Source organism: Pseudarthrobacter phenanthrenivorans, from assembly GCF_000813845.1.
Taxonomy (GTDB): domain Bacteria; phylum Actinomycetota; class Actinomycetes; order Actinomycetales; family Micrococcaceae; genus Arthrobacter; species Arthrobacter phenanthrenivorans_B.
Map to the genome: position 1 here is coordinate 1 of NZ_JWTB01000019.1, position 55815 is coordinate 55815.

The 55815-nt window shown below is 68.2% G+C and carries 57 protein-coding genes (1 of these 57 only partly in view); 34 read left to right on the forward strand and 23 right to left on the reverse strand.

Features of this window, described 5'->3' with window-relative positions; genetic code table 11:
* The first annotated feature begins 226 nt into the window (after positions 1-226).
* The 3 genes from RM50_RS09740 (at position 227) to RM50_RS09750 (ending at position 3873) form a co-directional block, all read left to right on the forward strand.
* Positions 227-1246, forward strand: coding sequence for a hypothetical protein (locus RM50_RS09740; protein WP_043452259.1), 1020 nt, complete (start codon positions 227-229; stop codon positions 1244-1246).
* A gap of 321 nt (positions 1247-1567) precedes the next feature.
* Positions 1568-2779 (forward strand): alcohol dehydrogenase catalytic domain-containing protein, encoded by a 1212-nt coding sequence (locus RM50_RS09745; protein ID WP_043452260.1) that lies wholly within the window; start codon positions 1568-1570, stop codon positions 2777-2779.
* A 119-nt stretch (positions 2780-2898) separates the two neighbouring features.
* Entirely contained in the window at positions 2899-3873 is a 975-nt protein-coding gene (locus tag RM50_RS09750; protein ID WP_043452261.1) for a type IV toxin-antitoxin system AbiEi family antitoxin domain-containing protein, read from the forward strand.
* 76 nt (positions 3874-3949) lie between these two features.
* On the opposite strand, the gene RM50_RS09755 is transcribed toward RM50_RS09750, so the two are convergent.
* Positions 3950-4366, reverse strand: coding sequence for an MmcQ/YjbR family DNA-binding protein (locus tag RM50_RS09755; protein WP_043452498.1), 417 nt, complete (start codon positions 4364-4366; stop codon positions 3950-3952).
* A 238-nt stretch (positions 4367-4604) separates the two neighbouring features.
* Here RM50_RS09755 and RM50_RS09760 point away from each other — a divergent pair, with 238 nt between their 5' ends.
* On the forward strand, positions 4605-5345 hold the full coding sequence (locus RM50_RS09760) for an MBL fold metallo-hydrolase (RefSeq protein WP_240471931.1): 741 nt from the start codon (positions 4605-4607) through the stop codon (positions 5343-5345).
* 300 nt (positions 5346-5645) lie between these two features.
* Positions 5646-6227: a hypothetical protein gene (locus RM50_RS09765; protein WP_043452265.1), complete on the forward strand. Its 582-nt coding sequence runs from the start codon at positions 5646-5648 to the stop codon at positions 6225-6227.
* Between the two features lie 203 nt (positions 6228-6430).
* On the opposite strand, the gene RM50_RS09770 is transcribed toward RM50_RS09765, so the two are convergent.
* A complete protein-coding gene (locus RM50_RS09770; protein ID WP_043452266.1) occupies positions 6431-7312 on the reverse strand; it encodes a helix-turn-helix transcriptional regulator in 882 nt (293 codons plus the stop codon).
* Between the two features lie 92 nt (positions 7313-7404).
* Here RM50_RS09770 and RM50_RS09775 point away from each other — a divergent pair, with 92 nt between their 5' ends.
* The 4 genes from RM50_RS09775 to RM50_RS09790 all read left to right on the forward strand — a co-directional run bounded on the left by RM50_RS09775 (position 7405) and on the right by RM50_RS09790 (position 10862).
* Positions 7405-8286, forward strand: a complete 882-nt coding sequence (locus RM50_RS09775; protein WP_043452268.1) for an aldo/keto reductase — start codon at positions 7405-7407, stop codon at positions 8284-8286.
* Between the two features lie 11 nt (positions 8287-8297).
* Positions 8298-9326, forward strand: coding sequence for an aldo/keto reductase (locus RM50_RS09780; protein WP_043452269.1), 1029 nt, complete (start codon positions 8298-8300; stop codon positions 9324-9326).
* A gap of 42 nt (positions 9327-9368) precedes the next feature.
* Positions 9369-10199: an oxidoreductase gene (locus RM50_RS09785; RefSeq protein WP_043452271.1), complete on the forward strand. Its 831-nt coding sequence runs from the start codon at positions 9369-9371 to the stop codon at positions 10197-10199.
* Between the two features lie 228 nt (positions 10200-10427).
* Complete coding sequence (locus RM50_RS09790; protein WP_043452274.1) at positions 10428-10862, forward strand: hypothetical protein; 435 nt, start codon at positions 10428-10430, stop codon at positions 10860-10862.
* A 171-nt stretch (positions 10863-11033) separates the two neighbouring features.
* On the opposite strand, the gene RM50_RS09795 is transcribed toward RM50_RS09790, so the two are convergent.
* The 4 genes from RM50_RS09795 to RM50_RS09810 are packed head-to-tail and all read right to left on the reverse strand — an operon-like array spanning position 11034 to position 13869.
* On the reverse strand, positions 11034-12395 hold the full coding sequence (locus RM50_RS09795; protein ID WP_043452276.1) for an FAD-dependent oxidoreductase: 1362 nt from the start codon (positions 12393-12395) through the stop codon (positions 11034-11036).
* Positions 12396-12410: 15 nt separating this feature from the next.
* The gene (locus tag RM50_RS09800; protein WP_043452278.1) at positions 12411-12821 is read right to left on the reverse strand and encodes an arsenate reductase ArsC; all 411 of its coding nucleotides are present in this window, start codon (positions 12819-12821) and stop codon (positions 12411-12413) included.
* A complete protein-coding gene (locus RM50_RS09805) occupies positions 12818-13522 on the reverse strand; it encodes an aquaporin (protein WP_043452279.1) in 705 nt (234 codons plus the stop codon). The genes RM50_RS09800 and RM50_RS09805 overlap by 4 nt, the downstream gene beginning before the upstream one ends.
* A complete protein-coding gene (locus RM50_RS09810) occupies positions 13519-13869 on the reverse strand; it encodes an ArsR/SmtB family transcription factor (protein ID WP_043452281.1) in 351 nt (116 codons plus the stop codon). Before RM50_RS09810 ends, RM50_RS09805 begins: the two co-directional genes overlap by 4 nt.
* 147 nt (positions 13870-14016) lie before the next feature.
* Here RM50_RS09810 and map point away from each other — a divergent pair, with 147 nt between their 5' ends.
* Positions 14017-14790 carry a type I methionyl aminopeptidase gene (map, locus tag RM50_RS09815; RefSeq protein WP_043452282.1) on the forward strand — a complete coding sequence of 258 codons (774 nt, stop codon included), beginning with the start codon at positions 14017-14019 and terminating at the stop codon, positions 14788-14790.
* A 3-nt stretch (positions 14791-14793) separates the two neighbouring features.
* On the opposite strand, the gene RM50_RS09820 is transcribed toward map, so the two are convergent.
* Positions 14794-15312, reverse strand: coding sequence for a GNAT family N-acetyltransferase (locus RM50_RS09820; protein ID WP_043452283.1), 519 nt, complete (start codon positions 15310-15312; stop codon positions 14794-14796).
* 147 nt (positions 15313-15459) lie between these two features.
* Here RM50_RS09820 and RM50_RS09825 point away from each other — a divergent pair, with 147 nt between their 5' ends.
* Entirely contained in the window at positions 15460-15918 is a 459-nt protein-coding gene (locus RM50_RS09825) for a hypothetical protein (protein WP_240471932.1), read from the forward strand.
* On the opposite strand, the gene RM50_RS09830 is transcribed toward RM50_RS09825, so the two are convergent.
* A complete protein-coding gene (locus RM50_RS09830) occupies positions 15887-17863 on the reverse strand; it encodes an amino acid transporter (protein ID WP_043452287.1) in 1977 nt (658 codons plus the stop codon). The two genes, RM50_RS09825 and RM50_RS09830, sit on opposite strands and share 32 nt — an antisense overlap.
* A 172-nt stretch (positions 17864-18035) precedes the next feature.
* Between RM50_RS09830 and RM50_RS09835 the strand changes: the two genes are divergently transcribed.
* Positions 18036-18788 (forward strand): DUF4386 family protein, encoded by a 753-nt coding sequence (locus RM50_RS09835; protein WP_043452288.1) that lies wholly within the window; start codon positions 18036-18038, stop codon positions 18786-18788.
* A gap of 42 nt (positions 18789-18830) precedes the next feature.
* On the opposite strand, the gene RM50_RS09840 is transcribed toward RM50_RS09835, so the two are convergent.
* A complete protein-coding gene (locus tag RM50_RS09840) occupies positions 18831-19514 on the reverse strand; it encodes a response regulator (RefSeq protein ID WP_043452289.1) in 684 nt (227 codons plus the stop codon).
* Positions 19511-22081, reverse strand: coding sequence for a DUF4118 domain-containing protein (locus RM50_RS09845; RefSeq protein WP_043452290.1), 2571 nt, complete (start codon positions 22079-22081; stop codon positions 19511-19513). The genes RM50_RS09840 and RM50_RS09845 overlap by 4 nt, the downstream gene beginning before the upstream one ends.
* 59 nt (positions 22082-22140) lie before the next feature.
* On the opposite strand from RM50_RS09845, the gene RM50_RS09850 reads away from it, so the two are divergent.
* From RM50_RS09850 to RM50_RS09860, 3 genes are read left to right on the forward strand one after another with little or no spacing between them, the layout of a single operon-like run.
* Positions 22141-22887, forward strand: coding sequence for an ABC transporter permease (locus tag RM50_RS09850; protein ID WP_043452291.1), 747 nt, complete (start codon positions 22141-22143; stop codon positions 22885-22887).
* A gap of 30 nt (positions 22888-22917) precedes the next feature.
* On the forward strand, positions 22918-24030 hold the full coding sequence (locus RM50_RS09855) for an FAD-dependent monooxygenase (RefSeq protein ID WP_043452292.1): 1113 nt from the start codon (positions 22918-22920) through the stop codon (positions 24028-24030).
* Between the two features lie 58 nt (positions 24031-24088).
* A complete protein-coding gene (locus RM50_RS09860; RefSeq protein WP_082007034.1) occupies positions 24089-25564 on the forward strand; it encodes a TrkH family potassium uptake protein in 1476 nt (491 codons plus the stop codon).
* Between the two features lie 6 nt (positions 25565-25570).
* Here the strand turns inward: RM50_RS09860 and RM50_RS09865 are convergent, their stop codons facing one another.
* Positions 25571-26116, reverse strand: a complete 546-nt coding sequence (locus tag RM50_RS09865) for a YceI family protein (RefSeq protein ID WP_043452293.1) — start codon at positions 26114-26116, stop codon at positions 25571-25573.
* Between the two features lie 145 nt (positions 26117-26261).
* On the opposite strand from RM50_RS09865, the gene RM50_RS09870 reads away from it, so the two are divergent.
* Both RM50_RS09870 and RM50_RS09875 read left to right on the forward strand, forming a co-directional pair.
* Positions 26262-26690: a hypothetical protein gene (locus tag RM50_RS09870; RefSeq protein ID WP_240471933.1), complete on the forward strand. Its 429-nt coding sequence runs from the start codon at positions 26262-26264 to the stop codon at positions 26688-26690.
* A 42-nt stretch (positions 26691-26732) separates the two neighbouring features.
* Complete coding sequence (locus RM50_RS09875; protein ID WP_043452294.1) at positions 26733-27482, forward strand: CDP-alcohol phosphatidyltransferase family protein; 750 nt, start codon at positions 26733-26735, stop codon at positions 27480-27482.
* 166 nt (positions 27483-27648) lie between these two features.
* Here the strand turns inward: RM50_RS09875 and RM50_RS09880 are convergent, their stop codons facing one another.
* Both RM50_RS09880 and RM50_RS09885 read right to left on the reverse strand, forming a co-directional pair.
* On the reverse strand, positions 27649-28065 hold the full coding sequence (locus tag RM50_RS09880; RefSeq protein ID WP_043452295.1) for a DUF302 domain-containing protein: 417 nt from the start codon (positions 28063-28065) through the stop codon (positions 27649-27651).
* A 47-nt stretch (positions 28066-28112) separates the two neighbouring features.
* Entirely contained in the window at positions 28113-28370 is a 258-nt protein-coding gene (locus tag RM50_RS09885; protein WP_043452296.1) for a metal-sensitive transcriptional regulator, read from the reverse strand.
* Positions 28371-28493: 123 nt separating this feature from the next.
* Here RM50_RS09885 and RM50_RS09890 point away from each other — a divergent pair, with 123 nt between their 5' ends.
* The 7 genes from RM50_RS09890 to RM50_RS09920 all read left to right on the forward strand — a co-directional run bounded on the left by RM50_RS09890 (position 28494) and on the right by RM50_RS09920 (position 33888).
* Positions 28494-29111 carry a rhodanese-like domain-containing protein gene (locus RM50_RS09890; RefSeq protein WP_043452297.1) on the forward strand — a complete coding sequence of 206 codons (618 nt, stop codon included), beginning with the start codon at positions 28494-28496 and terminating at the stop codon, positions 29109-29111.
* A complete protein-coding gene (locus RM50_RS09895; RefSeq protein WP_043452298.1) occupies positions 29108-29866 on the forward strand; it encodes a sulfite exporter TauE/SafE family protein in 759 nt (252 codons plus the stop codon). The genes RM50_RS09890 and RM50_RS09895 overlap by 4 nt, the downstream gene beginning before the upstream one ends.
* Before the next feature lie 33 nt (positions 29867-29899).
* A complete protein-coding gene (locus RM50_RS09900; protein WP_043452299.1) occupies positions 29900-30241 on the forward strand; it encodes a rhodanese-like domain-containing protein in 342 nt (113 codons plus the stop codon).
* A gap of 48 nt (positions 30242-30289) precedes the next feature.
* Complete coding sequence (locus tag RM50_RS09905; RefSeq protein WP_043452300.1) at positions 30290-30586, forward strand: rhodanese-like domain-containing protein; 297 nt, start codon at positions 30290-30292, stop codon at positions 30584-30586.
* Positions 30587-30637: 51 nt separating this feature from the next.
* A complete protein-coding gene (gene trxA / locus RM50_RS09910; protein ID WP_043452301.1) occupies positions 30638-31000 on the forward strand; it encodes a thioredoxin in 363 nt (120 codons plus the stop codon).
* A gap of 109 nt (positions 31001-31109) precedes the next feature.
* Positions 31110-32510: an MBL fold metallo-hydrolase gene (locus tag RM50_RS09915; RefSeq protein ID WP_043452302.1), complete on the forward strand. Its 1401-nt coding sequence runs from the start codon at positions 31110-31112 to the stop codon at positions 32508-32510.
* A gap of 109 nt (positions 32511-32619) precedes the next feature.
* Positions 32620-33888, forward strand: coding sequence for an MFS transporter (locus tag RM50_RS09920; protein ID WP_043452303.1), 1269 nt, complete (start codon positions 32620-32622; stop codon positions 33886-33888).
* Positions 33889-33897: 9 nt separating this feature from the next.
* Here RM50_RS09920 and RM50_RS09925 read toward each other — a convergent pair whose 3' ends face one another.
* Genes RM50_RS09925 through RM50_RS09960 form a run of 8 tightly spaced genes read right to left on the reverse strand, consistent with a single transcriptional unit; the run spans position 33898 to position 41567 of the window.
* Entirely contained in the window at positions 33898-34140 is a 243-nt protein-coding gene (locus tag RM50_RS09925) for an acyl carrier protein (RefSeq protein ID WP_043452304.1), read from the reverse strand.
* Positions 34141-34162: 22 nt separating this feature from the next.
* A complete protein-coding gene (locus RM50_RS09930) occupies positions 34163-35611 on the reverse strand; it encodes a 2-oxo acid dehydrogenase subunit E2 (protein ID WP_043452501.1) in 1449 nt (482 codons plus the stop codon).
* The gene (locus RM50_RS09935; RefSeq protein ID WP_043452305.1) at positions 35604-36584 is read right to left on the reverse strand and encodes an alpha-ketoacid dehydrogenase subunit beta; all 981 of its coding nucleotides are present in this window, start codon (positions 36582-36584) and stop codon (positions 35604-35606) included. The genes RM50_RS09930 and RM50_RS09935 overlap by 8 nt, the downstream gene beginning before the upstream one ends.
* The gene (gene pdhA / locus RM50_RS09940; protein WP_043452307.1) at positions 36581-37618 is read right to left on the reverse strand and encodes a pyruvate dehydrogenase (acetyl-transferring) E1 component subunit alpha; all 1038 of its coding nucleotides are present in this window, start codon (positions 37616-37618) and stop codon (positions 36581-36583) included. Before pdhA ends, RM50_RS09935 begins: the two co-directional genes overlap by 4 nt.
* Before the next feature lie 19 nt (positions 37619-37637).
* A complete protein-coding gene (gene acsA / locus RM50_RS09945; RefSeq protein WP_052260116.1) occupies positions 37638-39506 on the reverse strand; it encodes an acetate--CoA ligase in 1869 nt (622 codons plus the stop codon).
* Positions 39485-40843: a phosphoribosyltransferase gene (locus RM50_RS09950; RefSeq protein WP_043452502.1), complete on the reverse strand. Its 1359-nt coding sequence runs from the start codon at positions 40841-40843 to the stop codon at positions 39485-39487. Before RM50_RS09950 ends, acsA begins: the two co-directional genes overlap by 22 nt.
* A gap of 5 nt (positions 40844-40848) precedes the next feature.
* Complete coding sequence (locus RM50_RS09955) at positions 40849-41196, reverse strand: CU044_2847 family protein (RefSeq protein ID WP_043452310.1); 348 nt, start codon at positions 41194-41196, stop codon at positions 40849-40851.
* A 14-nt stretch (positions 41197-41210) separates the two neighbouring features.
* On the reverse strand, positions 41211-41567 hold the full coding sequence (locus tag RM50_RS09960; protein WP_043452311.1) for an SPW repeat domain-containing protein: 357 nt from the start codon (positions 41565-41567) through the stop codon (positions 41211-41213).
* A 531-nt stretch (positions 41568-42098) separates the two neighbouring features.
* Between RM50_RS09960 and RM50_RS09965 the strand changes: the two genes are divergently transcribed.
* Both RM50_RS09965 and RM50_RS09970 read left to right on the forward strand, forming a co-directional pair.
* Entirely contained in the window at positions 42099-43106 is a 1008-nt protein-coding gene (locus RM50_RS09965; RefSeq protein ID WP_240471934.1) for an alkaline phosphatase family protein, read from the forward strand.
* On the forward strand, positions 43081-44724 hold the full coding sequence (locus tag RM50_RS09970; protein WP_052260118.1) for a phospholipase C: 1644 nt from the start codon (positions 43081-43083) through the stop codon (positions 44722-44724). The genes RM50_RS09965 and RM50_RS09970 overlap by 26 nt, the downstream gene beginning before the upstream one ends.
* An 8-nt stretch (positions 44725-44732) precedes the next feature.
* On the opposite strand, the gene RM50_RS09975 is transcribed toward RM50_RS09970, so the two are convergent.
* Positions 44733-45887: a carboxylate-amine ligase gene (locus tag RM50_RS09975; RefSeq protein ID WP_043452313.1), complete on the reverse strand. Its 1155-nt coding sequence runs from the start codon at positions 45885-45887 to the stop codon at positions 44733-44735.
* Positions 45888-46165: 278 nt separating this feature from the next.
* On the opposite strand from RM50_RS09975, the gene RM50_RS09980 reads away from it, so the two are divergent.
* A complete protein-coding gene (locus RM50_RS09980; RefSeq protein WP_043452314.1) occupies positions 46166-46423 on the forward strand; it encodes a hypothetical protein in 258 nt (85 codons plus the stop codon).
* A gap of 34 nt (positions 46424-46457) precedes the next feature.
* Here the strand turns inward: RM50_RS09980 and RM50_RS09985 are convergent, their stop codons facing one another.
* Positions 46458-47819 (reverse strand): phenylacetate--CoA ligase family protein, encoded by a 1362-nt coding sequence (locus RM50_RS09985; RefSeq protein WP_043452315.1) that lies wholly within the window; start codon positions 47817-47819, stop codon positions 46458-46460.
* A 167-nt stretch (positions 47820-47986) separates the two neighbouring features.
* Between RM50_RS09985 and RM50_RS09990 the strand changes: the two genes are divergently transcribed.
* The 7 genes from RM50_RS09990 to RM50_RS10020 all read left to right on the forward strand — a co-directional run.
* Positions 47987-48709 (forward strand): VIT1/CCC1 transporter family protein, encoded by a 723-nt coding sequence (locus RM50_RS09990; protein ID WP_043452316.1) that lies wholly within the window; start codon positions 47987-47989, stop codon positions 48707-48709.
* A gap of 66 nt (positions 48710-48775) precedes the next feature.
* Positions 48776-49261 carry a hypothetical protein gene (locus RM50_RS09995; RefSeq protein ID WP_043452317.1) on the forward strand — a complete coding sequence of 162 codons (486 nt, stop codon included), beginning with the start codon at positions 48776-48778 and terminating at the stop codon, positions 49259-49261.
* Positions 49262-49429: 168 nt separating this feature from the next.
* Positions 49430-50317, forward strand: a complete 888-nt coding sequence (gene ctaC, locus RM50_RS10000; protein ID WP_043452319.1) for an aa3-type cytochrome oxidase subunit II — start codon at positions 49430-49432, stop codon at positions 50315-50317.
* A 34-nt stretch (positions 50318-50351) separates the two neighbouring features.
* Entirely contained in the window at positions 50352-52085 is a 1734-nt protein-coding gene (ctaD, locus tag RM50_RS10005; RefSeq protein WP_043452320.1) for an aa3-type cytochrome oxidase subunit I, read from the forward strand.
* 209 nt (positions 52086-52294) lie between these two features.
* Positions 52295-53350, forward strand: coding sequence for an iron ABC transporter substrate-binding protein (locus RM50_RS10010; protein ID WP_043452321.1), 1056 nt, complete (start codon positions 52295-52297; stop codon positions 53348-53350).
* 4 nt (positions 53351-53354) lie between these two features.
* Positions 53355-54944, forward strand: coding sequence for an ABC transporter permease (locus RM50_RS10015; RefSeq protein ID WP_205622246.1), 1590 nt, complete (start codon positions 53355-53357; stop codon positions 54942-54944).
* Positions 54941-55815, forward strand: the 5' portion of a protein-coding gene (locus RM50_RS10020) for an ABC transporter ATP-binding protein (RefSeq protein WP_205622247.1). 283 nt of this gene lie beyond the right edge of the window; the window shows 875 of its 1158 coding nt (coding positions 1-875); its start codon is at positions 54941-54943; its stop codon lies off the right edge, out of view. Before RM50_RS10015 ends, RM50_RS10020 begins: the two co-directional genes overlap by 4 nt.

The following is a 55815-nucleotide window of genomic DNA, read 5'->3' on the forward strand; positions in this document are numbered from 1 at the left end:
CCCCATCAGATCCCGCCCCCTTCCCCGCGACGCCCCATCAGATCCCGCCCCAGGCGGGCCGCCGCCGTCGTTATGGCCTGTCAACTCTGGTTTTCCCGCTCAGCCCGGGCATATACTTTCCACGCTCTACCGGGCCCCACACAGCGAAACATTCCACGGTTCGGCGTTCCGGCGCCGGCGACAGCACATGCACGCGCGCAGTTTTCCCCGTGAAGGATGGATGGTCATGAGACGGTTCCTGGTACTGGCTGCGGCTGCCGCGCTGGCCTGCATGGCGATGACCGGCCTCAGTCCCAGCCCCGCCAAGGCCGCCGCCGGACCCTGCCTGGGAGCCCCCGCCGCGGATGGCACCGCGTACGGGGAGACGCGGCAGTTCGTGGACACGCAGTCGTGGTGGATGCCGGACGCCGACCAGGCCAACAACGCGATCACCAACACCGGCCACGTCCACCTCGGGGCGTGCATCCCCGAACGGGAAACCATCAGCTCGGGGGACCTCACCGTGAACGTCCGGGTGATCCTCCATGACAACCCGGGCGCCGCCAACTACGTGGCCATGGTGTTCAAAACCTCCGACCGCGAGACCACCGTCCAGAAGTGCTACCTGCGCGCCGGGGCACCGGACTTCAGCTGCCCCGGCCCGGCCGGTTCGGGCGCAGGCGACTTCACCTGCGCCGGCACCTGCGAGCGCTGGCTGACGTTCTCGGCACCCATTTCCAGGTTCAACCACTCGGGCCTGCAGGAGGTCCGGTTCCGGGCGTTCGTCCCCGAGCCGGACGGCAACGAGATGAGGGCCAACTTCAACTGGCAGGTGGACATCCAGAACGGCAAGTCCGCCTCCGATATCACCAGGGACGCGTTCCTGCGGGGCAAGGGCTGGTACACGCACGCCGGGTACTGCGAGTCCTCGGTCCGCAGCCTTCCGCTTCCTGACGGGCCGGTGTCGGGAGTCTGGGCTCCTGCGGTCGGCCTGACCAGCCACACGGACGGTTCGCGGCCGGCGACCCACTCCTTCATTTCCGTGGACCCGGACTTCCATGCGGTTCCGGCCAATCCGGGCCTGGTCCTCTGGGACTCGGCCGGCGCGTACGGACCGGAACCGTTCGGGGCCGCCCCCGTCGCGATCGACACCCGGATGCTGGCCAACGGCGTGCACAAGCTGCACCTGCGGACCTCATGCAGGGACGACAAGCTGGGGTCCACCAACTCCGGCGTGACCGTGGTTCCCTTCACGGTAGCCAACTGACGGCACACGGGCGGGGCGCCGCCGTCGTCCATTTTCCTTGACGCTGCCCGCCGGTTCCTTGACGCTGCCTGCGGCCCTCTCCCGCGGCTTTTCGACGCGCACCTGCACCCTCGACGCGCAGGCTCCTTTTCGCACCCCAAATCCGGGGCGCGAAAGGGAATGTGCGCCGCTAAAAGGAGGATGCGCGTCGCCGGGAGCAGCGCGTCGGCCCTCGCACCACACCAAAGTAGGCAGTATGCTTACTATCTTGCAGCTGGGCGCGCTACGTGCCTGATGACCTGAACCCTACCGGCGGCATGAGCCCGTAAAAGGAGTCACCTCATGAAAGCTCTCGTATGGCACGGTGAAGGCGACATCCGCCTGGACACCGTTGACGACCCCACGATCCTCGACCCGAACGACGCGATTGTCCGCATCACCCGCAGCGCCATCTGCGGCACGGACCTGCACTTCATCCGCGGCACCATGGCCGGGATGAAGGAGGGCACCATTCTGGGCCACGAGGCCGTGGGTGAGGTGACCGCCGTGGGCAAGGCCGTGCGCCGGTTCGCCCCCGGGGACCGCGTGATCGTCTCGTCCACCATGTCCTGCGGCGTGTGCTGGCAGTGCCGCGCCGGGCACACCGCGCAGTGCGACACCGCCAACCCGAACGGCCCGGAGGCCGGCACCTGCTTCTTCGGCGGCCCGGAGACCACCGGCCCCATCAACGGCCTGCAGGCTGAATATGCCCGCATCCCGTGGGCCTCCAACACCCTGACCTCCCTGCCGGACAACGTCAGCGACGAACAGGCCATCCTGCTCTCCGATATCTTTCCCACCGCCTGGTTCGGCGCGCAGCTGGCGGGGGTGCAGCGCGGTGACACGGTGGCGGTCTACGGCGCGGGGATCGTGGGGCAGCTGGCCATCGCATCGGCCTTCCGGCAGGGTGCGTCGCGGGTGTTCGCGATCGACGGCGTGGAGACCCGGCTGGTGCAGGCCCTGGACCAGAACGCGGACGTCATCAACTTCAACAGCGAGGACCCGGTGGAGGCGCTGAAGGAAGCGACCCTGGGGATCGGCGTGGACGCGGTCATCGATGCGGTGGGCGTGGACGCGCAGCGGCCGTGGGCCGGACCTGCCGCTGCGAAGGGCGAGGAGCAGGCGGAGCAGTTCGCGCAGGAGGTGGCCGAGGTGGCGCCCGAGACCAACGTCCAGGGCGACAACTGGGTGCCGGGGAACGCGCCGTCGCAGGTATCGCAGTGGAGCGTGGAGACGGTGCGGAAGTACGGCCGGATCGGCATCATCGGGGTGTACGGACCCACGATGACCTCCTACCCGATCGGCATGGCGATGAACAAGAACCTGACCGTGCGGATGGGCAACTGCGACCACCGCTCGGTCACGCCGCCGCTGGTGGACCTCGTGGCCTCCGGCGTCTTCGACCCGACCAGGTTCATCACGCAGCACGAACCGATCAGCGACGTGGTGGACGCCTACCTGAACTTCGACCGGCGCGAGGAAGGCTGGCTGAAGACCGTGCTGACCACGGCTTAGCCTCCCCCTGCCCGGGCGGCCTGCTCCTCTTCAGGGGCGGGCCGCCGTCGTGCGTGGGTTTTTCCACATAGCGGCCGAGCGCACTCCCGCCCCTGACCCGCGACGGGCAGTCTGGGTGCATGGCCGACCTCCCGCCGCTCCTGCTGTCCCGTGACCGCATCCTGCACGGACTCACCCCCAAGGACCTCAGCAAGCGGGTGCGGTCCGGCGGGCTGGTCCGTATTCGGCACGGGGTGTACATCGACGGACCCACATGGCGGGCCATGCTGCCGTGGGACCAGTACCGGCTCCGCGTCCAGGCTGCCGCGGAAACGTTCGAAAGCCCCACGATTTTCGCCCGCGATTCGGCGGCCAGCGTGTTCGGCATCCCGACCATCGGGCAGGACCAGCCGGTCCGGGCCCTCACATTGAAGAACGACGGCGGCAGGTCGCGTGCGGGGGTCAGGCGCCACTTCGCTGCGCGGGCCGGGTTGCAGGTGGTCCGGTGCGAGGGCCTGCTGGTCACCGACCGGATCCGGACCGTCCTTGACCTGGCGGCCTTCTGCCCCTTCGCGGAGGCCGTGGTGCCGCTGGACCACGTGCTCCGGCCGGACCCGGTCCGGCAACTGCCTGCCCTTTCCAAGGCTGAGCTGGAGGAGGGAATCGGATCAATCTACTCGGCCGCGGCAGCACGGCGGATCCGGACAGCCCTCGCGTTCGCCGATCCCGCATCCGGCTCGGCCGGCGAGTCCTGGAGCCGGGGGCTGATCCATGCGGCCGGGTTCGAAGCCCCCGTCCTGCAGCACCGGTTCACGGATGCGTCCGGGCTGGTGGGCTACGCCGACTTCTATTGGGAGCGGTCCAGGGTTGTTGGCGAATTCGATGGTGAGGAGAAGTATGTCAAGGACGGGTACCTCAAGGGCTTGACCGCTTCACAGGCCGTGGTGGCGGAGAAGAACCGCGAGAACCGGATCCGCGCGCTGGGCATCAACGTGGTGCGCTGGGACTGGGCCGATCTCAGGGTACCCGGGGCGCTGGAACGGAGGCTGGCGGCGGCAGGCGTGGACCGCCGTCGTGCGCGTTCTGCCGCTATCGACGCGCAAAACCGTCTGTGACGCGCACATTCCCCGGCGCTGCGCGGATGTGGGTCGCGAAAGGGAACCTGCGCAGCGCGGATGAGTACGAGCGTCTTCAGCGGCCGGCGAAGAAGTCGGCAACCAGCTTTTTCGGAGCCCGGGTTGCCCATGCCTCAACAATGATCTCCGCCAGCTCCTCCCGGCTGACCTCGCCCAGCCGGGACTCCTGTACCAGGACGGCGTTGTAGCCATCGAAGTGCGGAATGGTGAAGAACGGCAGGGACGGGTCCTCCACCAGGGCGGCCTTCGCGGCGTCGTCCGGGACCACGATGACCAGCAGGTCCCGGAAGGGCTCCCCCGTCTCCGGATCGATGGCCGTTTTATGCGGTGCACGGTACAGGACAAAGCCCCTGCCTTTCGGCCCGCGGGGCACTTTGTATGTCGGGCGGTCCCCCCACGACGTTCCGAGCTCCACCTCCGGCAACCCAAGGCAGATCGCGCCGACGTCGCCGGGGACGGCCATGCGTTCCATGGCCACACGGTAGCCCTGCCGCCTGGGCGATTCAACAGGCGCTGGCCCACCGTCTTCACGAGCCGCCCGGCCGTTAGCCCCTGTGCGGGGAAGCAACACCCAAACCTGTTGCCCGTAGAGGCTTCCCGCGCGGGCCGGCAGGCATTAGCGTCACCACCAGGTGTTGGTCATTCACAACTGAAGGAGCCCTATGCTGCGGCAGATCGCGGAGCGCGTCCACGTGCATCAAAGTTCGTTCATGCAAAGCAACGCCCTGATAGTCCAGGGCAGCGGCGGCGCGCTGGAGATCGATGCCGGCATCACCACGGACGAATTGACCTGCCTCGCCGGGGACCTGCGGGAACTGGGCCAGCCTGTGGTTGCCGGGTTTTCCACCCATCCGCATTGGGACCACATGCTGTGGCATCCGGAGCTAAGAGATGCACCTCGCTATGCCGGAAACCGGTGTGCAACCACGGCGAGGGAACGGCTTTCCGCTCCGGGCGCCAAAGAGCGGCTTGCCTCCGTGATCCCGCCTGATCTCAGCGGCCAGGTACCCCTTGATCTCCTGGGGCAGCTCACCGCGCTTCCCCCGGACACCACCCACGTTCCATGGGAGGGTCCGGCCATCCGCATCCTTGAGCACAACGCGCACGCGCCAGGCCATACAGCGCTGGTCATCGAGGACGCCCGAGTCCTCGTGGCCGGGGACATGCTCTCCGACATCCTGATCCCGATCCTGGACTTCGGCAGCAGCAGTGATCCCATCCAGGACTACCTCGACGCCCTGGAACTCCTCGAGCGGGAAGCGGGGAACATCGACGTCGTCGTCCCGGGGCACGGCTCCCCCGCCGGCGCCGACCAGGTGGCCGCACGCATCGGGCTCGACCGCGCCTACCTCCGGACGCTTCGCGACGGCGGCGCGTTCGATGACCCACGTGGCGGTCCAAGCCCCGACATCCACGACCGGCAACTCGCGCAGCTCGCGGGCAGGAAATAAGAACCGCCGGGCGGCGGTGGAGGGGCAGCGGCTCAGCCCAGATTGCTCGGTGCTGCGTTCTGCTGGAATCGACGCGCATCTTCGTCCCGGCCGCGCACATTCCCTCACGCGCCTGATATCCGGGCAGCGCAACGGAATATGCGCAACGCGGAGGCTTGTGCGCGTCGAAACCCGGCACTCGCGGCGGCACTCCGGAAGCATTTAACGCGGCCTTGTTACCGGCCAGCGGCGGGTCTATGTTGGTGCTAACCCCGGGCCCTGCTGGGACGGCCACCGGCTACCGGTCTCGCTGAGGCAGACATGAGTTACATACCCGTCAGCAGGCGCACTCTCCGGCTGCACCGTGAATCAGAGCGGTCCACCCGGCGCCTGGTTGCCGGCCTTTCCGCCGCGGCTTTCGTGGCATGGCTGTTGTCCGTGCTGCTGTCCTCCACAATGTTCGTTGACGGCTACGTCCACGACATCGATCTGGTGGTGCATGACCTCTTCCTTGTGGTGGCCTTCGGTGCCATCATTCTGGTCGACTGGCACGGGTTCCTGTGGCTGATCGGCCGGCGCACTCTCGGTGAGATCATCCGGCTGGACGGGGCCGCAACACCGTTGATCTGGGGCGGCCTCGCCGGGATGCTCGCCACGGGCGTGTTCCTGAGCCCGCACCTGGACAGCCCCATGACCGAGGTGAAGCTCGCGGCGGTCCTGGTGCTCAGCCTGAACGGAATCATGCTGATCCCGCTGATGCGGCGGCTCGCCCGGCTTCCCGCCAGGACCGCATTCGGGGATTTGTCCACAGGGCAGCGGGTTCACCTCATGACGTGCCTTGTGATCTCGCAGCTGTGCTGGTGGATCGCAATCATCATTGGATTCATCAACGCGCAGTCCTGACAAAGGCCACCTGACCGCTTTGCCCTGTTGCCGCCGTCGTACTTGCCATGCCGTTGCCGACGCGCGAACTCCCCTGAGGGCCGCATCCTACTTTTCGCGCCGCTGATGCGGGCCGCGCTAGGGAATATGCGGGTCGAAAAGGAACCAGCGCGTCCCAGCCGAAGACGCGCGTCAAAAAAGGATCCGGGCAGCGAAGGCGCGGTTCAGAGGCCCTCCGGGACCGCAACCCCGGGGGCAGAGGTTTGCGTGGCGGCCCAGCTGGCCAGCATCTTCAGCGCGTCTTCGGAGGGCGTCCCGGGTTCGGCCGTGTAGATGTTGATCCGCAGCCCCGGATCCGCGGGGAGCTCCATCGCCTCATAGGTCAGGTCCAGATCCCCGACGATCGAGTGGTGCAGCCGTTTGCGGCCGGTGCGGTGGTACTTCACGTCGTGCCGGGCCCAGCGGACGCGGAACTCTTCGCTGCGCGTTGAAAGCTCGCCGATCAGGTCGGACAGGTCCTTGTCGAAGGGATTCCTGCCGGCCGTGGAGCGGAGGACGGCAACGATGTCGTCAGCGGCGCGCTCCCAGTCGCGGAAGAACTCCCGTGCCTTCGGATTCAGGAAGGTGAACCGTGCGCTGTTGGGCGGGGTGCCGGCGTCGGCCATCATCTCCAGGTACAGGGCACGGCCCAGCTCATTGGAGGCCAGCACGTCGCCGCGGTCGTTCCGGACCCAGGCCGGCGCCGTCGTAATCGCATCGATGACCCGCTGCACGCTGGGGCGCACCGTCTGCGGACTCCGCTTCCGCCGCACCCGCGGGGCCGCCGTGGACGCCCGGGCCAGGTCGAACAGGTGCGCGGTCTCGGCGTCGTCCAACTGCAAAGCCCGGGCCAGCGCCTCCAGAACACTGTCCGAGGCGCCCGAAAGGTTTCCCCGCTCCAGCCGGATGTAGTAGTCGATGCTCAGGCCCGCGAGCATGGCCACTTCCTCGCGCCGGAGCCCCGCAACGCGCCGGTTGCCGCCGTACGCGGGCAGGCCGGCGTCCTCGGGCGTGAGCCGGGCGCGGCGGGAGGTCAGGAACTTCCGCACGTCGTCGCTGTTGGTCATGCCTCCACGCTACGCCGCCGCCGGGCAGCGAAGGAGGGACTGACAAGCCCTCCCACAAACCTCCACACCCGCATAGCGTGAAGGGCATGGTTATGGAACTCACGCTCAACAACGGAATCACACTGCCCGCGCTCGGCCTGGGCGTCTTCCAAAGTCCCCCGGAAGAGACGACGGCGGCCGTCCAGACAGCGCTCGAGGTGGGCTACCGGCACATCGACACCGCCGCGGCGTACGGCAACGAGCGCGAGGTGGGCGAAGGCATCCGCCGCTCCGGCCTGGACCGCTCCGACGTGTTCATCGAGACGAAGGTCTGGGTCAGCGACTACGGCTACGACGAGACACTGCACGCCTGGGACAAGGCGGCCGGCAAGCTCGGGGTGGAGCAGCTGGACCTGTTCATCCTGCACCAGCCCGCCCCGGACCGGTTCGAGAAGACCATCACCGCGTACAAGGCCCTGGAAACCCTGCTGAAGGACGGGCGGGTGCGGGCCATCGGCGTCAGCAACTTTCTGCCGCACCACCTGGAACGGCTGCTGGCCGAAACGGACGTGGTGCCGGCCGTGAACCAGATCGAACTGCACCCGTACTTCACGCAGCGTGACGTACAGGCCGCGGATGCCGCAAACGGCATCCTCACCCAGGCGTGGTCGCCGATCGGCGGCATCACGTTCTACCCGGGCTGGGGCGAGAACCGAAGGAACGTCATGCGCGACCCGGCGATTGCCGCCGTCGCGCAGGCCCATGGCAAGACCCCGGCCCAGGTGATGCTGCGCTGGCACCTGCAGCAGGGCCGCTCCGCCATCCCCAAATCCACCAACCCGGCCCGCATCGCCGAAAACTTCGACGTCTTCGACTTCGAGCTGGCGCCGGAACAGATGGCCGCCATCGACGCTCTGGACACCGGCACCCGCAGCGGACCCGACCCGGACGTCGCCCGCCCGGAGCGGTTCGCCATGGTCATCCCCGAAGCCTAAAGGAGAGAAGAATGGAATACCGCCCGCTCGGCCGCACCGGTGTGCAGGTCAGCCCCCTCTGCCTCGGCGCGATGATGTTCGGCCCCTGGGGCAACAACGACCGCGCCGACGCCACCCGCATCATCCACCGCGCCCTGGACGCCGGCATCAACTTCGTCGACACGGCAGACGTCTACTCCGCCGGCGTCTCGGAAGAGATCGTCGGCGAAGCCCTGGCAGGCAGACGCCATGACGTCTTCCTCGCCACCAAGTTCTTCATGCCCATGAACGAAAAGGACCCCAACCAGCGCGGCGGCTCCCGCCGCTGGATCATGCGCGCGGTGGAGGACTCGCTCCGCCGGCTGAACACCGACTACATCGACCTTTACCAGGTGCACCGCCCCAGCCCGGACACCGATGTGGAGGAAACCCTCGGCGCCCTCACCGACCTGGTCCAACAGGGCAAGGTGCGGTACATCGGCTCGTCGTCCTACTCCGGGTCGCAGATCGTGGAGGCGCAGTGGGCGTCCCGCGAGCGCAACCTCGAACGGTTCGTCACCGAACAGCCGCCGTACTCCATCCTGACCCGCGGCATTGAGGAGGATGTCCTGCCCACGGTCCAGCGGCACGGGATGGGCACCCTGACCTACAGCCCGCTGGCCGGCGGCTGGCTCTCCGGACGGTGGCGGAAGGACTCCGCGTCACGTCCCACCTCGAGTGCCCGGCCCAGCGCCCGGTTCGACATGACCCAGCCCGCCAACCAGCGCAAGCTGGACATTGTGGAGGAGCTGGCCCAGGTGGCCGAATGGGCAGGCGTGACGATGATCGAGCTGGCCATCGCGTTCGTGATCAACCACCCCGGCGTCACGGCGGCGATCGTGGGGCCACGGACCATGGAGCAGCTGGAGTCCTACCTCCCCGCCGCGGACACCAGGCTTGCCCCCGAGGTCCTGGACCGCGTCGACCAGCTGGTGGCCCCCGGCGTCACCGTCAACCCCGAGGACAACAGCTACGGCGCCCACGAACTGACAGCACAGGCACGACGGCGGCACGGCGCCTGACTGCCGGGCCGCACCTCACCCAACCCTACGAAAGGACATCCCATGGCAACGTGGCTCATCACAGGCTGTTCGACCGGACTTGGCCGGGCACTGGCGGAAGCCGTGCTCGCGTCCGGGCACAACGCCGTCGTCACCGCCCGCAACGTTGACGCGGTGGAGGACATCGTCGCCGGCTTCCCGGACACCTCCCTGGCACTCCCCCTCGACGTCACGGACAAGGCCCAGATCAGCGCGGCGGTGAAGGCAGCGGAGGACCAGTTTGGGGCGATCGACGTGCTGGTGAACAACGCCGGTTACGGGTACCGCGCCGCGGTGGAGGAAGCGGACGACGCCGATATCCGCCGGCTGTTCGACACCAACTTCTTCGGCGCGGTGGACATGATCAAGGCGGTGGTGCCGGGCATGCGCGCGAACAAGTCAGGCTCCATCCTGAACATTTCGTCCATCGGCGCCCGGATCACCCCGCCCGGCTCCGGCTATTACGCGGCCACCAAGGCGGCACTGGAGGGCATGTCCGGGTCGCTGCGCAACGAGCTGAAGCCGCTGGGCATCAACGTCACCGCCATTGAGCCGGGCGGCTTCCGGACCGACTTCGCCGGCCGTTCGCTTACTCAGTCCACGACGGCGATCGGTGACTACGCGGACACTGCCGGCAAGCGCCGCAAGGAAGTCGACACCGCGCACGGCACCCAGCCCGGGGACCCGGACAAGGCTGCCAGGGCGATCATGGCCGTCGTCGAATCCGCCAACCCGCCGGGCCTGCTGGTCCTGGGCACCGATGCATTCGGCGCCTTCGGCAAGGTGGCCGAGGCGCAGCGGGCCGAGCTGGACCAGTGGCGGGAGCTGAGCACCAGCACGGACATCACCGACTGACCTGCCGGCCGGCGGCCCGCGACGCGCAAAAACATCATCGCGGCGCAAATTCCCCCACGCAGCCCACATTTGGGCAGCGATCTGGAAGGTGCGCGGCACAAATGAGCATGCGCGTCGCGGCCGCCTAGGCCAGCAAAATCGAGTACCCGGTACTCATGACATGACGCTTTCCCGGTGCGAAAGTGGAGATGTTCCGTCAACCTGCGACTCAAAGTTGGAAACCGCACCATGGCAGCAAAGCGGCGGCGATCAGGCAGCAAGGGCGCCGGCGGCATCGGATGTGCCCCGTTCCTCATCCTGATCGGCATAGCCCTGATCATTCAATACTGGTGGGTCCTGCTGATAGCTGCGGGCATGGTTGCGCTGACTGTGGCCCTGATGCACGCGGCAAAGGCCCCGCCCCGCCCGGTCCGCGTACCCCCGCCCAAGCCGCAGCCCGCCGTCGTCCCACCCCGGCCGGTCCTTGCCGGCGATGACCTCACAGCCCAGATGCGGGCCCAAAAGCAGGTGGGCCGTATACGGGAAATGCAGGAGTGGGACTACGAGTGGATCCGGCTTGCCCATCCGGGGAAGAGCCTGCGCGAAGTCAACGACATCGCGAACGCCCATTTCGCCCGGGGCCGCTCCATCGGCATCAACTGGGGAGACCCCTCCGCCCCCTGAGCTTTGTTGGCGACGCGCGGCTGGGTCTCCCCGACCGTACCCTCGCGACGCGCATCTGCATTTTCGCGGCGCACATTCCATCACGCGGCCCACATGTGGGTAGCGGTTCTGCGGGTGCGCGTCGAAAATGAGCAGCCGCGTCGCCACCGGGCAGGCCGCCGGCGCCTATCCCTACACAGGAGCCGTTTCGCCGGTGCGGCCGTGCTGCAGGCCCGTGGCGAAGCCGATGGTCACGGGCACCGGGGCGGAGCAGCAGGAACCGTCAGCAGCGTCCGCCGCGTCGTCCGGAATGCTCGTGGAGCAGACGCCGGTTTCCGGGAGCTCGAGTTCCACGGCGTCCGCGGCCTCGGTGTCCCCGGCTAGGGCGGCGGCGATGGAGCGGACCTGCTCGTACCCGGTGGCCATGAGGAACGTGGGCGCGCGGCCGTAGGACTTCATGCCGGCCAGGTAGAAGTCCTTTTCCGGCTGGGCCAGGATGCCGGCGCCGTGGGCCGGGACCGTTCCGCAGCTGTGGAAGTCCGGGTCGATCAGCGGGCCCAGGGCCCTGGGTGCCTCGACGGCCGGGTCCAGGTCCAGCCGCAACTCGGACAGCATGGCCAGATCCGGGCGGAACCCGGTTGCCGGGATGACCCGGTCCACCGATACGGCGCGGCCGTCCGCAGCGTGCACGGTCACGGCGTCGTCGTGCACGTCGATGGAGGCCGTGTGGAAGTTGGTGAGGAGCTGGACGGCCCCGGTGTCGACGGCGGTGCGGAGCCTGGCCCCGAGCTGGCCGCGGGCGGGGAGCTGGTCGGCGTCTCCGCCGCCATAGGCGCGGGCCGGGCTGGCGGCGCGGATAGCCCAGAGGACTTCGGTGCCGGGGTTGGCGCGGGCCAGCCGGGCCAGGTCAAGGACCATGTTGGCGGCCGAGTGGCCGGAGCCGATGACCAGGGTCCGGCGGCCGGCAAACCCGCCGGCGGACACGTCCGGGAGCGGTCCGGTGACGAGTCCCGCGGCACGCGCTTCGGCCTCGCCCGGTACCGGCAGCCCGGACGAACCCAGCGGCGCCGGGGTGGTCCAGGTTCCGGACGTATCGATCACGGCGCGGGCCGGCACCTCGGTGACCTGGCCGCCGTCGTGCTCTATGCGCAGGAGGAACGGGGCACTTTCCCGGCCCTGGCTGCGGCCCTTGTCCATGCCCTGCCGGGTGACGGCCACAACGCGCGCCCCGGTAAGAATCCTGTCCCGGAGCTCCGGCGTGGCCGCCAGCGGCTCGAGGTAGTCGGAGACGATCTGGGCGCCGTACGGCAGGGCCGTGGGCCGGGGCGCTTCCCAGCCGTTGCGTTCCAGGAGCCGTACGGAGGCGGGGTCGAGGTTGTACTTCCAGGTGGAGAACACCCGGACGTGGCCCCATGAACGGATGGCGGAGCCCACCGTGGGGCCGACCTCGAGGACGAGCGGTTCCAGGCCGCGTTCCAGCAGGTGCGCGGCGGCGGCCAGGCCCACGGGACCGGCTCCGATCACGGCAACAGGCAGGGACTCCTTGGATGTCATGGCGTCAACAACCTTTCAGGCCGAAGCAGGGATAAGGGAGGCAATGAGGGATTCGACGCGGGTCTTGATCTCGTCGCGGATGGGCCGGACGGAGTCCACGCCCTTGCCGGCGGGGTCCTCCAGGACCCAGTCCTCGTAGCGCTTACCCGGGAAGTAGGGGCATTCGTCGCCGCAGCCCATGGTGATCACCACGTCGGAGTCCTTGACGGCCTCGGTGGTGAGGACCTTGGGGATTTCGGCCGACATGTCGATGCCCACCTCCGCCATGGCCTCGACGGCGGCCGGGTTCACCTTCTCCGCGGGCTGTGACCCGGCGGAGCGGACCTCGATGGCGCCCTGGGAGAGGGTGGTGAGGAAGGCTGCGGCCATCTGGGACCGGCCGGCGTTGTGGACACAGACAAACAAAACTGAGGGCTTGTGGCTCATGAGAGCACCTTTCGGTCGGCCGCCGGGGCAGCAGGAGCGTCGGTAAAGGAGGGGTAGAGGAACCGGACCAGGACGTAGCCGGCGGCGGCGCCGAGCAGCTGCGCGAGGATAAAGGCAGGGGCCGACGGCGGTGCGATGCCGGCGAAGGTGTCCGTGACGGTCCGGGCGATGGTCACGGCGGGATTGGCGAAGCTGGTGGAGCTGGTGAACCAGTAGGCGGCGGTGATGTAGCCGCCGACGGCGAAGGCCACCCGGTCCGCGCGGCCGGACCGGACGGTGCCGAAGATGACCAGCAGCAGCCCCACGGTGGCGATGACCTCGCCCAGCCAGAGCCCGGCGCCCGTGCGTTCATGGGTGGAAAGGGTCACGGCGTCCAGCCCGAACATCAGGTTTGCCGCGACGGTGCCAACCAGGCCGCCCAGGACCTGCCCGCCGATCAGGGCGCCGGTTGTCCGGGTGTCGATGAGCCCCAGCGCCCGTTCCACCAGGGTCACCACGGGATTGAACGACGCCGAGACCGGCTGGAGTGCCACAATCAGCGCTACCAGCGCGGCACCCGTGGCGAGGCTGTTCTGCAGGAGCTGCAGCCCGGCGTCGTGCGGGGACAGCCTGGACGCCATCACGCCCGAGCCGACCACCGCCATGACCAGGAACGCGGTACCCACAAACTCCGCCGCGGCGCGGCGTGCCAGGACATTCACGACGCCTGGCCCCCGATCAGTGCCGCGAGGTTCTGCAGCGCCCCGGTGCGGGCCCGGTAGTAGACCCAGACGCCGCGCTTCTCCCGGTCCAGCAGCCCCGCCTCGTACAGGATCTTCAGGTGGTGGCTGATGGTGGGCTGGGAGAGGTCAAAGGCATCGTTGAGGTCGCAGACGCAGGCTTCGCCGCCTTCATGCGAGGCGACCATGGACATCAGCCGCAGCCGGACGGGATCGGCCAGCGCCTTCAGCAGCGGGGCAATCCCCTCCGCTTCCTGTTCGGACAACGGCTCGCGCGCCAGTGGGGCGCAGCAGGCTGCGGCCTCCACCGGGCTCAACTCCATAGACATAGACACATGTAAATATATACATCCATCTATGTCTTTCGTACAACCCCTCTCCGCCTCCCCTAAAAGCCCGCGCCCCTTGCTGCCCCACCATGCGCGGACCATAGGATGGCCCCTGTAGTTTGTTTGCCACAGATGAAGGGCCCACCCATGATCGAGATCCTGAACCCTGCTGAAGTGGCCCGGGCACGGGAGACCGGGGCCCTGGTGGCGGACATCCTGCAGTCGATGAAAAGCCGCGCGACGGTGGGCACCAACCTGCTGGACATCGACCAGTGGACCAAGGAGATGATCACCGATGCCGGGGCCGAGTCCTGCTACGTGGACTACGCGCCGTCGTTCGGCCGCGGCCCGTTCGGGCACTACATCTGCACCGGTGTCAACGATGCCGTGCTGCACGGACTCCCACACGATTACGCGCTGGCCGACGGCGACCTCCTGACCCTGGACCTCGCCGTCGTCTTGAACGGGGTGGCCTCGGACGCCGCCATCAGCTTCATCGTGGGGGAATCCCGGCCCGCGGAGAGCGTGGCGATGATCGAGGCCACCGAGCGGGCGCTTGCGGCCGGGATCGCCGCGGCCGGGCCGACCGCCAAGATCGGCGACATCTCCTACGCCATCGGCCGCGTCCTCACCGATGCCGGGTACCCGGTGAACACCCAGTTCGGCGGCCACGGCATCGGCTCCACCATGCACCAGGACCCGCACGTGCCCAACAGCGGACGGCCCGGGCGCGGCTTCAAGCTGCGGCCCGGCCTGCTGCTGGCGCTGGAGCCGTGGATCATGGCGGACACGGCGGAATTGGTGACGGACGACGACGGCTGGACCCTTCGGAGCGCCACCGGCTGCAGGACGGCCCACACGGAGCACACCATCGCCATCACCGAAGACGGCGCCGAGATCCTGACCCTGCCTTCCCGGTAGTGCCTAGTCGGTCCCGGCCACCTGGCTGCGGCGTTCCAGCAGCAGGGTGTCCTGCCAGTGCCCGGCCTTGGGTCCGTGGCTGATCCGCGCGATCCGCTCCCGCGTCCCCACCACCCGGAAGCCCAGCTTGCGGTGCAGCGCAAGGCTGGCCAGGTTTTCGGGGAAGATGCTGGACTGGATGGTCCAGATCCCCGCAGCCTCCGTGGAATCGATCAGGGCGCTGAGGAGCAGCCGGCCCACGCCCCGGCCGTGTGTCTGCGGCGCCACATAGATGGAATGCTCCACGACGCCCCGGTACACCTCCCGCGAGGAAACCCGCGACACCGCGGCCCAGCCCAGGACCCGGCCGGCGTCCGCGGCGATGAGCCGGTGCTCGGCCAGCCGGCCGCCGTCGAACGCCTCCCAGGTGGGTGGCTCGCTCTCGAACGTCGCCTCACCGGTGGCGATGCCCGCGGCGTAGATGGCGTGCACGGACTCCCAGTCGTCCGGGCACATGGGGCGGATCGTGACGGGGCTCTGCATGGGTTCCATTATGGTGGCCGGGCCAGCCCCGACTCGCGGTTCCCGGCCATGGCCACCGGGCCCGGGTGTAAATAATCCGTCAATTAAACGTTCCGGCCGTCCGCGCCGCGCCTGCACCGGCCTTTGATGGATGCAGAAACAGCACGTGTGGAGGCAGGAGCACAGATGCGGTGGGATGAGGTACCGGAGGACCGCGGCAGGATCAGGTTTGCCGCGGCTGCCGAGGCGGTGGAGGGCTACGGCGGCCGTGGAGTGAACGGCCGTGCCCTTCAGCCGGCCACCGGCTACGTGTTTCCTGACCAGGACGGCGAGGAGTGGTGGGTCATCTTCCAGCCTTGGCCGTCCCCCGGCCCTGCCGGCCACAACGTTCCCGGTGACATCCTGGCGTGCAACGACTCGTACGGCGACATGGTGCACGTCGTGGTGCTGGCAGCGGGCGTTCGCGAGGACGACGCCGAGGCCGCCTTCCGCGCGGACCGCCCGGTCAGCCTGGCGGACGCCGTCCGGGTTGCGGGTGCTGTTCCGCACCTGGCGGCAGTGGTCCACAAGTCCGGGACGACGGCGGAGCCTCCGCTCAGCCGACGCGGACCCACGGACGCTGGGTGACGTCAGGGACAGCCTCGCGGAGCACCTCCCGGGTTACCGGCGCAATCTCGCCCTCGCCCAGGAACAGGAACCGGACGAGGTTGGTAATGGGGTTGCCCTCCGTCCAGCGGAAGTAGATATGGGGCATCAGCCCTGTCACGTCCCTGATATGCAGCAGCACCGAAGCGATGGTGTTGGGAACCACCGGACCGTGGACCTCGAGGATGTGAAAGCCGTGGCGGTTCACCCCGCGGACGAACAGTTCGGTCTCAAAGTCCGACGAGTCATCCACGACGACTTCAAGGAACAACGCCTCGCCGGCAAGCGGAAGATGGCTGACCTCGACCGCTGACTCAAGCTTGTCCCGGTATGCCTCCGCGGACATCCGCAACGGTTCGTGCGCGATGATGGCGATGGGCCCGTCCAGGGTGCTGGACATGAATTCCAGGGCCTGCTGGTCCAAGTGCACCCGGGTTGCATGAAGTTCGAAAGACCGGCGGACCCTGGACAGCAGTGAAATCACGATGATGCCCAGGATGAAGATCGCGGCGATCCGGATGCCCTCGGGCCGTTCGAAGATGTTGGCCACCGTGGTGTACGCGAACACCACGGAAATCGCACCAAAGCCCCTGGTGAGGTTCCGCTGCCCGCGCCGGCGCGCCGACAACGTCACGGCGACGGCGGCGGAGGTCATCAGCACCAGCACACCGGTGGCGTACGCGCCACCCTGGGCGTCGACGTCGGCGTTGAAGATGAAGGTGATCAGGAAGCCAACCAGCGTGAAGACGAGCACCAGGGGCCGGACCGCCTTGGCCCACTCTGGGGCCATGCCGTAGCGCGGCAGGTACCGGGGAACCAGGTTCAGCAGGCCCGCCATGGCGGACGCGCCGGCGAACCAGAGGATGGCGATGGTGCTGATGTCATAAAGGCTGCCGAACCCTACGCCGAGGTATTCGTGGGCCAGGAAGGCCAGCGCCCGGCCGTTCGCCTGGCCGCCGGGCTGGAATTCCTGTTCCGGAATCAGGACGACGGTGATGAAGCTGGTGGTCAGCAGGAAGCCGCTCATGATCACCGCGGCGGTGGTCAGCATGCGCCGGGCACCCCGGATACGGCCGGCCGGGTTCTCTTCGGTGTCCTCCTCGGCTCCCCGCACCTGAGGCATCACGGCAACGCCGGTCTCGAAGCCGGACAGGCCCAGGGCCAGTTTGGGGAACACGAGCAACGCAATGGCCACGGCCATGAACGGGTTTCCGTGCGAGACCCACATATTGGTCCACCAGTCCCCCATGGCCACTGGGTGGGTGACGACCTGCGCCAGGGTGGCAACCACCACGATCGCGTTCAGGCCCAGGTAGAGGACCACAAGCACGACCGCGACACCGATGGCTTCCCGGAATCCCCGCAGGAAGACGGCGGCCAGCAAGGCCAGCAGGACGAGGGTGACGGGGACGTTCTGGTCCTGGAGCCAGCCGGGGGCGACGGGGTTGTGGATGAGGTGGGCGGTGGCGTCGGCGGCCGAGAGGGTCATGGTGATCATGAAGTCGGTGGCGGCGAACCCGAGGAGGACCAGCACCAGGAGCTTGCCGCCCCATTTGGGCAGCAGCCGCTCCAGCATCGCAATGGAACCTTCGCCGCGGGGGCTCTCGCCGGCCACCCGGCGGTAGACCGGAAGAGCTCCCAGCAGCGTCACAGCCACCAGCACCAAGGTGGCAAGCGGGGAGATGACGCCTGCTGCCAGCGCTGCGATGGCCGGTTGGTAGCCCAGGGTGGAGAAGTAGTCCACGCCGGTGAGGCACATGACCTGCCACCACGAATGCTTCTTTTCGTGCTGGGTGGGCACCCCGCCGGGGCCGGGGTGGGCGCCTTTGCTGTCCTGCAGCCCGAACAGCAGCCAGTCCTTCAGCGCCTCTTTTCCATGCGGATGGGGCGCGGAGGGATCCGCCGGGGGCCTGCTCAACGTGGTCATGTCTGCCTTTCCGCGCTGCCCTGTGCACCGCGACCACTGCGAAGCTAGCACCGGCGAAAACTGCTGACCTGCGGAAAAGACATTTATTGACGAATCCTTTACGCCTGGAATTGCCCGCCGGGAGGACTTTCGCCCCAAGTGCGTGAACACCGCGCGCGCCTAGCATCAAGGCATGTCGGCGCAACTGCCCAATGCCCAGGCCTGGTGGCCGCTGTACAGGATCGGCGGTACTGCCGGGCTGCTGTTGGTCGTTTCCGGCGTGGCCGCCCTCGCGCTCTACGTGGTGGATCCGCCGCCCGTTTCCGGTGGGGAGGCTACGCTGCAGTTCATCGCGGACCACAAGGCCTCGTACATCGCCCAGCAACTTCTCTGGCTTGTCCCGTCGCTGTTCGGGCTGGTCGTCTTCGTTGCCCTCCTGGTGGCCCTGTTCCCGGCTAGTCCCAGCCTGGCGGTCCTGGGCTTCGCGGTCGGCGCAGCCTCGTGGACCGCGCTCCTGGCGGTGCCGGTGACCAGCGAAGGAACCCTTTCGCTGGTCTACTTAAGCGACCAGTACGCTGCCGCGGCCCCCTCCGCGAGGCCTGCCTTCGTGGCGGCTGCGGAGGCCTTCGTGGCCGAGAACAACACGGTCTCGCTCGCCGGGGCGCTCACACCGCTGGGGATCCTCCTGATCTCGCTGCCCATGGTCCGGGGTGTCCTTCCGCACTGGGCTGGCTGGCTTGGCATTGCCACGGGCGCCCTCGGCCTCGCCAGCGAGGCCCTGCGCTTCATCATGCCGTCCCTCTACGCCGTCTACGGGCCGCTCCTTTGGGCCTGGTTCGCCGTCGTCGGCATCTCGCTCCTGCGGCTGTCCCGCCGCGGCGGATCCCCCGCCCCTCCTGCCCGGCGGCCATCACTGCGGGCCTACAAAAGAGAGCGCGCTGCCTGACACTGATTGCCGGTCCGTCTGAAGCTCGCGGGCGAATCGTGGTCACGGTTCGAAGCGGTAGCCCATGCCGGCCTCGGTTAGCAGGTGGCGGGGACGGGCGGGGTCCGCCTCCAGCTTCCGACGCAATTGGCCCATGTAGACGCGCAGGTAATGGGTCTCATTCCCGTACCCCGGGCCCCAGATCCTCGCAAGCATCTGCTGCTGCGTGATCAGCCGGCCGGGATTCCGCACCAGCAGCTCCAGGATGGCCCATTCCCTGGGGGTAAGCCGGACCGACGTGCCGCCCCGGGCCACCTTCCGGTTGGCCAGGTCCACCTCGAAGTCACCCACATCGACAGGGGCCTCGTCCGCCGCTGTCTCCGGGGTGCCGCCCCGGCGCCCCGCGGCGCGCAGCCGGGCCAGGAGTTCGTCCAGTCCGAACGGCTTGGTGACGTAGTCGTCCGCGCCGGCGTCCAGGGCCCTGACCTTATCCACGGAGCCGTGACGGGCGGAGAGCACGATGATCGGCGTACTGCTGGTGCGGCGGATCCTGGTGATCACGTCCACGCCGTTCATGTCCGGCAAGCCAAGGTCCAGGACGATGATGTCGGGATGGCTGCCTTCCGCATGCCCGAGCGCGGCCATGCCGTCCAGGGCAGTGAGCACCCGGTATCCCTCCGCCTCCATATTGACCTGAAGGGCGCGCAGGAGCTGCGGCTCGTCATCGACGATCAGTACGGTCCTCATGAAGTGCTGGTGCCTGCTTTCCTTGGAATGCCTGGTATCAGGGGTCCGGTGGACAAGGGAAGGCGGATCACCATGGTCAGTCCGCCCCCGGGGGTTGGTTCCGCCTCAAGCTGGCCACCCATTGCATCGGTAAAGCCTTTGGCGACAGCGAGGCCAAGGCCGATGCCCAGGCCCTCGGGAGCGTCATGGAGCCGCTGGAACGGCTGGAACATCGCCGCGGCGGCGGCAGCGGGCACGCCCTGCCCGTGATCGACAATGCGCAACTCGCCAAGCGGCATACCGCCGTCGTCCGTTTCGTTCGCGGCTCCCGAAACGCCGATGATGACGACATCCGATGCAGGCGCATATTTCAGCGCATTTTCCACGATGTTGGCGATGACCCGCTCCAGCATTCCCTGGTCGGCATCAACAGCCGGCATGTTGGCGGCGAGGTCCACCCTGATTCTGTCTGTGGGGATGCCGCGGAGGGCGTCTTCCACCGCATCCCGCCAGGTGACCGGGGCCGTATGGGGCGCAGCGGAACCACTTGATATCCGCGACATGTCCAGGAGGTTGGAGATGAGGGCGTCAAGGCGCTCGGTGTACGACTCAATCGTGGCAAGCATTTCGCCCCGCACCTCCTCCGGCAACCTGCGGTTTTGGCGCTGCAGGGCTGTCACGGCCAGCTTTATTCCTGCGAGGGGGGTCCGCAGGTCATGGCTGACAGCCCGCAGGATGGCCGTGCGGACATTGTTGCCCTCAGCCAGTTTGGTGGTGCTTTGCAGCTTCCGCTGCAGGGCGTGGTGCTCGCGCAACAGCAGGAGATGGGCTCCGTGTGCCGCCAGCAGGAGCCGGTCACCCGCGGTGAGCGTGCGGCCGGAAAGAACCAGTGCCGTACGGGAATCGGCACGTTCCACACTGTCCGTGGCAGCTGTGGCCGCGTCCGGGGAGGGTGGCGGGGTGTCCCCGGAAAAGGCCTGCAGTGCCCAGTCCGCTTCCCCGTCTCCGGGACGGATATAGAGGCCGGCAGCCGGGACCTGGAAGGTTTCGCGGACCCTGTCGAGGAACGCAGCGATCGTATCGTCCGCCAGGAGTGCCCCGCGGGCAAGGTCTGCCAGGGTGGCCGCTTCGGCGCGGGCCCGGGTCGCTTCCCGCCTGCGCCGGTCAGACAGGCCGACCACCAGCGACACAGCCACCGCTGCGGCGAGGAACACCAGCAACGCGAAGATGTTCTGCGCGTCGCTGATGTTGAAGGTACCAATCGGTTCTGTCTCAAAGTAGTTGAGCAGCAGCGAACCCAGGACTGCTGCCAGCACAGCCGGCCATAGGCCACCGATGACCGCTACCGCCATCACCCCGGTCAGGTGCACGAGCGCATGGGTGGCGAGGTTCAGCCGGGGGTTGAGGGAAAGCACCGCCGTCACCAGGACTGGAAGGAGCACGGCGAGCACGAATCCGGCCATGGTGCGCCTTCGGCTGAGGGTGGCTGGACCTGGACCGGGCAATCCGCGGCGAACCTGCGGATGGGACACAATATGCACGTCGATGTCGCCCGAGTCCCGGACCACTTTGGCTCCGGCGCTGTTGCCAAGGATCCTGTTTCGGAGCCTCCCCGGCGAGGCCCCGATGACGATTTGCGTGGCATTGACGCCGCGGGCAAACTCCAAAAGGGACGTCGCGGGGTCCTCACCCGACACCGTATGGCAGCTGCCGCCGAGTCCGCTGATGAGCCGCCGCTGTGCTTCCAGTGCCGGCTCTGAAACACTTCCCTCGGCCCGGCGGACGTGTACGGCCAGCAGATCGCCGCCGTTGACCCTCGACAGAATGCGGGCTGCCCTCCTGATGAGCAGTTCCCCCTCCGGGCCTCCGCTGAGTCCGACGACCACCCGCTCGCGGGCCGGCCACGTTGCGGTGATCCCCTGGTCTTTGCGGTAACCGGCCAAGCCCTCGTCCACCCGGTCCGCCAACCAGATCAAGGCAATTTCGCGCAGGGCGATGAGGTTCCCCAGGCGGAATTCGTTGGCCAGGGCAGCGTCGATCCTGTCCCGCGGTACCACCTGTCCGTCAGCCACTCTCTGGCGCAGAAGCTCAGGCGATATGTCCACCAGTTCGATGTGGTCCGCGCGCCGCACCACCGCGTCCGGGACGGATTCACCGCCCGGGTGGTCGGTGATCGCAGTGACGACATCCCGCAGGGAGGCAACGTCCTGGATGGCGAGCGTGGTCAGCACATCCATACCGGCGGACAAGAGCTCTTCGATGTCCTGCCAGCGGTGTCCATGCCGGCTGCCCGGGAGGTTGGCGGCCGCGTAGTCATCGACGAGGACCACTTCCGGCTTGCGGGCCAGCACGGCATCGACGTCCAACCCGCTTACCTGCGTGCCGGCACCGTCCCCGCGGACGCAGGGCTGCAGAGCATGGAGACCGTGAAGTAGTTGCACGGTTTCGCGCCTGCCGTGATGGGTGGCGATGCCGACGGCAACGTCCCTGCCGGCGGCGGCGAGGCGATGCCCTTCACGCAGCATGGAATACGTGGTGCCGGCTCCTGCCGCCGCACCCAGGAAGATCCGAAGGGTTCCCCGTGCCATATCCACAGTCTTATCCCGTGTGGCCGCCGTGACCAACTCGCCGCAGCTAAGCTGGCGGCATGCCCGCCCCCGCCGTCCTGCTGCCCACCTTGGTGGCCGTCGCCATCCTGGCGGCGCTCACGGTGGGCCTGCTCTGGGGCTCGCGCACGCCGTCGTACCTGTCCCCTGCCCTGGTGATCCTCCGAGGCGCCGCCCAGCTGGCCGCCATCAGCCTGGTGCTGGGCGGCGTCATCACCAGCCCGCTCTGGGTGGGCGCGGCCCTGCTGGTCATGTTCAGCGTGGCATCCGTGACGGCCACCCGGCGCCTCACCTGGTCCTGGCGCCGCTTGGCCCTGGTCGCAGCAACCATGGCCGCCGGGATCCTGGTGACCCTCGCCGTCGTCTTCGGAACGGGTGCCATCGAGTTCACGCCGCGCTACGTGCTGGCGGTGGGCGGGATCGTGATCGGCAACTCCATGACCATCGCCACCCTTGCCGGCCGCCGCTTCTTCGAGGCGGTGGTGGAGCAGTGGGACCAAGTGGAGGGCTGGCTGGCGCTGGGTGCCACGCCCCGCCAGGCCACGGTGATCCAGGCACGGCAGGCCGTGCATGCGGCGTTGATTCCGTCCACGGACCAGACCAAGACCACGGGCCTGGTCACCCTGCCCGGCGCGTTCGTGGGCGCGATCTTCGGCGGCGCCTCACCCCTGGAAGCAGGGCGGTTCCAGGTGGTGGTGCTGGCCTCCATCATGGCCGCCGGGTCCATCACCGCCGTAGCCCTGATCCGGGCGCTCGGGAACGTGCCGGTCCGGCCTCAGCCGCTGTAGGTCCGGGGCCGCTGCACTACGCTGAGGCCTGTGGGACAACCGACGGTGCTCGTTTGCGGAGCCGGAATTGCGGGCCCGACGCTGGCATTCTGGCTGGCACGGTCCGGGTTCCGGCCCACGGTGGTGGAACGCGCCTCCGGCCTTCGCTCCAGCGGCAACCCTGTTGACGTGCATGGAGCCGCCACCGGGATAGCGCGGAGCATGGGGATACTGCCCCGGCTTCAGGCGGCGGCCACCCGGGCGCCGGGGCTGACGTTCGTGGCTCCGTCGGGCCGGCGGATCGGCCCCATGCGGCTGGGCCGGCCCCGCGGGGAGGACGTGGAAGTTCCCCGCAGCGACCTCGCGACCATACTCTGCGATGCTGTCCGGGACGACGCCGAACTCCTCTTCGGTGATTCCGTTGCCGCCCTGGACGGGGATGAAGCCGGGATTAACGTGTCGTTCGAACACGCGCCGCCGCGCCGCTTTGACCTGGTGGTGGGTGCCGACGGGCTGCATTCCACCGTCCGGAGCATCGCCTTCGGGCCGGAGGACGCGTTTGTCCGCCCGCTGGGCCTTTACATCGCAACCCTGTCCCTCGGAAGACCTGCCGCCGACCCCGATTCCGTGGTCATGTACAACCAGCCGGGCCTTTCGCTGACGGTCCACCCCGTCAGCGGAACCGCGGGCGCCGGGTTCATCTTCCGTGGTCCCAGGCACCCCGGCCCGGCGTTCAGCGACAGCGGGGCGCAGCGGCGGATCGTGCTGGGTGCCTTTGCAGGGTACGACTGGCCGGTACCCGAGCTGCCCGACCTGCGGCAGCAGCTGGAGAGCGCCGGGGACCTGTATTTCGACGCTGTCAGCCAGGTCCGGCTGGCCTCCTGGTCCCGGGGAAGGGTGGCCCTGCTGGGCGACGCTGCTTCCTGCGTCTCCCAGTTCGGCGACGGCTCCAGCCTGGCCATGATCGGCGCTGCAACACTCGCCCAAGAACTGGCCGCCGCTCCCGGCGACCCCGGCACAGCATTCCGCCGGTACGAGGCGCGGCACCGTAAGCTGGCAGCATCCCGCCAGCGCGGCTACAGGCTCGGCGCCCGGCTGCTGGTTCCGGCATCCCGACGCGGCCTGGCAGTCCGCAACGTCATCGCCCGGCTGCTTCCGGGCTGACGGGCGCCCGGAGATGGGACCAGCAAGGGCAGCACCGGCACAGTGGAGGAAGAAGCAGATGAGCACTGACCGGACCGCCCGGCAACAATTGGGCGGAAGCCCGCGTGCTGCGGCCGGCGGGATCCGTCCTCCAGGCCCCAGCGGGAGCCGCGGGAGCCGCGCGGGCCGCCAACGGAACAGCGGCGGGGGCGCCGGGTCTGGCCTGGGCCGCGTCCTGCTGCATCCAGTCCGGCTGGTGCCGCTGGCCTTCCTGGTCGTTATCCTTCTGGGCGCCGGACTGCTGATGCTCCCCGCCGCGCACACCAACGTCCAGCCGGAACCGCTGCTGACGGCCCTGTTCACTTCGGTGTCGGCGGTCTGCGTGACGGGGTTGGCCACGGTGGACACGGCAACGTTCTGGACTCCCTTCGGGCAGGCCGTCATCCTGGGGCTCATCCAGGTGGGCGGGTTCGGCATCATGACGCTGGCAACCCTGCTCGCGCTCCTGGTGCGCAAGACCATCGGCGTGCGCGGGCAGTTGATTGCCCAGTCAGAGACCCACACGCTGAACTTCGGCGATGTTCGGGCCGTGCTTTTCGCGGTGGCCAGGACTATGGTCCTGTTTGAGGCGGCCACCGCCGTCATCCTCACGGGCCGCTTTTGGCTCGGCTACAACCAGGATCCCCTGAGCGCGCTTTGGCACGGCGCCTTCCATGCCGTTTCCGCGTTCAACAACGCCGGGTTCGCGCTCTACAGCGACAATCTCATCGGCGTTGCCTCGGACCCCTGGATCATCGTCCCCATCTGCGCCGCGATCGTTGCCGGCGGGCTGGGGTTCCCGGTTCTCATTTCCCTGCTGCGGGGCGGCGTCAGGATAAAGGACTGGACCGTGCACATGCGGCTGACCATTTACGGCAGCCTGTTCCTCCTCGCTGCCGGCGCGCTGCTCTTTGCCGGCTTCGAGTGGAACAGGGAACAGACCCTGGGCCCGTTGTCGTTGACGGGCAAAATACTCACCAGCCTCGCCGGAACGGTCTTCCCCCGCACGGCAGGTTTCAACAGCATCGATTACGGCGCCGCAGCACCGGAGACCCTCCTGGTCACGGACATCCTCATGTTCATTGGCGGCGGCAGCGCCGGGACCGCCGGCGGCATCAAGATCACCACCTTCCTGGTCCTGTTCTTCGCGATCTGGAATGAGGTCCGTGGCCGGGAACACGTCACGGTTGCCCACCGCTCCATCAGTTCGTCATCGCAGCGGCAGGCCCTGTCCGTGGCGCTCCTGGGCGTCGCGGCGGTCATCGCCGGCACCCTCCTCCTGCTGATCTTCACCGACCAGTCCCTGGACAGGGTCCTTTTCGAGTCCATCTCGGCGTTCGCCACCGTCGGCCTCAGCACCGGCATCACCCCGGGCCTCCCCCCGGACGCCCAGTGGGTGCTGATGGCGCTGATGTTCACGGGGCGCATCGGAACCATCACGGTGGCCTCCGCGCTCGCGCTCTCCTCGCGGCCGCGCCTGTACCAGCTCCCGGAAGAGCGTCCGGTCATCGGCTAGCCAGGCTTAGCCCTGCTTTACCAGCGCTGCCTCCAGGTTGATCTTCACCTTGTCGCTCACCAGCACGCCGCCGGCCTCCAGCGCGGCGTTCCATGTCAGGCCGAAGTCCTTGCGGCTGATCTCGGCCTCGGCGGAGAACCCTGCGCGGGTGGCGCCGAAGGGGTCAACGGCCACGCCGGTGAATTCGACCTCGAGCTCCACGGGCCGGGTGACGTCCTTGATGGTCAGGTCACCGGTGAGCGTGTAATCCTCGCCGTCGCCCTCGATGTGGGTGCCGCGGAAGGTCATTTCGGGGTACTTTTCCACGTCAAAGAAGTCGGCGCCCTTCACGTGCGCGTCGCGGTTGGCGTCGCCGGAGTTGAAGCTGGCGGTGGAGACCGTGGCGCGCACCGAGGAGTCCGACAGCGACTGCCCCACGTGCGCCTCCGCCTGGGCCTCGGTGAAGCGGCCGCGGACCTTGCTGATCCCGGCATGCCGGACCGTGAAGCCAATCTCGCTGTGCGCCATGTCCAGGACCCATTTGCCGGGGGTCAGTTCCTTGGGAAGGGTCATCGCAGTTCTCCTTGCTCGTCGGGCCGCAGGCTTCGCTGCCTGCTACAGGCGCAAGGCTGCGGATCCCCCTAAATATTCCCCAGATAACCCGCCGATATAAGGGGTCCGGGTGAACCGGGAGGAAACTTCGGGCGTATACATAAGCGTGGCTCTACGATTACTGACCGCCCTGGCGCTGTTCATCGATGCCGGCGTCCACCTGTTCCTGGCCCCGGGCTACCAGGCGGCGCAGCCGGGCACCATCAGCCAGGGCACGCTGTTCCTGCTGGAAGCGGCTGCCGCCTTCGTGGCGGGTGTGTACGTCCTCATCCGCGGCAGCAGCGCTGCCTATGCCGTGGCCCTGGTGGTCGCCTTCAGCGCGTTCGCCGCCGTCGTACTGTACAGGTATGTGGATATTCCGGCGATCGGACCGATCCCTGCCATGTACGACCCCGTCTGGTTCTTCTCCAAAACCCTCAGCGCCGTTGCTGAAGGGGTTGGCGCCCTCCTGGCGCTCGCCGGCCTGGTCCGCGGGCGGCGCACGGAAACGTCCGACGGCGGCGCAGCCTTCGCGGCCGGACGGCGCCGCCGGTGAGGGTCACCCAGGCCGTGGCCGGCGGCCGGGCGGAGGTGCCGCATGAAGGCAGCTGACCGGGCGATGCCCGACGCCGTGGCCGCCCTTGCCGGCTACGCGGTTCCGGCCCTGTGGCTGTCTTCCCTGCTCCCGTGGGGCGTGCTCCCCCAAGTGGCAGGCGTCGGTGCCGGCGCGGCGGTGACCGGGGCCGCCGTCGTATCCGTCCTGCGCCGCATCCCCCGCTTTTCAACTCCCGCGGACCGGGTCACGCTGCTCCGGGCAGTCCTGGTGGGACTGTGCGCGGCCGTGGCGGTCCCGGCGGTCTTTGCCGGGGACCAGCCAGGGGTCCTGGTTCCGGTCCTGGGCGGCGCAGCCTTCCTGCTGGACGGCGTGGACGGTGCCGTGGCGCGGCGCACGGGGACAGCGTCAGAGGCCGGAGCCCGCTTTGATGCCGCCACGGACGCCGCCCTCGTGCTGGTGCTCTCCGTCGCGGCGGTTCCCGTGGCGGGGCCGTGGGCGCTGGGCATCGGGGCCATGTACTACGTGTTCGTGGCCGCCGGGCTCCTCCGGCCCCACCTCCGCGCGCAGCTTCCACCCAGCACGTCACGCAAGGCGATCGGGGCCTTCCAGCCGTTCGCGCTGCTGGCCGCCCTGGTTCCGGGCGCCCCGCCCACCGTTGTTGCCGCTGCTCCGGCGGTGGCACTCATACTGCTGGCGTTCTCTTTCGGCCGGGACGTCGTCGACCTTGAACGGCGCCACCGCGCCGGGCTTCCGGCGGCGGCACGGGTGGGATCAGGGTCTGTCACCCCCTGAGCTGCGCGGCTCGTCCTGCAGCTGACGTGAATTTCGACAGGGTCAGTACATATCGACCCGCATATTCCCAAGCGCTACCCACATAGTCGGTGCGCCATCGAGTATGCGCGTCGCAGATATCCATGCGCGTCGCCAGAGTGGTCCGTTTGCGGGGCGGCCGCGCCTCTTATGCTTCTGCGCCGCCCAGGCTGGCGAGGGCCGCGCGCAGGCGCGTGCCGGCGTCGTCCGCCACGTCCTTGACGGACGGGGATTCGCTGAGCTGCACCATGGTTTGGGGGTCGATGGCCTCAACCGTGGTGTCGGCGGCGCCGGTGTTCCGGCGCACCACCACGTTGCACGGCAGCAGGGCGCCCATCTGGGGCTCCGCGGCGAGGGCACGGCTGGCAAGGGCCGGGTTGCAGGCGCCCAGGATGACGTAATCCCCGACGGCGTCCGCGGCTTCGGCGCCGAGCTTGGCTTCGAAGGTGGCCCGGACATTGATTTCCGTCAGGATCCCGAAGCCCTGCGCGGCGAGGGCCTCGCGGGTTCGCTCCACCGTTTCAGCCCAGGGCAGGGGAACGGTGGTGGCCAGGGTGTAGGTCATGATGCTCCTTGAAGGTTGCGTCAGGTCCGGCGCTACGGCTGCGCCGGTCAGGCGAGGGAGAGGAACAGCTTCTCCAGGTCTTTCCGGTCCATGGTTTCGTCCTTCTGGACAATGCACTGTTCCAACCCGGTGGCGATGATGGCGAAGCCGGCGCGGTCCAGGGCCTTGGAGACGGCCGCCAGCTGGGTGACGACGTCCTTGCAGTCCCGGCCTTCCTCCAGCATGCGGGTGACGGCGGCGAGCTGGCCCTGGGCGCGCTTGAGGCGGTTGATCACGGGCGTGAGTTCGGTTGGGTTCAATTCCATAGGGATTCTCCATCGATGGGTGCTGCGCTCAACTATATACCCCCACGGGTGTTTTGCGTACCCCGGGGGGTATCTGCAATACTCGGTGGGGTATCCACTCTGACCCCTTCCGAGAGGCCATCAATGACTTCCCCTTCCACAGCAAGAGCCGTCACCGCACTCGCTCCCGAAACCCTTCAGTCCTGGATCACGGAGCACCAGGACCTGACGGTGATCGACGTGCGCTCGGCCGCCGAGTTTGAGTCCATGCACATCCGCGGCTCCTACAACGTGCCGCTTCCGCTGCTCTCCGAGCACACCGACGAGCTCGCCGCCCGGCTGGGTTCACGCGTGGTCTTGGTCTGCCAGTCCGGCGTCCGCGCCGAGCAGGCCCGCCAGCGGATGGCCACTGTTGGCCTGGACACCGCCTACGTCCTCACCGGCGGCGTTCCCGGCTTCGCCGCTGCCGGCGGCGACGTGGTCACAGGCAAGGACCGCTGGGACCTGGAACGCCAGGTCCGCATGGCCGCAGGATCACTGGTCATGCTGGGCCTGATGGGCGGCAAGTTCGTCTCCCCCAGGATCCGCATGCTCGCCGGCGCCATCGGAACCGGGCTGACCTTCTCGGCCGCCACCAACACCTGCGCCATGGGCAAGGCCCTCTCGGCCATGCCATGGAACAAGGCGGCCAAAGAACCCACCCGCGAAAGCGCCATCCTGCAGCTCCCCGTGCAGGCAGCTGACGAGGACTCCGCGGCATGATTCCCGCCCTGGGCCTGGGGCTCGCCGTCGGCATCGTCCTGGGCGTGGTGGGCGGCGGCGGCTCCATCATCGCCGTTCCGGCGCTCGTGTACGGCGTCGGCATGAGCCCCGCCCAGGCCATTCCCACCTCGTTGCTGGTGGTGGGCATCACCTCGCTGGCGGCCCTGCTCCCACGGATCCGGGAAGGGCTGAACTGGCCCGTGATCGCCCTGGTAGGGGGCGCCGGCATCCCGGCAGCCTGGGCCGGCTCGGCCCTCGGCAAGCTGCTGGACCCGAACATCCTGATGCTGGCCTTCGCCGTGATCATGGTGGCCGCGGGCATCCGGATGCTCATGAAACCCCGCGAAAGCGAGGGGTCCTGCAGCACCGGGCCGGACCGGGCCTTCAGGTCCTGCGCCCCGAAAGCCGTGGGAGTCGGCCTGCTGGTCGGATTCCTCACCGGACTGCTGGGCGTGGGCGGCGGCTTCCTCATCACCCCGGCCCTGACCATCCTCCTGGGCCTGCGGATGAAGCAGGCGGTGGGAACATCGCTGGCGATCATCGTAGTCAACTCCGCGGCCGGATTCAGCGCCCACGCCGCCGGCTACACCATCGACTGGGCTACCACCCTGGCCTTCGCCATCCCGGCGATCGTGGGATCGGGAGTTGCCGCCCGGTTTGCCCGCCGGCTGCATGACAAGCACATCAGGATCTCGTTCGCGGTCCTCATCTTCGCCGTTGCGGCATGGGTCACCGCCGGCACGGTCACCGCCTGACCCATCCAACCCGTTACGTCAAAGGAGAACATCATGGGACTGATCGATTCCCTCAGGAAAGCCTTCAGCAAGCCCTACAAGACCATTTCCGTGGCTCAGGCCAAGGAGCTCCTGTCCTCAGGCGCCATGCTCATCGACGTCAGGTCGGCCCAGGAGTGGAGGACCGGCCGGGCGCCGCAGGCCAAACATGTCCCCCTGGACCGGCTGCAGGCAAGCACGGCAGGCATCCAGAAGACCCGTCCCGTGATCGCCGTCTGCGCCTCCGGCGTCCGCTCCGCCTCGGCAGCCCGGCTCCTGGCCGGCAAGGGGTATGACGCCTACTCGGTGCGCGGCGGCATGGCCGCCTGGCGCCAGGCCGGCGAACCCGTCCGCTAGCCGATTTCAGCACCACCAGCCGAACACCACTTCGAAGGAGAAACCACCATGGCTGAAATCACCATCACCGAAACCAACCAGCGCCGCTCCACCGCCCGCATCCTTGACGTCCGCGAGGACTTCGAGGTCGCCGAAGGCATGATCCCGGGCGCCCTCCATATCCCCATGGGCCAGCTGCAGGCCCGCCTGGGCGAGCTGGACCCGGCTGTCCCCGTCATCGCCGTCTGCCGCAGCGGCAACCGCAGCGCCGCCGTCGCGGACGCCCTGAACGGCGCTGGCTACAAGGCGGACACCATGGCCGGCGGCATGGCGGCCTGGACCCGCGCCGGACTCCCCACCACCTAGGCCCTGCCGCAGGGCACTCAAGAACTCCCGCCCGAAAGGACACGACAGACCATGGCACCCATCGACATCACCCAGCAAACCTTCGCCCGGACCGTGGAAGACAACGACATCGTCTTCGTTGACTTCTGGGCAGCCTGGTGCGGCCCGTGCCGCATGTTCGCACCCACCTACGGCGCCGCAGCGGAACGCCACCCGGACATCACCTTCGCCAAAGTGGACACCGAAGCCGAACAGGGCCTCGCCGCCGCAGCGAACATCACCTCCATCCCCACCCTGATGGCCTTCAAGGACAAGACCCTCGTCTTTTCCCAGCCCGGAGCACTCAACGCCACCGGCCTGGAGGAAGTGATCCAGGCCGTAAAGAACCTGGACATGGACAAGCTCCGCGCCGAGGCCGGCCGGCGGCACGCCTGACCAACTGGTCCGCACCAGTGGCATACCCCTCGTTGCGGGATACCCCCGGGGGTATCTATACTCAACGTAGAACAACGTCCCAACCCCCTTTTCCGAAGGAGAGCAGCACATGCTTATCGAGCGCATTTACGACGAAGACCTCGCCCAGGCCAGCTACCTGATCGGCTGCCAGGCCAAGGGCGAAGCAATCGTGGTGGACGGCCGGCGCGACATCGCCGTCTACCAGGACCTGGCCGCCAGGAACGGCATGAAGATCGTGGCCGTCACCGAAACCCACATCCATGCCGACTACCTCTCCGGCACCCGGGAACTGGCCGCGGCCACCGGAGCGAAGATCTACGTGTCCGGTGAAGGCGGGCCGGACTGGCAGTACGAATTCGACGGCGAGCGGCTCTACGACGGCGACACCATCGCCCTGGGCAACATCACCATCAAGGCGGTCCACACCCCGGGCCACACCCCGGAGCACCTGTCCTTCCTGGTTACCGACGGTGCGTTCAGCGACCAGCCCGGCTACCTGCTCTCCGGAGACTTCGTGTTCTCCGGCGACCTGGGCAGGCCCGACCTGCTGGACGAAGCCGCCGGCGGCGTGGACACCCGTTTCGAGGGTGCCAAGCAGCTCTTCGCCAGCCTCCGCGACAAGTTCCTCACCCTGCCGGACTACGTCCAGGTCCACCCCGCCCACGGCGCCGGCAGCGCCTGCGGCAAGGCCCTGGGTGCCATCCCGTCCTCCACAGTGGGCTACGAACGCCTCTACGCCTGGTGGGGCCCTTACCTGGCCGCCAACGACGAACGGGGCTTCATCGACGAACTCCTCGATGGCCAGCCCGACGCGCACGCCTACTTCGGCCGCATGAAGCGGGAAAACCGTGTAGGTCCGGCGGTCATGGGCGGGCCTGCCCCGCTGCAGGAACTGGACACCGCCGCCGTGGCCCAGGGCCTGGCAGAGGACACCCTGACCTTCATCGACACCCGCTCCAACGATGACGTCCACCATGGCACCGTGGCCCGGTCCCTGAACGTCCCGGCCGGCAAGTCCGTGGCCAGCTACGGCGCCTGGGTGGTCAACCCGGAAACCGACAAGAACCCGCTGGTGCTCCTGGCCAAGGACCAGGACCAGGCCCAGGACATGTGGGACCACCTGGTCCGCGTGGGCATCGACAACGTGGCCGGCTACCTGACCGGCATCGAGGGGCTGCCCACCTTCACGCCGAAGCTGGTCAAGCCGGAGGACCTCGACGGTTTCGATGCCGCCATGGTCCTGGACGTCCGCAACAAGACCGAGCACAAGGCCGGCCACATTCCCGGCTCGTACCAGCTCAGCGGTGGCCGGGTCATGTGGCACCTGGACGAACTCCCTGCCGGCGGCACGATCGTGACCTACTGCCAGTCAGGCGTCCGGAACTCCGTCGCCGCCAGCGCCCTGCGCAGGGCCGGGTACGACGTCGTCGAACTGGACGGCAGCTACGCCGCCTGGAACGCCTGGCGGAACAGCGTCCCCGCAGCCTAGCAAGGCCCACCCCAGACCGCCCGGGCAGGTCCCCCCTCCAGCCCGGGATTCCGGCCCGGGCGTGCCCCCGCACGCCCGGGCCACCTTCCGCCTACCGAAAGAAGCACACATGCCCGCCACGCCCCGGACGCCGGTCCCAGCCGGTGCGGTGCTGGGCCTGCGCCGGAACCTGGCGCAGTTCATGCTCCTGGTCGCCGTCAACGCCCTGGTGGGCGGCACGCTTGGCCAGGAGCGCACCGTCCTGCCCCTGCTCGCATCCCAGGAATTCCACCTGGACCTGTACTCCAGCGCGCTGACCTACATCCTCGCCTTCGGCCTGTCCAAGGCCGCAATGAACTACTTCGCCGGCACGCTCTCGGACCGGTACGGCCGGAAACCGGTACTCATCGCCGGCTGGCTGGCCGCGGTACCGGTCCCGGTGCTGCTCATTGCCGCCCCGTCCTGGGGCTGGGTGGTTGCCGCCAACGTGCTCCTGGGCATCAGCCAGGGCCTCACCTGGTCCACGGCCGTGATCATGAAAATGGACCTGGTGGGCCCCCGGCAGCGGGGCCTGGCCATGGGCTTCAACGAAGCAGCGGGCTACCTCGGCGTGGCAGTGACGGCGCTGGCCACCGGCTACCTGGCCACCGCCTACGGCCTCCGCCCCGCACCGTTCCTCCTGGGCGCCGCCTACATCGCACTCGGCCTGGGACTGACAGTGCTGACCGTCCGGGAAACACACCACCACGCCAGGACCGAGGCGTCCGGGCACGGCAACGGGCACGGCAACGCCCATGCCGGGCTCACCACAGGCCAGGTGTTCACCCTGACCAGCTTCAGGGACCGCTCGCTCTCCGCCGCCAGCCAGGCCGGCCTGGTCAACAACCTCAACGACGGCCTGGCCTGGGGCCTCTTCCCCGTCCTGTTCGCCGGCGCCGGGCTGGACCTTGGCCAGATCGGCATCCTTGCCGCCGCCTACCCGGCCGCGTGGGGCGCCGCCCAGCTGGCCACCGGCGCCGCGTCCGACCGGTGGGGCCGCAAATGGTTGATCGCGGCCGGCATGCTGGTCCAGGCCGCAGCCCTGGTGATGACCGCCTCGTCGCACAGCTTCGGACCATGGCTCGCCGCCGCCGTCGTCCTGGGCCTTGGCACGGCCATGGTGTACCCCACCTTGCTGGCCGCGGTCGGCGACGTGGCCCACCCTGCCTGGCGGGCCCGCTCCGTAGGGGTCTACCGGCTGTGGCGCGACGGCGGATTCGCCGTCGGCGCCCTCCTGTCCGGCGTCCTCGCCGACCTGTACGGGATCCCCGCCGCCATTGCCGCCGTCGCGGTCCTCACCGCGGCTTCCGGCGTTGTGGTTGCTGTCAGGATGCGCGGCGACGACCACGCGGCTGCATAGGACTGGACGTCATCCGTGCCCGGCGAGGTACGTGACCAGGCCGTCCACGGTGGCCACCGCGGGATAGTCGGCCTCCGGAATGTCCACCCCCGTCGCCTCCGCAATGACCTCCACGAGGCGGAGGAAATCCAGCGAGTCCAGTTCCAGGTCCTGTCGGAGCCTGGCGCTGCCTTCCAGGTCCTCGGGCTCGACGTCGGGGGCTACTTTCCCGATCGCGGTCTCCACCGCCTGGCGTGCGTCCTGTTGGTTCACGGGTCCTCCTCGCTTCCACGTTTCACAGCTTGTCCGGTGCCTGCAGCAGTTCGTCGATGCGGGCCAGGAACCGGCCCCCGCGCAGCCCGTCGCTCACCCGGTGGTCCGCGGAAAGCGTGGCGATGGCCGCATGCCGGATGCCGAGCATCCCGTTGTGCGCCCACGGCTGCTCCAGGACCTTGCCGAAGCCCACCATGGCCACCTGCGGCGGGTAGATCACCCCGTAGACGCTTTCGACGCCGAGGTCGCCCAGGTTGGTCACGGTGAGGGTGGGGTCCGCCATCTCCGCGCGCTGCAGCCGGCCGGCCCGGGCGCGGCCGACCAGGTCGCGCAGCTGGTCCATGAGTTGGTCCAGGCTGAGGGTGTCGGCGTCATGCAGGGCCGGGGCCACCAGGCCGCCGTGCCGCAGTGCCACCGCCACGCCCAGGTGCACGGCGCTGCTGGGCTGGAAGGAGCCCTTGGTGAAGAAGCCGTTCATGTCCGGCACGTCCCGGGCCGCGAGCGCGGTCGCCTTCAGCAACAGGGCCGACGGCACCAAGCGGGACGAGACCGGCCGCTGCCGGTTCGCGGCCTGCATCCAGGCCATCGCCGCCGCCAGGTCCAGGGTGGTGGACAGGTAGTAGTGCGGAATGTCCTTCTTGGACCGGGACATCAGCGCGCCGATCGCCTGCCGCAGGCTCTCCGCTTTGCTGCCGGCCGCCGTCGTGCGTTTCCGCGCCGGCGCCTCTTCCGGGGTTTCGCGCGGCGGTTCGGCGACGGGGATTTCCGACGGCGGTGCTTCCGCCGGTGCCTCCGCGCCCGTTGTGGCGGCTGCCCGTTCCCTGGGCGGGACGGCGGAGAGCACGTCATCCTCCGTCACCGCGCCGCCCGGGCCGGTGCCGGCGATCCCGGCCAGGTCCACGCCGAGCTCGGCGGCCAGCCGCCGGGCCAGCGGCGAGGACCGAACGCGGCGCGTTTCGGCCGGCCCAGCTGCGGCAGGCTCTTCCGGCTGCACCGCTTTGTCCTCCTCCGCGTGGGCGGCGGACCGAGCTGCGGCGCGTTCGACGTCGGCCCTGGTCACCTCGCCGTCCATGCCGCTCCCGCTGATGCGCCCTACGTCGACCCCCAGGGTGTGCGCCAGGTGCCGGACCGGCGGCGGGACCTTTGCGCCCGGCTCCTTGTGCCCGCGCCCGGCGGGCTGGGATCCGACGGGCTGGGATCCTGAGGGCGGGGGTTGGGCTGGCGGGAGTTCGGCGGGGGTGGCGGTGATCCGTGCGATGGGCGTGCCCACCTCCACGGTGTCGCCGATGTCCACCAGGAACTCGGCCACCACGCCTTCCTGGAACGACTCGATGTCCATCACGGTCTTGTCCGTGTCCACGGCCGCCACCAGGTCGCCCTTATGAATGTAGTCCCCGGGCTTGACCAGCCACTCCACCACTTTGCCGTGCTCCATGTCCGCGCCCAGGGACGGCATCCGGAACTCAGCCACGGGCACCCACGGCCCTTCGCGCGGCGGCCATGATCCTGTCCACCGATGGCAGCGCGGCCTGTTCCAGGTGCTTGGCGTACGGGACGGGCACCTCCAGGCTGCACACGCGCTCCACCGGGGCGTCCAGGTCGTAGAAGGCCTGCTCCGCAATCCGGGCGGCGATCTCGGCCGAGATGCTGCCGCTGCGCCAGCCCTCGTCCACCACCACGGCCCGGTGCGTCCTGGCAACGCTGTCCAGGATGGTGTGGGCGTCCAGGGGGCGGAGGCTCCGCAGGTCGATGACATCGGCCCCGATGCCCTCCCCTGCCAGCCGGCCCGCGGCGTCCAGCACCATGGGCAGGGTTCCGCCGTAGGTGATGAGCGTCAGGTCGTCCCCTTCCCGTACCAGTGCTGCCTTGTCGATGTCCACGGCGCCGGCGTCGTCGTCGAGCTCCCCGGCCACGTTGTACAGCGAGCCGTGCTCGAAAATCAGCACCGGGTCCGGGTTCTGCAGCGCGGTCCAGAGCATGCCGCGGGCGTCGGCAAGGGTGGCGGGGGCCAGGATGCGCAGGCCCGGGATGTGGGCGTACCAGCCCTCCAGGCTGTGCGAGTGCTGGGCCCCCAACTGCCGGCCGGCACCGGTGGTCATCCGGATGACGATGGGGACGTTGAACTGCCCGCCGGACATGTGCAGCAGGGTGGCGGCGTTGTTGATGATCTGGTCCAGCGCCAGCAGGCTGAAGTTGACGGTCATGATTTCGACGACGGGACGCATCCCGCCCAGCGCCGCGCCGATGCCTGCGCCCACGAATCCGGATTCGGACAGCGGGGTATCGCGGATCCGTTCCGGCCCGAACTCCTCCAGCAGGCCCAGGCTCACGGCGAAGCTGCCGCCGTACCGGCCCACGTCCTCGCCCATGAGGAACACGCGTTCGTCGCGCTGCATCGCGTCGCGGAGGGCCGCGCGCATGGCTTCGCGGTAGGTGGTTTTCATCGTGCAGCCCCGTCTTCCGCTGGTTTTCCGTCGCTGGCCCCGGCGGCTGCCGGGTCGCTGTAGACGAACCGGGTCAGCTCGGACACCGGCTCGGGTGTGCCGTTTTCCGCGAACCCCACCGCGGTGCTGATCTCGGCGTCCACGTCGGCCTGGAGATCGGTCCAGTCCTTCTCCGGCAGCTGCCCCGCCGCCTCCAAGGCACCCTGCAGCAGGCTGATGGGGTCCCGTTCCATCCACTGGGCCACCTCGGTCTTTTCCCGGTACAGCTCCGGGTCGAACATGGAGTGGGCGCGGAAGCGGTAGGTGCGCAGTTCCAGGAAGTGCGGACCGCCGCCGGAGCGGACAGCGTCCACCGCGCGCCGGGCGGCCTCCTCCACGGCGAACACGTCCATGCCGTCCACGGCCCAGGCGGGAATCTCGTAGCCGGCAGCCTTCAGTGCGATGTCCGTCTGTGATTCGGAGCGGCCCAGCGCAGTGCCCATGGCGTAGAGGTTGTTCTCGCAGCAGAACAGCACCGGCAGCTGCCACAGCGCGGCCAGGTTCATGCTCTCGTGGAACTCGCCTTCGGCCACGGCCCCTTCGCCGAAGAAGCAGACCGTCACCCGCTGCCGCCCGGCCATCCGGTCCGCGAGCGCCAGGCCGACGGCGAGCGGCAGCCCGCCGGCCACGATCGCGTTGCCGCCGTAGAAGCGGGTGGCGGCGTCGAAGAGGTGCATGGAACCGCCGCGGCCCCGGCAGCAGCCCTCGGCATGGCCGTACATTTCAGCGAGGATGGCCCCGGCCGAGACGCCCCGCAGGAGCGCGTGCCCGTGTTCGCGGTAGGTGGCAACCACGGCGTCCTCCGGTTCCAGGGTTTCCATGATCCCAGCCGCCACGGCCTCCTCGCCGATGTAGACGTGCAGGAAGCCGCGGATCTTGGCGGCGCTGTACAGCTCGATGCACTTCTCCTCCAGCCGGCGTACGCGCAGCATCTGCCGCAGCAGGTGCAGTCCGTGCTCCGGATCGGGGACGCGCTGGTTCTTCAGGGTGCTCATGGCCGGTTCCTGCTTGTGCTCATGGCCGGTTCCTCAGTTCCGCTGCCGGGGCCGCCGGTGTTTCCAGCGTGGACGTGTCGCCCTCCGGCAGCCCGAGCTCGCGGGATTTCAGGAGCCGCCGGAGGATCTTGCCGCTGCGGGTCTTGGGCAGGGCGGTGGTGAATTCGAGGAGCCGGGGAGCGACGGCGGCGCCCAGGCGTTTCCGTGCGAAGCCGATGATTTCCAGCTGGAGGTCCGGGCTGGGTTCATGGCCGGGCTTCAGCTCCACGAACGCCTTGACCACTTCCCCGGCCACCGGATCGGGGACCCCGATCACGCCGGCCTCTGCCACGGCCGGGTGCTCCATGAGGCAGCTTTCCACTTCGAAGGGACCGATCAGGTGGCCGGATGACTTGATCACGTCGTCGCCGCGGCCAACGAACCAGAAGTAGCCGTCGCCGTCGCGCTTTGCCAGGTCGCCGGTCAGGTACCAGTCGCCGGCGAAGCAGCGCCGGTACCGCTCGTCCTCATTGAGGTAGCCGCGGAACATGGACGGCCAGCCGGGGCGCAGGGCCAGTTCGCCCATGGTGTCCGGTTCGGTGACCAAAACGGCCTGGCCGTCCGTGACGATGGCTTTGCCGTCCGCGTCGCGGGCCACCAGGGCCGCCTCGATGCCGGGCAGCGGGCGGCCCATGGAGCCGGGGCGGATGTCCATGGCCGGATAGTTGGCGATCATGATGCCGCCGGTCTCGGTCTGCCACCAGTTGTCATGCACCGGCAGGCCCAGGACGTCCCGGCCCCACACCACTGCCTCGGGATTCAGCGGCTCCCCCACGCTGGCGATGAAGCGCAGCGCGGACAGGTCATGGCCGGCGGCGCGCTCCGCACCTGCCTTCATCAGCATCCGCAGGGCCGTGGGGGCGGTGTACCAGACGGTGACGTGCTGCTCGGCGAGGATGCGGTACCAGCGGTCAGCATCCAGTTCCTCTTCGTCCACGATCGCGGTGACCCCGTGGACCAGCGGGGCGATGATGCCATAGGACATGCCCGTCACCCAGCCGGGGTCGGCGGTGCACCAGTAGATGTCGCCGGGGTGCAGGTCAAGGGCGAAGCGGCCGGTGGCGTAGTGGGCGGCCACGGCGTCGTGCACATGGATGGCGCCTTTCGGCGTGCCGGTGGTGCCGCTGGTGAAGTGCAGCAGGGCCATGTCCTCCGGTTGCGTGTCCGCGATGTCCGCCCCTGGCTCCCTCCCGTCCGGCCGGGGTGACTGCGCCAGGAGTTGGGCCAGGTCCAGGGTTCCCGGTTCGGGGCTGCCGTCCGCGTCCACCAGCAGGACATGGCGGAGTTCTGGCAGTGCGTCCCGCACGGGTGCCACCTTTTTGCGGTAGAGCGCCTTGCTGGTCACCAGCACCCGGCCGGTCCCGAGGTGCAGGCGCTGCCGCACCGGTTCGGGGCCGAAGGCGGAAAAGAGCGGGCAGAAGACGCTGCCGTTCCGGAACGTACCCAGGACCGCAACGTAGAGCTCCGGGCTGCGGCCAAGGAGGGAGAACACCCGTTCGCCGCGACCCACCCCCAGTGCCCGCAGCGCTGCCGCGAACCTGCCGGACTGCTCCGCAAGGTCCCCGTAGCTCAGGGAGCGGGTGCCGCCGTCGGCCCCCACAAAACGCAGCGCCTCCGCGCCTCCCCGGCCTTCGGCCACATGGCGGTCCACGGCCTCATAGGCGATGTTCAGCCCCCGGCCGCCAGGCAGCCCCGCGAGGGCCCGCCGCGCCTGGTCCCAGGTGAAGTCCCGGCACGCCGCACCGTAATCCAGCAGGTGCGGCTGGACCGGGAGCGCCGCCACGTCCTTGGTGATGGCAGGCCAGCGCGTGGGCGCGGCCCCGGCGGTCACGGTGAGTCTCTGGTCCATGGCGTGGCCTCCGGAACGGACCGTCCCACCGGGGACGGGAGGAGGTAGTGCCGGAACCAGTCGGTGGCAAGGCTGGCCGCCATGGCCAGGGTCCCCGGCTCCTCGAAAAGATGCGTTGCTCCGGGGACGATTTCCAGCCGGGTGGGGGCCTGCATGCTTGCCATGGCCTGCCGGTTGAGGGCAAGCACCTGGGTGTCCGCGCCGCCCACGATCAGGAGGGTGGGGGCCCTCACGGCGGCGAGCCGTGGTCCGGCCAGGTCCGGCCGGCCGCCGCGGGAGACGACGGCGGCAACCTGCGCCCCGGTTTCGGCTGCGGCCCACAGGGCGGCACCCGCTCCGGTGCTGGCACCGAAGTAGCCCACCCGTCCCAGGGACCCGTCGTGCCGTGCTTCCAGCCAGTGGGTAGCCGAGGAAAGCCGCTGGGCCAGCAGGCCGATGTCGAATACGTTGGCCCGGTTGACTTCCTCTTCCGGCGTGAGCAGGTCAAGGAGCAGTGTCCCCAGGCCGGCTCCGTGCAGGACCGAAGCGACGAACCGGTTGCGCGGGCTGTGCCGGCTGCTGCCGCTGCCATGGGCAAAGAGGACGGTGCCGTCACATCTGGGCGGCAGGTGCAGGTTGGCACGCAGAGCCACCCCTGCCACAGGTATTTCCAGGTCCTCCTGCAGGCTCCCGTCCGCACCTCCCCCGCCGGTGTGGTGCGCTGCGGAGGCAGCGGCATCAAGCAGCTGCACCACCTCGCGGTCATCCGTGGGCGAGAAGTCGTGGTAGTAATAGCCCACCGCTTTGAAGTCCTGCGGTGAGAGCAGGCAGACGACGTCGTCCGGTTCCTTCAGTTCCACCACGGCGCGGGCGGGCGCAACCGGAACGGCAAGAATCACTTTTGCGGCCCCCAGTTGCCGGGCCACCTGGCATGCCACCCTGGCCGTGGAACCGGTGGCGATGCCGTCATCGACGATGACCACGGTCCGGCCGGTGAGGTCCACCGGGTGCCGGCCCTTGCGGAGCCGGGCCTCCCTGCTTTCCAGGACGGCCCGTTCCTGCTGTTCGACCTGGCGCAGGTCCTCCTGCGACACGCGGGCCACACTGATGGTGCGTGGATCCAGGACACGGACGTTGCCCTCGCCGATGGCCCCCATGGCCACTTCGGGCTGGAACGGGACGCCGAGTTTCCGCACCACAATTACATCAAGCGGCGCATCGAGGGCCCTGGCCACCTCGAATGCCACCGGGACGCCGCCCCGGGGCAGGCCCAGCACCACAACATGCTGTCCGCGCAGGCCGGCGAGCCGTTTGCCCAGCCGCCGGCCGGCGTCGAACCTGTCATGAAACGCAGCCACGCCCCTCACCCACTGTGTGCGGTTTCGTCCCCGGGAAGCTCTGCCGCCGCCGGGGTCCAGGACATGCGGAGGACGAAATGGGCGTCGGAACTGCTTTTGGCGATCACTGCCCCTGCGTCCCCCGCGAGTTTCACGCCGAATTCGATTTCGATCTTTTCGGGGGTCAGCTCCGCCATGGCCTCCACTGCGGCCCGCGCGGCCGGGCGGACGCTGGCGAGTGCATCTTCCAGCCGCCTGCCCGTATCCAGGATCCCCTGTTCGTTGCGGGCGGGATGATCCACCCCGTAGCTGCCGTCGGCAGCTTCAACGAGCACGGTCCCGGAACCGACTTCATACCGCAGTACTTCGGTCATGGCGGATGCCTCCGCTAGTGCGAAATCCGGAGATTGCGGTGGGCGTCAGTGCTCGGCTTGATGGCCACGGCGGTGACCACCAGCGCAACTGCCCCCGCGATCCAGGATGTCCACGCGGCGCCGGTTGCGCCGGTGTAGGAGCCCAGCCACGGCGAGAGGACCAGCAGGGCGGCAAGGACGGCCTGGGCGTATTCCATGACCGGTGTGCCGGGCATGGCCAGGTTGATGATGCCGCTGATGATCAGGAGTCCGCCGAAGAGGAGCATGAACGTGGTGGACATGTTCTGCTGCCGCGTCCACAGGACCGCAATCGCGGTGAAGAGACCGGCGGCGACCGTTACGTAGTCCTGCCACCGATACCACTTTTTCACTGTTTCTTCCTTTCACTTCCGGGCGGCAAGCCTTGCGCTTTCCGTTCCCGGAGGGCGTTTTCCGCCCGCAGTCCAAGTCAACGCCTGCCGCCCGGCGCCTTCTAGGGCAGAAAGACCTAGGCGGGATCCCTGCGTGGCCGCGCTCCGATTCACGGCCAATTCACAGCTATTGCCCCTGCAAAAAGTGGCGTCTGTATGCGAGAGTGGCGGCATCGCTGGGGTGCGACCACCTGCCGGCCGGGACTCATCCAGAGGCCGGCCGGCAGGATCATCAGCGACGAACAAAAGAGGCCGGGCATGAAGGCAGGTTCAGCTCCCCGATCCAGAGGCCGCCGGTGGCACGGGCCCTGTTTACTCCTGCTGCCCCTGCTGCTGATCCCCTCGCTGGCAGCCTGCCAGTCCAGTCCGGCCGCACCTGCCCAGGCGCGGCCCACGGCCCCCGCCCAAAGCCCCGCCGCCCCGCCCCCTGGCAACGCGTCCGGCGCAGCACCCGGCGGTGCTTCCGGTGCCGCCCCAAGCCCGGGTGGCGGCGTGACGCCCAACCTGGCCCCGGCGGATGCCGCCGGGCGCCCCGGCCACATCTTCGTCATCAACCTGGAGAACAAGAGCTACGACTCCGTGTGGGGTGACAACTCCTCAGCCCCTTACCTGTCCGGAACACTCCGGAAGCAGGGGGTGCTGCTGGAGAACTACTACGGCATCGCCCACAATTCCCTGCCCAACTACCTGGCGCAGATTTCCGGGCAGCGGCCCAACGACAACACGGAGCAGGACTGCCGCACCTATACCCGGTTCAACGCCACGGGCACCGACGGGACGGGCACCCTGCAGGGAACGGGCTGCGTCTACCCTGACCAGGCCCAGACCCTGGCGGGGCAGCTGACCGCCCAGGGCAGGACGTGGAAGGGCTACATGGAGGACATGCAGCAGCCGTGCGAACACCCGGCCCTCGGTGAGCCCGACAACCATATCCGGGCCACGGCGGATGACATGTACTCCACCCACCACGACCCCTTCGTCTACTTCCAGTCCATCACCGATTCCCCGGACTGCGACAAAGACGTGGTGAACCTTTCGGAACTCGCGGATGACCTGCAGTCCGTCGGCACCACCCCGAACCTTTCCTACATCACACCCAACCTCTGCCACGACGGACACGACGCCACCTGCGCCGACGGTACCCGCGGGGGCCTGGAAGCTGCGGACGCGTGGCTCCAGGACCACATCCCCGCCATCCTGTCGTCCCCCGCGTACCAGCAGGACGGCATGCTGGTCATCACCTTCGACGAGACCGAGGGCGGCACCGCAGGGCCGGCCCAGGGAGACTCCGGGAGCCCCGCAGGCGGTGCCGCCGGGGGCAAGGTGGGCGCGCTGGTCCTGTCCCCGTTCAGCAACGCCGGGGCCACGTCGGAACGGCCCTACAACCACTACAGCCTGCTGGCCACCATCGAGGATCTCTTCCAGCTCCCGCGGCTTGGGCTGGCCGGCGAGCCGGGTGTGAAAACCTTCGGCGATGACGTCTTCCGGTCGGGGTCCTGAGGTGCGGCTGCCCGGAATGCTGCGGCGTCGGACCGTCCTCGCGGCCTCGGTGACGGTGGTGGCCCTGGTGGTTCTCGCCGTCGCTATTCCGCGGATCTGGCCCGGGGACGCCGGGATTGCCAAGATCAAGCACGTGGTGATCATCACCCAGGAGAACCGGTCCTTCGACAGCTACTTCGGCACCTACCCGGGCGCCGAAGGCATTCCCATGAAGGACGGCAAGCCGGTGGCCTGCCTTCCTGCGCCGGGGAGGGGAGGCTGTGTTTCACCCTTCCTGGACCCGTCGGACAGCAACGCCGGCGGCCCGCACAGCCCGGCAGACGCCACCGCAGACATCAACAACGGGGCGATGGACGGATTTGTTGCCCAGGCGGAGAAGGGCATCGCGCACTGCCAGCCGGATGCCACCGACTGCAAGTACAAGACTCGACGCACCGACGTCATGGGGTACCACGACCGGAACCAGCTGCCCACCTATTGGACCTACGCCGACAACTTTGTCCTGCAGGACCACATGTTCACCTCCGCCGCCGCCGGAAGCCTCCAGGCGCACCTGTACATGGTCTCGGAATGGTCCGCAAAGTGCTCCAGGACGGGAGACCCGTCGTCGTGCATCAACGCGCTGGACGGCGTTGAAAATGAACCCGAGAAGGCAGAATTCGAGGAAAGCCTGATCGGCAGATGCCAGCCCAACCCGGACCCGCAGCCATGCCGGGACGCCCTCCAGGCCGCGGGCCTTGGCCCGGACCTGGCCGCCCAGACAAGCCAGGTGGTCTCGGCCGGCTGCAAGCGCACCGATTCCTACGCCGCCTGCAAGGGCGCGGTCCAGGCCGCAGACCTTCCGGCCACCCTGAAGGACAAGCTGGCCGAAGCGGCGAAAACCCTGAAAGGGCCCAACTACTCCTGGACCGACCTGACCTACCTGCTCCACAAGCACTCCGTGTCCTGGGCCTACTACGTGTTCGGCGGCACTGAACCGGACTGCCGGAACGACGCCGCCACCTGCGCCCCCGTGAAACAGGACGCCGAAACGCCGGGCCGGTGGAACCCGCTGCCGTACTTCGACACCGTCACCGAGGACGGCGAGCAGGGCAACATCAAACCCCTGAGCGGCCTGTACGACGACGCCCGGCAGGGCAGGCTGCCCGCCGTCACCTGGGTGGCACCCACCGATGAGGTCAGCGAACATCCGCCGGCCAAGATCAGCACCGGCCAACAGTACGTTGCCGGGCTGGTCAACGCCATCATGAGCGGCCCGGACTGGAACAGCACGGCCATCTTCCTGAACTGGGACGACTGGGGCGGGTTTTATGACCATGTCCAGCCGCCCGAGGTGGACAACAACGGCTACGGCCTGCGGGTTCCTGCCCTCGTCATCAGCCCCTACGCGAAGAAGGGGTATATCGACCACCAGGTCCTGAGCCAGGACGCCTACTTCAAGTTCATCGAGGACGATTTCCTCGGCGGTGAACGGATCGATCCCGCCACCGACGGCCGGCCTGACAACCGCCCGGATGTCCGCGAAAACAACCCGCTCCTGGGCGACCTCACCAACGCCTTCGACTTCAATCAGGCGCCGCGGCCGCCGCTGATCATTCCCAACGCCACCACCTACTAGGCCTGGGACTACCAGGCCTGGGACGCGGAAACCGTGCAGTCCGCCGCGTCCGCCACCACCCGTTCCAGGTCCCCCGTGCGGTGAAGCACCTCCATTTGCCGGACCGCGCCGGTGCCTTCGGCGAGCAGCCTGTCCACCTGTTCCTCCACGCGCTGCAGGTCCCCCATGTCCGCCAGCGCCTGGCGCACGTGGTTGAGCAAGGCATTGACGACGGCGAGCGCGGGCGCCGGGCGGTGCGTGTGCGGATCCAGCAACTCGCCGCGCAGGCCCCAGCGGCTGGCTTTCCAGCCGGCCAGCCGGAGCAGGGCGGACGGGACGGAAACGGGTTCGGTGCCCTCCCGCCACTCCCTTGCGGCGGTTTCCACCAAGCCACGGGCGATGCCCGCCAGCAGCACGGTGTTCTCTGGCCGCAGGCACACGTCAGCCACCCGGATCTCCACGGTTGGATAGTGCCGGGAGAGGCGTGCGTCGAAGTAGACCATGCCTTCATCCAGGGCGACGCCGGTGCTCACCATGTCATGCACCAGCTGGTGGTAGGCGTCCGGTCCACCCAGGATGTCCAGCGGCCCGGCGGAGGGCCAGCGGTTCCACACCTGGGCCCGGTAGCTGGCATAGCCGGTGTCCTGGCCATGCCAGAAGGGTGAGTTGGCGCTGAGCGCGATGAGCACGGGCAGCCAGATCCGCATCCGGTCCAGCACGGCCACGGCTTCCTCCGGAGATTCCACCGAAACGTGGATATGGCAGCCGCACGTGAGCTGTTCGCGCGCCGTAAGGCCGTATTCCTCGGCCATGGCCTTGAAGCGCCGGAGTTGTACCGGGTGGGGGTTGGCCGGAAGCGGGGAGGTGCCCAGCGCGGCCACCCGGACCCCCACATCCCCGGCGGCCTGGTGGGCAATGGCCCGCCCGGCCACGATGTCCTGCTGCAGTCCTGCGAGGGTGGCGTGCGGCGGGGTCACCACCTCGATCATTTCCTGCTGGAACTCGGCCGTCAGGATGGGCCCGGAAGCCGCCTCCAGCGGTCGGACATAAAGGTTCAGCAGTTCTCCAGCCTTGGGCACGGCCTCCCCGTTGGCCGGATCCACCAGGAGCAGCTCCTCCTCGATCCCCAACGTGCGCCTGCCTGCCCCGGCGCCGCCGGTGCCGTCATTGCCGTAGGTGTCCATCGCCGTCGTCCCCTATCCCTTGCTCCCTTGCAGACACCGTTGGAGAAGATGCCAGCGCCGCGTTCCACAAGGGAATACATGATAAGCACCCTTAGCATTGCGCGGGAAGCAGTTCGGGCTTCCGGGGGCACTACCTGTACTTCCGGGCTACCCGCGGGTAAATTTGAGTCTGTGACGGGCACTGCGACCCGTCCTCCCGGCCCTTCTGCAAAGGCCTCAGGGAGACGCTGCTGTAGCCGAACGGCAGCCCATAATGCAAGAGCGAAAGAGCCTTGGCCATGTCTGCCTCGCATTTCCAGCAATTCCTGACTGAAGCAACAGCCTCCGATCCGTCCGGAGATTCCCCTCTCGGCCCCGACTGCCTCTACGGCCTTTACGTCAGCTGGGCGGAACTCCACGGACTGACCCCCAAGCCGGACCAGGCCTTCCGGGCCGGGATGCTCCGCTGCGGCGTGGATATCCGGAATTCCCGCCTTCGGATGAAAGGACCCGCTGCGGCCGACTACATCCTCAGCAGCTACCCCGCCGTCGCCTGACGGTCGGGTGGGAGGGCACCTGCCCTCCCACCCCTCATCGCTGATTCCGCAGCGCCCGCACAAACGGTGCCTTGCCCAAGGCCGTGCGCTGGAGGCGGTCCACCGGCTCCACGACAATCAAGAGCGGGGATGCGCCCGCCGCTGCCAGGGCAGTCTCCACCGCTGCCCGGATATTGTCGGGGGAATGTCCGGGCGTGCGGCCTGCGATAAGGATGCGCAGCCCCCAGGATTCCTGGATGACCTGCCACCCGCCGGTGGACACATCGTCCAGCACATCGTGGAACACCAGGGGGTGAAGCCTCACGGGACCTTCCCGGCCGGGCAGCGTCAGCACGTCCTCCACCCGGCCCTCGACCTCCTCCAGGATCCTGAGGGACCGCCCGCAGGGACAGCCGCGCCCTCCCAGCCTGACCGCGTCCGACATCTCGTAGCGGATCAACGGCAGGGTTCGGGAAAACAGCACCGTAACCAGCAGTTTCGCGCCGGTTGATCCGGCAGGGACCACCTGTCCGGCGCTGTCCACCGGCTCAACAATCACCAGGTCCTCGTAGACATGCCGGTTCCGGTAGGGGCAAGGCGACGCAATCCCCGCCGTTTCGGTGGCGGCATAGACGTCGAAGGGGGCGCTTCCCCATGCGTCCCGCATCCCGGCCGCCGCCTGCGGAGTAAGCACTTCGGAGGTCGACATGACACCCTCGGGCGCAATGCGCAGCCGCCCGTCCCGCTGTTCGGCTACCAACGGCGCCAGGGCCGAGGCGTACCCCACCAGCACCCTGGGCTGGAACCGGTTGAGCGCTGCCACCGTCCTGTCCATGGGTGCGGTGACGTCCAGGCGAAGCGTTGGGACGAACCGCGAGTTGGCAGAAGCACCAACGACGGCGGACTGGTGGGTGGGGACACGGGAGCTGACCAGCGCTACCCTCATGGGCCTTCCCGGCCTGGGAGAGATCCCGGCCCAGTCACCGGCCCGCGCGTAGGACGCCAGGACCGAGGCAAACTCCGAGCGGTTCCAGGCAAAGACACCGCTGCGGCCCGTGGTCCCTGCCGTGGCCGCCACCCACCACCGCCCCCTGAACGGCCGGCCGGGATCACCCGAACTTTCGGTCAGGGCCCGCAGGTGCTGTTCCAGGTCAGCGAGGCTCAAATCCGGGGTGGTCACGGCTTCGCCGAAATTGTCCATGAGCTCGGCCTTGCTGACCGGGGGCAGGTCACCCAGGGGCGCCATGCGCAGCCCGGCGTGGTGCCGGCGGTAGAACGCGGAACCGGCGTATGCTGCCTCGCGCAGCCGTTTCAGCGCCTGCTCCTGATAGGCGGCGATGCGAACGGGATCCCACTGTTCCCGCCGGCGTCCTGCCGCCCGCAGGGACAGCACCTGCAGGAGGAGACGGATGTCCATGACAACTCCTTGGCCTGGATTGCCCCCAGAGTCGCCGCTGCCGGCAGGAACCGCAAGGGCCGAAAGTCTGCTGCTCCAGGATCACGTCCGAAAAGCGGCTCGACGGGCCCGGTTAGGGGATGCAAACCTTCGTGGCACCGGGCCGGTTACGGTGCTTTACTGCCAGCATGTCTGAAACCCTCAAACTCAGCCACAACGAACCCCACGACAGCAGCGTGGCAGCGCGCCTGAACTGGCTGCGCGCCGGAGTCCTCGGTGCCAATGACGGCATCGTCTCCGTAGCGGCAACCGTGGTGGGTGTGGCGGGCGTGACCAACGAGCTGGCGCCCATCCTGGTTGCCGGTACCGCCGCCGTCGTGGGCGGAGCCGTGTCCATGGCCCTGGGTGAATACGTTTCCGTGAGCAGCCAGAGCGACAGCCAGCGGGCATTGATCGAAAAGGAACGGCAGGAACTCCAGGACGATCCCGAGGGCGAGCTGGCCGAACTTGCCCACATCTACCAGGCCAAGGGGCTCAGTGAAGCCACGGCGCGGACAGTGGCCGAGGAACTGACGGCAAAAGATGCATTGAAGGCGCACCTGTCCGCGGAGCTGAACATCGACGAGGAGGAAGTGGCCAGCCCGTGGCATGCCGCGTTCGCCTCCGCGATCGCCTTCACCGTCGGCGCCGTCCTGCCCATGCTGGCCATCATCTTCCCGCCGTCAGAAGCCCGGATCCCGGTGACGTTCGTTGCCGTCATCCTGGCGCTCGCACTGACCGGAACCGTCAGCGCCAGGATCGGCGGCAGCTCCAAGCGCAAGGCAACCATCCGGCTGGTGGTGGGCGGCGCGCTGGCCATGGCCTTCACGTTCGGGGTGGGAAGCCTGCTGGGTACCACCGGGGTGGCGTAATTCGCCCTGCGGCCGTGCGACACTGACCGTACGCAGCAGAGCGCCCACCACTGATCGGAGTATCCCTTGCTGGAGATCGCAGGCCTTCCGGCCCACATCCTGTTGATCCACGGCGTGGTGGTGCTGGGCCCGCTGGCCGGGGTTGCAGCGGTGGCCTTCGCCCTGATCCGCCGGTCCAGGCGCTTCCTGGCATGGCCGCTGGGTGTCCTGGCCCTGCTGCTTGTTCCGTTGTCCGTCCTCACGGCGGAAGCCGGCGAACAGCTGGAGAAGGCAACGGGAAGATCACAGCTCATCGAGGAGCACGGCCACCAGGGAAGCTTCCTGCGCTACGTCACCGTGCTCTTCCTGGTGGCTGTCGCGGTGCAGATCGCCGCCGCCTTCCCGTCGCTCCTCACCCGCCGGCCCGCCTTCCGCGGCCTGCGCGGCCTCCTCGAGTCCCGCTGGCTGGTCCCTGCCACCTCGGTGGTCGGCGTCCTGGCCGGAATCTTCCTGGTGTACCAAACCATCGTGACCGGCCACTCCGGGGCAGTGTCCGTCTGGGCCGGCCGGTAACACCACGGCCACCCCCGCCACTCCGCCGGCGGAGCCCGCTTGTCCGGCCGCCCAAAACCCCTTCCCATAGCATCCTCGCCGCGTTACTGTGGGCACACAACCCGTCGGCTCTGAGGCCGGTGGTGGGCTCAGGCAGTTGGGTCTCTGGAGCAGCCGGAGGGACCAGGAATGGGTACAAAACCGTTCAAGAACCGGAGACTGCAGCGCGTCGCCGCAGCAGCCGTGGTGCTCGCCGCCCTGCCGGCCCTGACCTCCTGCTCCGACCTCGTGTCCCGCGGATTCCTGCCCGGGGCCCGCGACACCACCAACAACACCGAGCTGATTACGGACCTATGGGTCAACTCCTGGATTGCGGCACTGGTTGTGGGCGTCATCACCTGGGGCCTGATGATCTGGGTCGTGGTGGCCTACCGGCGCCGGAAGAACACCGTGGGATTCCCGGCCCAGCTGAGCTACAACCTTCCACTGGAAGTGTTCTACCTGGCCATCCCCCTGATCGTTATCGGCGTCCTGTTCGTCTTCACCGACCGTGAGCAGCGGGCCATCGACGAACGCTACCCCAACCCCGATGTCGTGATTGACGTGTTCGGCAAGCAGTGGTCCTGGGATTTCAATTACGTCAAGGAACAGGTCCACGAGGATGCCGGCCAGCAGGCCCACCTGACCGGGGCCTACGGCGCGCCGGACCGGCTGCCCACGCTGTACCTTCCCGTCGGGAAGAAAGTGGAGCTGCACCTCCAGTCCCGCGATGTTCAGCACTCCTTCTGGGTGGTCGATTTCCTGCAGAAACGCGACCTGTACCCGGGGCACGAACAGTACAACCCCTACATCAACATCACCCCAAACCGTATCGGCGAATACATGGGCAAGTGCGCCGAGCTCTGCGGCGAATACCACTCGGAGATGCTTTTCAAGGTCCGGGTGGTCAGCCAGCAGGACTATGACAGCCACATCGCCGACCTGAAGGCGAAGGGAAACACCGGCAACCTGGGCGCCGACTTCGACCGGCAGCCGTTGTCGGCCCCTGCACCACAGGTCACGGAACCAGCAGAGTAAAGGACGGCAGGCCATGACCACCACAGGGCAGAGAATGGGCGGAACCGCGGCCACGGCTGCGCCGGCAGTGGTCCGGCGGCCCAAGGGCACCATCGTGGTCAACTGGATCACCTCCACCGACCACAAGACCATCGGGTACATGTACCTGATCGCGTCCTTCATTTTCTTCTGCGCGGGCGGCGTGATGGCGCTGCTGATCCGCGCCGAACTGTTCGAGCCCGGCATGCAGATCCTGCAGACCAAAGAGCAGTACAACCAGCTGTTCACGATGCACGGCACCATCATGCTGCTCATGTTCGCCACCCCGCTGTTCGCCGGGTTCGCCAACGTGATCATGCCGCTGCAGATCGGCGCCCCGGACGTTGCGTTCCCGCGGCTGAACGCGCTGGCCTTCTGGTTCTTCCTGTTCGGCTCCACCATCGCTGTGTCCGGCTTCATCACCCCACAGGGCGCCGCAGCATTCGGCTGGTTCGCCTACGCACCGCTGTCCAACACCACGTTCACCCCCGGCATCGGCGGTGACCTGTGGGTCTTCGGCCTGGCGCTGTCCGGCTTCGGCACCATCCTGGGCTCAGTCAACTTCATCACCACCATCATCTGCATGCGCGCGCCGGGGCTCACGATGTGGCGGATGCCCATCTTCACCTGGAATACCCTGGTCACCGCCATCCTGGTGCTCATGGCCTTCCCGCCGCTGGCCGCGGCCCTGTTCGCGCTGGGCGCCGACCGGAAGTTCGGGGCGCACATCTTCGATCCTGCCAACGGGGGCGCCATCCTGTGGCAGCACCTGTTCTGGTTCTTCGGCCACCCCGAGGTGTACATCATCGCGCTGCCGTTCTTCGGCATCGTCTCGGAGATCTTCCCGGTCTTCAGCCGCAAGCCCCTGTTCGGCTACAAGGGCATCGTGTACGCCACGATCGCCATTGCGGCCCTGTCCGTCACGGTGTGGGCGCACCACATGTACGTCACGGGCGCGGTGTTCCTGCCGTTCTTCGCGTTCATGACCATGCTCATCGCAGTTCCCACCGGCGTGAAGTTCTTCAACTGGATCGGCACGATGTGGGGCGGCTCGCTCACGTTCGAGACCCCCATGCTGTGGAGCATGGGGTTCCTGGCCACCTTCCTCTTTGGTGGCCTGACGGGCATCATCCTGGCCTCGCCGCCCATGGACTTCCACGTATCGGACTCCTACTTTGTGGTGGCGCATTTCCACTACGTGGTTTTCGGCACCGTGGTGTTCGCCATGTTCGCCGGCTTCTACTTCTGGTGGCCCAAGTTCACGGGGACCATGCTCAACGAGCGCCTGGGCAAGATCCACTTCTGGATGCTCTTCCTGGGCTTCCACGCCACGTTCCTGATCCAGCACTGGCTGGGCGTCCTGGGCATGCCCCGCCGGTATGCGGACTACATGCCGGAGGACAACTTCACCTGGATGAACCAGTTCTCCACCGTGGGGTCCTACCTCCTGGGCGCCTCGCTGATCCCGTTCTTCTGGAACGTCTACATCACCTGGCGGGCCGGGAAGAAGGTCACGGTGGACGACCCCTGGGGCTTCGGCGCCTCGCTCGAGTGGGCCACGTCCTGCCCGCCGCCGCGCCACAACTTCACGTCCCTGCCCCGGATCCGTTCGGAGCGCCCGGCCCTGGACCTGCACCATCCCGAGCTGAGCGTCAGGGTCCATCCGTCCGAAGACGCACCGGCGGAAGGGCTCCTGGGCGCGGCGGACATCGGCGAGCACGACGTCCATGACCCCAACCCGAACACGTAGCGGCAAGCCCGCGCCTTCCCCACCGCGGACACGGCCCTGCAATTACGTCATGCCAAAGTGTCGTAATTGATGTGAACCTCGTCACTTAAAGCGCTTTCCTGCTTGGTGCTTAGGTTTGCCTACCCTACAGTTTCTGAACATAGGCACTGTCTTCCGGTGCCCATCAGGACTTAGGTTCACGCAGACTTTTCCCCACGAAAGCAGCCTCAATGAAGATCCGCAACAGCGCGCTGGCAGGCATCGCACTCGCCGCCACCGCAGCTCTCGGCCTGACCGCCTGCGGCGGCGGCACTCCCGCCGGCGACAGCTCCTCCGCCGCTTCCAACGGTGCCGCCTCGGGCGAGATCACCGTCTATAACGCCCAGCACGAAAGCCTCACCAAGGAATGGGTGGACGCCTTCACGGCCGAAACCGGCATCAAGGTGACCCTGCGCCAGGGTGACGACACGGAAATGTCCAACCAGATCATCCAGGAAGGCCAGGCGTCCCCCGCCGACGTGTTCCTCACCGAGAACTCCCCCGCCATGACGCAGGTGGAGAACGCCGGGCTGTTCGCCGACGTCAACAAGGACACCCTGGCCCAGGTCCCCGCCGAATTCTCGCCGTCCACCGGCAAGTGGACGGGCATCGCCGCCCGCTCCACCGTCCTGGTGTACAACAAGACCAAGCTCACCGAGGACCAGCTGCCCAAGTCCATGCTTGACCTGGCCAACCCGGAGTGGAAGGGCCGCTGGGCCGCCTCGCCCACCGGCGCCGACTTCCAGGCCATTGTCTCCGCGCTGCTGGAACTGAAGGGCGAGTCCGCGACCGAGGACTGGCTCAAGGCCATGAAGGACAACTCCAAGGCCTACAAGGGCAACAGCACCGCCATGAAGGCAGTCAACGCCGGCGAAGTCGACGCCGCGCTGATCTACCACTACTACTACTACGGTGACCAGGCCAAGACGGGCGAGAACTCCAAGAACGTCGCCCCGTACTACTTCAAGAACCAGGACCCGGGCGCGTTCCTGTCGGTCTCCGGCGGCGGTGTGCTCAAGTCCTCCAAGAACGCGGACGCTGCGCAGGCATTCCTGAAGTTCATTACCGGCAAGAAGGGGCAGGAAGTCCTGAAGAACGGAACCTCCTTCGAATACGCCATCGGCTCCGACGTGCCGGCCAATGACAAGCTGGTCCCCATCAAGGACCTGCAGGCACCCAAGGTGGACGCCGCGAAGCTCAACTCCCAGAAGGTCTCCGACCTGATGACCCAGGCCGGACTCCTCTAATTCCGTGACCACCGATCTATCGGCTCCCGCCAAGCGGAGCACGACGACGGCGGGCAGGGGCAACAGCCCCCGCCCGCCTTTCGGCGTTTCCGCGGTGTCCGCGCTGGCGGTGCTGATTGCCCTCTTCTCCCTCGTCCCGCTGGGGTACGTGGCCTACATGACGGTGGCGACCGGGTGGGATACCGCCGTCGCCCTCATCATGCGGCCCCGCGTGGGCGAACTGCTGGTGAACACCCTGCTCCTGATGGCTGCCACCATCCCGCTGTGCCTGCTGCTGGGCGTGGCAGGGGCCTGGCTGGTGGAGCGGACGAAGCTTCGCGGCCACCGGGTCTGGGCCGTGCTGCTGGCCGCACCGCTGGCCGTCCCCGCATTCGTCAACAGCTACGCCTGGGTTTCGGCCGTGCCGTCGCTGGGCGGCCTGGGTTCGGGGATCCTGATTTCCACCCTGTCCTACTTCCCGCTGGTATACATTCCGGCGGCCGCCACCCTGAGCCGGCTGGACCCGGCCATTGAGCAGTCTGCCGCCGCGCTGGGGCTGGGCGCCTGGCGGGCCTTCTTCCGGGTGGTGCTCCCCCAGCTCCGGATTGCCCTGACGGGCGGCGCCCTGCTGGTGGGGCTGCACCTGCTGGCCGAATACGGTGCCTTCGCCATGATCCGGTTCGATACCTTCACCACCGCGATCATGACCCAGTACCGGTCCACCTTTAACGGGGCGGCCGGGAACATGCTGGCCAGCGTGCTGGTGTTCTTCTGCCTGCTCCTGCTGGTGGCGGAGGTCCGCAGCCGTGGTACCGCCCGCTACGCCCGGATCGGTTCCGGGGTGCAGGCCAGGGCGCTGCGGCTGCCGCTGCACGCCTACCAGGTTCCCGCCCAGCTCTTCCTGCTGGCGCTCACCGCGCTGGCGTTCGGCCTCCCGCTGTACTACGTGCTGAAGTGGATCGTGGCCGGCGGGGCAGACATCTGGACGGCGTCCGAGTTCCTTCCGGCCCTGCTGGCCACGTTCTGGTACGGGCTCGTCGGAGCCGCGGCCACAGTGGTGGTCGCCTTCCCCATGGCGTACCTTGCGGTCCGGAAGCCCGGCTGGTTCAGCAAGTCCCTGGAACTGTCCAACTACGTCACCAGTTCCATGCCGGGGATCGTGGTGGCGCTGGCGTTCGTCACGGTCAGCATCCGCGTGATGCCCGGGATCTACCAGACGGCAGGGGTGCTGGTGGCCGCGTACGTGCTGCTGTTCCTCCCCCGGGCACTGGTGAACCTCCGGGCCGGCCTGGCGCAGGCCCCCAAGGAACTGGATGAGGCAGCGCAGGCCCTGGGCAAGCCCCCGCTGGTGGCCTTCATCCGCGTCACCCTGCGGCTCACCGCACCCGCAGCGGCCGGCGGGGCGGCCCTGGTGTTCCTGGCCATCGCCAACGAACTGACCGCCACCTTGCTCCTGTCCCCCAACGGCACCAAAACCCTGGCCACCGAGTTTTGGAGCAAGAGCAGCGAGATCGATTACGCGGGCGCCGCACCCTACGCCCTGCTGATGATCCTGCTCTCCGCGCCCATGACCTATCTCCTCTTCCAACAGTCCAAGAAAGTAGCCGGACAGTGACAGCACCATCGACCCGCCGGCTGCCCGAGCCCCGGGTGGCCCCTTCCGTGGCGGCAACCACCAACAGCCACCTGCAGATCACGGACGTCACCAAGAACTTCGGATCACAGGCGGTCCTGAAGGGCGTCAACCTGTCCGTGGCCAAGGGCGGTACCACCGCCATTGTGGGCCCGTCCGGCTCCGGCAAGACCACCCTGCTGCGCCTGATCGCCGGATTTGAACACCCGGACACCGGGAGCATTTCCCTGAACGGAACCCTGGTGGCCGGTGAGGGCGCCTGGCTGCCGGCCCACAAACGGCAGATCGGGTATGTGGCCCAGGATGGCGCCCTGTTCCCGCACCTGACCGTGGGCCAGAATGTCGCCTTCGGCCTCAATCCGGCCAAACGTGAGGGTGGCCGCCGTGCCGTCGCGGCCCGCGTGGCGGAACTCCTGGAAATGGTGTCCCTGGACGCATCCATGGCCAAGCGCCGGCCGCACCAGCTTTCCGGGGGCCAGCAGCAGCGTGTTGCCCTGGCCCGTGCGTTGGCGCGCGAACCGGAGCTGATGCTCCTGGACGAACCCTTCTCCGCGCTGGATGCCGGCCTTCGCGTGGCCACCCGGCGCGCCGTGGCCAAGGTCCTGGCCGAAGCCGGGGTCACCACCATCCTGGTCACGCACGACCAGGCCGAGGCCCTGTCCTTCGCTGACCAGGTGGCAGTGATGCGCGGCGGCAAGCTCGCCCAGATCGGCAACCCGTTCGTGGTGTACACCCGCCCCGCAGACCGGGCCACCGCCGAATTCCTTGGCGATGCCGTCATCCTGGACGCGTGGCTGGAAGGGTCGCTGGCCACCTGTTCGCTGGGCGGCATCCCGGTCCGCCGGCCACCGGC

Bases quoted from the DNA above. Each gene is read 5' to 3' on its own strand.
- RM50_RS09980 (WP_043452314.1), top strand. From the start codon at position 46,166: ATGTCTGCCTCGCATTTCCAGCAATTCCTGACTGAAGCAACAGCCTCC.
- RM50_RS09795 (WP_043452276.1), bottom strand. From the start codon at position 12,395: ATGACATCCAAGGAGTCCCTGCCTGTTGCCGTGATCGGAGCCGGTCCC.
- acsA (WP_052260116.1), bottom strand. From the start codon at position 39,506: ATGGACCAGAGACTCACCGTGACCGCCGGGGCCGCGCCCACGCGCTGG.
- RM50_RS09890 (WP_043452297.1), top strand. From the start codon at position 28,494: ATGACTTCCCCTTCCACAGCAAGAGCCGTCACCGCACTCGCTCCCGAA.
- RM50_RS09935 (WP_043452305.1), bottom strand. From the start codon at position 36,584: ATGAAAACCACCTACCGCGAAGCCATGCGCGCGGCCCTCCGCGACGCG.
- RM50_RS09895 (WP_043452298.1), top strand. From the start codon at position 29,108: ATGATTCCCGCCCTGGGCCTGGGGCTCGCCGTCGGCATCGTCCTGGGC.
- pdhA (WP_043452307.1), bottom strand. From the start codon at position 37,618: ATGAGCACCCTGAAGAACCAGCGCGTCCCCGATCCGGAGCACGGACTG.
- RM50_RS09830 (WP_043452287.1), bottom strand. From the start codon at position 17,863: ATGACCACGTTGAGCAGGCCCCCGGCGGATCCCTCCGCGCCCCATCCG.
- map (WP_043452282.1), top strand. From the start codon at position 14,017: ATGATCGAGATCCTGAACCCTGCTGAAGTGGCCCGGGCACGGGAGACC.
- RM50_RS09745 (WP_043452260.1), top strand. From the start codon at position 1,568: ATGAAAGCTCTCGTATGGCACGGTGAAGGCGACATCCGCCTGGACACC.
- RM50_RS09880 (WP_043452295.1), bottom strand. From the start codon at position 28,065: ATGACCTACACCCTGGCCACCACCGTTCCCCTGCCCTGGGCTGAAACG.
- RM50_RS09885 (WP_043452296.1), bottom strand. From the start codon at position 28,370: ATGGAATTGAACCCAACCGAACTCACGCCCGTGATCAACCGCCTCAAG.
- RM50_RS09755 (WP_043452498.1), bottom strand. From the start codon at position 4,366: ATGGAACGCATGGCCGTCCCCGGCGACGTCGGCGCGATCTGCCTTGGG.
- RM50_RS09750 (WP_043452261.1), top strand. From the start codon at position 2,899: ATGGCCGACCTCCCGCCGCTCCTGCTGTCCCGTGACCGCATCCTGCAC.
- ctaD (WP_043452320.1), top strand. From the start codon at position 50,352: ATGGGCGGAACCGCGGCCACGGCTGCGCCGGCAGTGGTCCGGCGGCCC.
- RM50_RS09920 (WP_043452303.1), top strand. From the start codon at position 32,620: ATGCCCGCCACGCCCCGGACGCCGGTCCCAGCCGGTGCGGTGCTGGGC.
- RM50_RS09790 (WP_043452274.1), top strand. From the start codon at position 10,428: ATGGCAGCAAAGCGGCGGCGATCAGGCAGCAAGGGCGCCGGCGGCATC.
- RM50_RS09765 (WP_043452265.1), top strand. From the start codon at position 5,646: ATGAGTTACATACCCGTCAGCAGGCGCACTCTCCGGCTGCACCGTGAA.
- RM50_RS09875 (WP_043452294.1), top strand. From the start codon at position 26,733: ATGAAGGCAGCTGACCGGGCGATGCCCGACGCCGTGGCCGCCCTTGCC.
- RM50_RS09850 (WP_043452291.1), top strand. From the start codon at position 22,141: ATGCCCGCCCCCGCCGTCCTGCTGCCCACCTTGGTGGCCGTCGCCATC.
- RM50_RS09820 (WP_043452283.1), bottom strand. From the start codon at position 15,312: ATGCAGAGCCCCGTCACGATCCGCCCCATGTGCCCGGACGACTGGGAG.
- RM50_RS09780 (WP_043452269.1), top strand. From the start codon at position 8,298: ATGGAATACCGCCCGCTCGGCCGCACCGGTGTGCAGGTCAGCCCCCTC.
- RM50_RS09985 (WP_043452315.1), bottom strand. From the start codon at position 47,819: ATGGACATCCGTCTCCTCCTGCAGGTGCTGTCCCTGCGGGCGGCAGGA.
- RM50_RS09840 (WP_043452289.1), bottom strand. From the start codon at position 19,514: ATGAGGACCGTACTGATCGTCGATGACGAGCCGCAGCTCCTGCGCGCC.
- RM50_RS09835 (WP_043452288.1), top strand. From the start codon at position 18,036: ATGTCGGCGCAACTGCCCAATGCCCAGGCCTGGTGGCCGCTGTACAGG.
- RM50_RS09865 (WP_043452293.1), bottom strand. From the start codon at position 26,116: ATGACCCTTCCCAAGGAACTGACCCCCGGCAAATGGGTCCTGGACATG.
- RM50_RS09860 (WP_082007034.1), top strand. From the start codon at position 24,089: ATGAGCACTGACCGGACCGCCCGGCAACAATTGGGCGGAAGCCCGCGT.
- RM50_RS09770 (WP_043452266.1), bottom strand. From the start codon at position 7,312: ATGACCAACAGCGACGACGTGCGGAAGTTCCTGACCTCCCGCCGCGCC.
- RM50_RS10010 (WP_043452321.1), top strand. From the start codon at position 52,295: ATGAAGATCCGCAACAGCGCGCTGGCAGGCATCGCACTCGCCGCCACC.
- ctaC (WP_043452319.1), top strand. From the start codon at position 49,430: ATGGGTACAAAACCGTTCAAGAACCGGAGACTGCAGCGCGTCGCCGCA.
- RM50_RS09845 (WP_043452290.1), bottom strand. From the start codon at position 22,081: ATGGCACGGGGAACCCTTCGGATCTTCCTGGGTGCGGCGGCAGGAGCC.
- RM50_RS09760 (WP_240471931.1), top strand. From the start codon at position 4,605: ATGCAAAGCAACGCCCTGATAGTCCAGGGCAGCGGCGGCGCGCTGGAG.
- RM50_RS09775 (WP_043452268.1), top strand. From the start codon at position 7,405: ATGGAACTCACGCTCAACAACGGAATCACACTGCCCGCGCTCGGCCTG.
- RM50_RS09800 (WP_043452278.1), bottom strand. From the start codon at position 12,821: ATGAGCCACAAGCCCTCAGTTTTGTTTGTCTGTGTCCACAACGCCGGC.
- RM50_RS09975 (WP_043452313.1), bottom strand. From the start codon at position 45,887: ATGGACACCTACGGCAATGACGGCACCGGCGGCGCCGGGGCAGGCAGG.
- RM50_RS09970 (WP_052260118.1), top strand. From the start codon at position 43,081: ATGACGTCTTCCGGTCGGGGTCCTGAGGTGCGGCTGCCCGGAATGCTG.
- trxA (WP_043452301.1), top strand. From the start codon at position 30,638: ATGGCACCCATCGACATCACCCAGCAAACCTTCGCCCGGACCGTGGAA.
- RM50_RS09905 (WP_043452300.1), top strand. From the start codon at position 30,290: ATGGCTGAAATCACCATCACCGAAACCAACCAGCGCCGCTCCACCGCC.
- RM50_RS09955 (WP_043452310.1), bottom strand. From the start codon at position 41,196: ATGACCGAAGTACTGCGGTATGAAGTCGGTTCCGGGACCGTGCTCGTT.
- RM50_RS09915 (WP_043452302.1), top strand. From the start codon at position 31,110: ATGCTTATCGAGCGCATTTACGACGAAGACCTCGCCCAGGCCAGCTAC.
- RM50_RS09740 (WP_043452259.1), top strand. From the start codon at position 227: ATGAGACGGTTCCTGGTACTGGCTGCGGCTGCCGCGCTGGCCTGCATG.
- RM50_RS09900 (WP_043452299.1), top strand. From the start codon at position 29,900: ATGGGACTGATCGATTCCCTCAGGAAAGCCTTCAGCAAGCCCTACAAG.
- RM50_RS09990 (WP_043452316.1), top strand. From the start codon at position 47,987: ATGTCTGAAACCCTCAAACTCAGCCACAACGAACCCCACGACAGCAGC.
- RM50_RS09810 (WP_043452281.1), bottom strand. From the start codon at position 13,869: ATGTCTATGGAGTTGAGCCCGGTGGAGGCCGCAGCCTGCTGCGCCCCA.
- RM50_RS09785 (WP_043452271.1), top strand. From the start codon at position 9,369: ATGGCAACGTGGCTCATCACAGGCTGTTCGACCGGACTTGGCCGGGCA.